Source organism: Celeribacter baekdonensis B30 (assembly GCF_000299875.1).
Taxonomy (GTDB): domain Bacteria; phylum Pseudomonadota; class Alphaproteobacteria; order Rhodobacterales; family Rhodobacteraceae; genus Celeribacter; species Celeribacter baekdonensis_A.
Genome location: NZ_AMRK01000002.1, coordinates 400117 through 456699 on the forward strand (window position 1 = coordinate 400117; position 56583 = coordinate 456699).

At 60.7% G+C, this 56583-nt stretch carries 59 protein-coding genes, 2 pseudogenes and 1 riboswitch (2 of these 62 cut by a window edge); of the genes and pseudogenes, 38 read left to right on the top strand and 23 right to left on the bottom strand.

What is annotated here, in order from left to right:
• The 6 genes in view from B30_RS05485 to B30_RS05510 are tightly spaced (at most 35 nt apart) and all read left to right on the top strand, a layout consistent with a single transcriptional unit that may run on beyond the window.
• On the top strand, positions 1–550 hold the 3' portion of the coding sequence (locus B30_RS05485; RefSeq protein WP_009571028.1) for a type 1 glutamine amidotransferase domain-containing protein. It extends 212 nt beyond the left edge of the window; the window shows 550 of its 762 coding nt (coding positions 213–762); its start codon lies off the left edge, out of view; it ends in the stop codon at positions 548–550.
• A 35-nt stretch (positions 551–585) separates the two neighbouring features.
• Positions 586–1962 (top strand): aldehyde dehydrogenase family protein, encoded by a 1377-nt coding sequence (locus tag B30_RS05490; protein WP_040401964.1) that lies wholly within the window; start codon positions 586–588, stop codon positions 1960–1962.
• A gap of 16 nt (positions 1963–1978) precedes the next feature.
• Positions 1979–2233 carry a hypothetical protein gene (locus B30_RS05495; protein ID WP_009571030.1) on the top strand — a complete coding sequence of 85 codons (255 nt, stop codon included), beginning with the start codon at positions 1979–1981 and terminating at the stop codon, positions 2231–2233.
• Positions 2230–2769, top strand: coding sequence for a DUF924 family protein (locus B30_RS05500; RefSeq protein ID WP_009571031.1), 540 nt, complete (start codon positions 2230–2232; stop codon positions 2767–2769). Before B30_RS05495 ends, B30_RS05500 begins: the two co-directional genes overlap by 4 nt.
• Before the next feature lie 26 nt (positions 2770–2795).
• Complete coding sequence (locus B30_RS05505) at positions 2796–3968, top strand: low temperature requirement protein A (RefSeq protein ID WP_009571032.1); 1173 nt, start codon at positions 2796–2798, stop codon at positions 3966–3968.
• 1 nt (position 3969) lies between these two features.
• Positions 3970–4623, top strand: a complete 654-nt coding sequence (locus B30_RS05510; RefSeq protein ID WP_009571033.1) for a potassium channel family protein — start codon at positions 3970–3972, stop codon at positions 4621–4623.
• Between the two features lie 54 nt (positions 4624–4677).
• Here B30_RS05510 and B30_RS22470 read toward each other — a convergent pair.
• Positions 4678–5004: pseudogene (locus tag B30_RS22470) on the bottom strand (IS481 family transposase); the annotation flags it as partial.
• Positions 5005–5114: 110 nt separating this feature from the next.
• Positions 5115–5306, bottom strand: a pseudogene (locus B30_RS21670) (transposase); the annotation flags it as partial.
• A gap of 74 nt (positions 5307–5380) precedes the next feature.
• Here B30_RS21670 and B30_RS22630 point away from each other — a divergent pair.
• The 15 genes from B30_RS22630 (at position 5381) to B30_RS05585 (ending at position 16588) form a co-directional block, all read left to right on the top strand.
• Positions 5381–5509 carry a hypothetical protein gene (locus B30_RS22630; protein WP_269771038.1) on the top strand — a complete coding sequence of 43 codons (129 nt, stop codon included), beginning with the start codon at positions 5381–5383 and terminating at the stop codon, positions 5507–5509.
• 60 nt (positions 5510–5569) lie between these two features.
• On the top strand, positions 5570–6226 hold the full coding sequence (locus tag B30_RS05520; RefSeq protein WP_009571037.1) for a MotA/TolQ/ExbB proton channel family protein: 657 nt from the start codon (positions 5570–5572) through the stop codon (positions 6224–6226).
• Positions 6223–6612, top strand: a complete 390-nt coding sequence (locus tag B30_RS05525) for an ExbD/TolR family protein (protein WP_009571038.1) — start codon at positions 6223–6225, stop codon at positions 6610–6612. The genes B30_RS05520 and B30_RS05525 overlap by 4 nt, the downstream gene beginning before the upstream one ends.
• A gap of 3 nt (positions 6613–6615) precedes the next feature.
• Positions 6616–7059 carry an ExbD/TolR family protein gene (locus tag B30_RS21280; protein ID WP_009571039.1) on the top strand — a complete coding sequence of 148 codons (444 nt, stop codon included), beginning with the start codon at positions 6616–6618 and terminating at the stop codon, positions 7057–7059.
• Positions 7056–7895: a TonB family protein gene (locus B30_RS05535; protein WP_009571040.1), complete on the top strand. Its 840-nt coding sequence runs from the start codon at positions 7056–7058 to the stop codon at positions 7893–7895. Before B30_RS21280 ends, B30_RS05535 begins: the two co-directional genes overlap by 4 nt.
• Before the next feature lie 135 nt (positions 7896–8030).
• Positions 8031–10085: a TonB-dependent receptor domain-containing protein gene (locus tag B30_RS05540; RefSeq protein ID WP_009571041.1), complete on the top strand. Its 2055-nt coding sequence runs from the start codon at positions 8031–8033 to the stop codon at positions 10083–10085.
• Between the two features lie 62 nt (positions 10086–10147).
• Complete coding sequence (locus tag B30_RS05545; RefSeq protein WP_009571042.1) at positions 10148–11209, top strand: hemin-degrading factor; 1062 nt, start codon at positions 10148–10150, stop codon at positions 11207–11209.
• Positions 11206–12069, top strand: coding sequence for a heme/hemin ABC transporter substrate-binding protein (locus tag B30_RS05550; RefSeq protein ID WP_009571043.1), 864 nt, complete (start codon positions 11206–11208; stop codon positions 12067–12069). The genes B30_RS05545 and B30_RS05550 overlap by 4 nt, the downstream gene beginning before the upstream one ends.
• A gap of 3 nt (positions 12070–12072) precedes the next feature.
• Positions 12073–13161: a FecCD family ABC transporter permease gene (locus B30_RS05555; RefSeq protein ID WP_009571044.1), complete on the top strand. Its 1089-nt coding sequence runs from the start codon at positions 12073–12075 to the stop codon at positions 13159–13161.
• Between the two features lie 2 nt (positions 13162–13163).
• Positions 13164–13997, top strand: coding sequence for a heme ABC transporter ATP-binding protein (locus B30_RS05560; protein ID WP_009571045.1), 834 nt, complete (start codon positions 13164–13166; stop codon positions 13995–13997).
• Between the two features lie 15 nt (positions 13998–14012).
• Positions 14013–14426 (top strand): hypothetical protein, encoded by a 414-nt coding sequence (locus B30_RS05565; protein WP_009571046.1) that lies wholly within the window; start codon positions 14013–14015, stop codon positions 14424–14426.
• Positions 14423–15034: a MotA/TolQ/ExbB proton channel family protein gene (locus B30_RS05570; RefSeq protein WP_009571047.1), complete on the top strand. Its 612-nt coding sequence runs from the start codon at positions 14423–14425 to the stop codon at positions 15032–15034. Before B30_RS05565 ends, B30_RS05570 begins: the two co-directional genes overlap by 4 nt.
• Complete coding sequence (locus B30_RS05575; RefSeq protein ID WP_009571048.1) at positions 15024–15407, top strand: biopolymer transporter ExbD; 384 nt, start codon at positions 15024–15026, stop codon at positions 15405–15407. Before B30_RS05570 ends, B30_RS05575 begins: the two co-directional genes overlap by 11 nt.
• A gap of 3 nt (positions 15408–15410) precedes the next feature.
• Positions 15411–15812 (top strand): ExbD/TolR family protein, encoded by a 402-nt coding sequence (locus B30_RS05580; protein WP_009571049.1) that lies wholly within the window; start codon positions 15411–15413, stop codon positions 15810–15812.
• Positions 15809–16588 carry an energy transducer TonB gene (locus tag B30_RS05585; protein ID WP_009571050.1) on the top strand — a complete coding sequence of 260 codons (780 nt, stop codon included), beginning with the start codon at positions 15809–15811 and terminating at the stop codon, positions 16586–16588. Before B30_RS05580 ends, B30_RS05585 begins: the two co-directional genes overlap by 4 nt.
• 36 nt (positions 16589–16624) lie before the next feature.
• Here B30_RS05585 and B30_RS05590 read toward each other — a convergent pair whose 3' ends face one another.
• The 16 genes from B30_RS05590 to B30_RS05665 form a co-directional block, all read right to left on the bottom strand.
• Positions 16625–17140 (bottom strand): DUF3299 domain-containing protein, encoded by a 516-nt coding sequence (locus B30_RS05590; RefSeq protein ID WP_009571051.1) that lies wholly within the window; start codon positions 17138–17140, stop codon positions 16625–16627.
• Positions 17137–18384 carry an ABC transporter permease gene (locus tag B30_RS05595; RefSeq protein ID WP_009571052.1) on the bottom strand — a complete coding sequence of 416 codons (1248 nt, stop codon included), beginning with the start codon at positions 18382–18384 and terminating at the stop codon, positions 17137–17139. Before B30_RS05595 ends, B30_RS05590 begins: the two co-directional genes overlap by 4 nt.
• Positions 18381–19076 carry an ABC transporter ATP-binding protein gene (locus B30_RS05600; protein ID WP_009571053.1) on the bottom strand — a complete coding sequence of 232 codons (696 nt, stop codon included), beginning with the start codon at positions 19074–19076 and terminating at the stop codon, positions 18381–18383. The genes B30_RS05595 and B30_RS05600 overlap by 4 nt, the downstream gene beginning before the upstream one ends.
• Before the next feature lie 2 nt (positions 19077–19078).
• On the bottom strand, positions 19079–19690 hold the full coding sequence (gene zrgA / locus B30_RS05605) for a zinc uptake protein ZrgA (RefSeq protein WP_009571054.1): 612 nt from the start codon (positions 19688–19690) through the stop codon (positions 19079–19081).
• A gap of 137 nt (positions 19691–19827) precedes the next feature.
• Positions 19828–20127: a DUF6525 family protein gene (locus tag B30_RS05610; protein ID WP_009571055.1), complete on the bottom strand. Its 300-nt coding sequence runs from the start codon at positions 20125–20127 to the stop codon at positions 19828–19830.
• Between the two features lie 40 nt (positions 20128–20167).
• Positions 20168–21379 carry a GTP-binding protein gene (locus tag B30_RS05615; RefSeq protein WP_009571056.1) on the bottom strand — a complete coding sequence of 404 codons (1212 nt, stop codon included), beginning with the start codon at positions 21377–21379 and terminating at the stop codon, positions 20168–20170.
• Entirely contained in the window at positions 21376–22293 is a 918-nt protein-coding gene (locus B30_RS05620) for an NAD(P)/FAD-dependent oxidoreductase (RefSeq protein WP_009571057.1), read from the bottom strand. Before B30_RS05620 ends, B30_RS05615 begins: the two co-directional genes overlap by 4 nt.
• Before the next feature lie 359 nt (positions 22294–22652).
• Positions 22653–23318, bottom strand: a complete 666-nt coding sequence (locus tag B30_RS05625; protein WP_009571058.1) for an adenosylcobinamide amidohydrolase — start codon at positions 23316–23318, stop codon at positions 22653–22655.
• On the bottom strand, positions 23315–24073 hold the full coding sequence (locus B30_RS05630) for an ABC transporter ATP-binding protein (RefSeq protein ID WP_009571059.1): 759 nt from the start codon (positions 24071–24073) through the stop codon (positions 23315–23317). The genes B30_RS05625 and B30_RS05630 overlap by 4 nt, the downstream gene beginning before the upstream one ends.
• A complete protein-coding gene (locus B30_RS05635; protein WP_009571060.1) occupies positions 24070–25047 on the bottom strand; it encodes a FecCD family ABC transporter permease in 978 nt (325 codons plus the stop codon). Before B30_RS05635 ends, B30_RS05630 begins: the two co-directional genes overlap by 4 nt.
• A complete protein-coding gene (locus B30_RS05640; RefSeq protein ID WP_040401973.1) occupies positions 25047–25898 on the bottom strand; it encodes an ABC transporter substrate-binding protein in 852 nt (283 codons plus the stop codon). Before B30_RS05640 ends, B30_RS05635 begins: the two co-directional genes overlap by 1 nt.
• The gene (locus B30_RS05645; protein ID WP_009571062.1) at positions 25885–27729 is read right to left on the bottom strand and encodes a TonB-dependent receptor plug domain-containing protein; all 1845 of its coding nucleotides are present in this window, start codon (positions 27727–27729) and stop codon (positions 25885–25887) included. The genes B30_RS05640 and B30_RS05645 overlap by 14 nt, the downstream gene beginning before the upstream one ends.
• Positions 27730–27859: 130 nt before the next feature.
• Positions 27860–28073: riboswitch (cobalamin riboswitch) on the bottom strand.
• 116 nt (positions 28074–28189) lie between these two features.
• On the bottom strand, positions 28190–29155 hold the full coding sequence (locus B30_RS05650) for an ABC transporter ATP-binding protein (RefSeq protein ID WP_009571063.1): 966 nt from the start codon (positions 29153–29155) through the stop codon (positions 28190–28192).
• A complete protein-coding gene (locus tag B30_RS05655; RefSeq protein WP_009571064.1) occupies positions 29152–31035 on the bottom strand; it encodes a dipeptide/oligopeptide/nickel ABC transporter permease/ATP-binding protein in 1884 nt (627 codons plus the stop codon). Before B30_RS05655 ends, B30_RS05650 begins: the two co-directional genes overlap by 4 nt.
• Positions 31032–31979 (bottom strand): ABC transporter permease, encoded by a 948-nt coding sequence (locus B30_RS05660; RefSeq protein WP_009571065.1) that lies wholly within the window; start codon positions 31977–31979, stop codon positions 31032–31034. Before B30_RS05660 ends, B30_RS05655 begins: the two co-directional genes overlap by 4 nt.
• Before the next feature lie 53 nt (positions 31980–32032).
• On the bottom strand, positions 32033–33607 hold the full coding sequence (locus tag B30_RS05665) for an ABC transporter substrate-binding protein (protein WP_009571066.1): 1575 nt from the start codon (positions 33605–33607) through the stop codon (positions 32033–32035).
• Between the two features lie 96 nt (positions 33608–33703).
• Here B30_RS05665 and B30_RS05670 point away from each other — a divergent pair, with 96 nt between their 5' ends.
• Complete coding sequence (locus tag B30_RS05670; protein ID WP_009571067.1) at positions 33704–34393, top strand: DUF1028 domain-containing protein; 690 nt, start codon at positions 33704–33706, stop codon at positions 34391–34393.
• 31 nt (positions 34394–34424) lie between these two features.
• Here the strand turns inward: B30_RS05670 and B30_RS05675 are convergent, their stop codons facing one another.
• Positions 34425–35237, bottom strand: coding sequence for a FadR/GntR family transcriptional regulator (locus tag B30_RS05675; protein ID WP_009571068.1), 813 nt, complete (start codon positions 35235–35237; stop codon positions 34425–34427).
• 125 nt (positions 35238–35362) lie between these two features.
• A complete protein-coding gene (locus B30_RS05680) occupies positions 35363–36112 on the bottom strand; it encodes a LuxR family transcriptional regulator (RefSeq protein WP_009571069.1) in 750 nt (249 codons plus the stop codon).
• Positions 36113–36216: 104 nt separating this feature from the next.
• Between B30_RS05680 and B30_RS21285 the strand changes: the two genes are divergently transcribed.
• The 10 genes from B30_RS21285 (at position 36217) to ptsP (ending at position 49977) form a co-directional block, all read left to right on the top strand.
• Positions 36217–39117: a vWA domain-containing protein gene (locus B30_RS21285; protein ID WP_009571070.1), complete on the top strand. Its 2901-nt coding sequence runs from the start codon at positions 36217–36219 to the stop codon at positions 39115–39117.
• Between the two features lie 3 nt (positions 39118–39120).
• Positions 39121–39960 carry a hypothetical protein gene (locus tag B30_RS21290; RefSeq protein WP_009571071.1) on the top strand — a complete coding sequence of 280 codons (840 nt, stop codon included), beginning with the start codon at positions 39121–39123 and terminating at the stop codon, positions 39958–39960.
• A gap of 233 nt (positions 39961–40193) precedes the next feature.
• Positions 40194–42485, top strand: a complete 2292-nt coding sequence (locus tag B30_RS05695) for an arginine/lysine/ornithine decarboxylase (RefSeq protein ID WP_009571072.1) — start codon at positions 40194–40196, stop codon at positions 42483–42485.
• A 190-nt stretch (positions 42486–42675) separates the two neighbouring features.
• Positions 42676–43974, top strand: coding sequence for a 3-deoxy-D-manno-octulosonic acid transferase (locus B30_RS05700; RefSeq protein ID WP_009571073.1), 1299 nt, complete (start codon positions 42676–42678; stop codon positions 43972–43974).
• A 142-nt stretch (positions 43975–44116) separates the two neighbouring features.
• Positions 44117–44596 carry an NUDIX hydrolase gene (locus tag B30_RS05705; protein WP_009571074.1) on the top strand — a complete coding sequence of 160 codons (480 nt, stop codon included), beginning with the start codon at positions 44117–44119 and terminating at the stop codon, positions 44594–44596.
• A 109-nt stretch (positions 44597–44705) separates the two neighbouring features.
• The gene (locus tag B30_RS05710; protein WP_009571075.1) at positions 44706–45188 is read left to right on the top strand and encodes a DUF1178 family protein; all 483 of its coding nucleotides are present in this window, start codon (positions 44706–44708) and stop codon (positions 45186–45188) included.
• Position 45189: 1 nt separating this feature from the next.
• Positions 45190–45855, top strand: coding sequence for an SDR family NAD(P)-dependent oxidoreductase (locus tag B30_RS05715; protein ID WP_009571077.1), 666 nt, complete (start codon positions 45190–45192; stop codon positions 45853–45855).
• A 122-nt stretch (positions 45856–45977) separates the two neighbouring features.
• Complete coding sequence (locus B30_RS05720; RefSeq protein ID WP_009571079.1) at positions 45978–47213, top strand: aspartate kinase; 1236 nt, start codon at positions 45978–45980, stop codon at positions 47211–47213.
• 58 nt (positions 47214–47271) lie between these two features.
• Entirely contained in the window at positions 47272–47643 is a 372-nt protein-coding gene (locus B30_RS22720; RefSeq protein ID WP_100220047.1) for a DUF4260 family protein, read from the top strand.
• A gap of 81 nt (positions 47644–47724) precedes the next feature.
• On the top strand, positions 47725–49977 hold the full coding sequence (ptsP, locus tag B30_RS05725) for a phosphoenolpyruvate--protein phosphotransferase (RefSeq protein WP_009571081.1): 2253 nt from the start codon (positions 47725–47727) through the stop codon (positions 49975–49977).
• Between the two features lie 9 nt (positions 49978–49986).
• Here ptsP and B30_RS05730 read toward each other — a convergent pair whose 3' ends face one another.
• Both B30_RS05730 and B30_RS05735 read right to left on the bottom strand, forming a co-directional pair.
• Positions 49987–50757: an EcsC family protein gene (locus B30_RS05730; protein WP_009571083.1), complete on the bottom strand. Its 771-nt coding sequence runs from the start codon at positions 50755–50757 to the stop codon at positions 49987–49989.
• A gap of 50 nt (positions 50758–50807) precedes the next feature.
• Entirely contained in the window at positions 50808–51299 is a 492-nt protein-coding gene (locus B30_RS05735; RefSeq protein ID WP_009571084.1) for a GNAT family N-acetyltransferase, read from the bottom strand.
• A gap of 229 nt (positions 51300–51528) precedes the next feature.
• Here B30_RS05735 and B30_RS05740 point away from each other — a divergent pair, with 229 nt between their 5' ends.
• The 6 genes from B30_RS05740 to B30_RS05765 all read left to right on the top strand — a co-directional run bounded on the left by B30_RS05740 (position 51529) and on the right by B30_RS05765 (position 56095).
• Complete coding sequence (locus tag B30_RS05740) at positions 51529–52113, top strand: flavin reductase family protein (protein WP_009571085.1); 585 nt, start codon at positions 51529–51531, stop codon at positions 52111–52113.
• An 81-nt stretch (positions 52114–52194) separates the two neighbouring features.
• Positions 52195–52959: a type I methionyl aminopeptidase gene (gene map / locus B30_RS05745; protein ID WP_009571086.1), complete on the top strand. Its 765-nt coding sequence runs from the start codon at positions 52195–52197 to the stop codon at positions 52957–52959.
• Positions 52960–53154: 195 nt separating this feature from the next.
• The gene (locus tag B30_RS05750) at positions 53155–53943 is read left to right on the top strand and encodes a transglutaminase-like domain-containing protein (RefSeq protein ID WP_009571087.1); all 789 of its coding nucleotides are present in this window, start codon (positions 53155–53157) and stop codon (positions 53941–53943) included.
• Positions 53944–54046: 103 nt separating this feature from the next.
• Positions 54047–54919, top strand: coding sequence for an S-methyl-5'-thioadenosine phosphorylase (locus B30_RS05755; RefSeq protein ID WP_009571088.1), 873 nt, complete (start codon positions 54047–54049; stop codon positions 54917–54919).
• Between the two features lie 3 nt (positions 54920–54922).
• Complete coding sequence (locus B30_RS05760; RefSeq protein ID WP_009571089.1) at positions 54923–55549, top strand: LysE family translocator; 627 nt, start codon at positions 54923–54925, stop codon at positions 55547–55549.
• A 15-nt stretch (positions 55550–55564) separates the two neighbouring features.
• Complete coding sequence (locus B30_RS05765) at positions 55565–56095, top strand: adenine phosphoribosyltransferase (protein ID WP_009571090.1); 531 nt, start codon at positions 55565–55567, stop codon at positions 56093–56095.
• Positions 56096–56213: 118 nt separating this feature from the next.
• Here the strand turns inward: B30_RS05765 and B30_RS05770 are convergent, their stop codons facing one another.
• Positions 56214–56583: the 3' portion of an FAD-binding oxidoreductase gene (locus B30_RS05770; protein WP_009571091.1), read on the bottom strand. 1061 nt of this gene lie beyond the right edge of the window; only the last 370 of its 1431 coding nucleotides appear in the window; its start codon lies beyond the right edge, outside the window; it ends in the stop codon at positions 56214–56216.

Here is a 56583-nt window from a genome sequence, read left to right on the forward strand (position 1 = left end):
GCACAGTGATCCGCGCACCCCGAACGGCGCCTATGCGGACGATCTGATCAGTCTCGGCTTCGCCCATCATGCGCAGTTTGGCGCGATGCTGAAGGATACGCCGCCGATCAGTTCGGTGTCGGTAGATGAGTACGATGCGGTCTGGGTCGCCGGTGGGGGCGGACCGTTGCTGACCTTCAAGGACGATACCGCGCTGCATGCGTTGATCGCAGATTTTTACGAGACGGGCAAAATCGTCTCGCTCATTTGTCATGGTTCTTCCCTGCTACTCTGGACACGCCTGTCGAACGGGAAGCTGCTGGCCGAGGGCAAGAAATGGACCGGCTTCACGGATGCAGAGGAAGAGGCGGTCAATACGGCCTTCGGCATGATCCTGAACGACTACACGATCGAGGCCACAGCGAAGGACATTCCCGGAACGGAGTTTCTGTGCCGGGATGCCAATGAGCCATTCGCCATCCGCGACGGTCGCCTGATCACCGGGCAGCAGCAGTACAGCAGCGGTCTGACGGCGGAGCTTGTCCTCGAGGCGCTGGAAGACGCCGAATGAGCGACGGCGGCAGGTCCGAACATGGAGATGGCGATATGAGCAATGCGTTTCAGACGATCTTTGACCGCCAGAAAGCGGCGTTCCTCAGCGACCGCACGAAATCGCGCGGCTGGCGATTGGATCAACTCGCCAGAATGGAGCGAATGCTGCTCGACCATCGCGACCGCTGGTGCGCGGCGCTGCATCAGGATTTCGGCAAGCCACCCTTTGAACAGCAGTTCGAGATCACGGTGCCGATGGGCAATATCGCCTACTATCGGGACAATCTGGACCGGCTGATGGCCCTTGAAGAGGTCGAAATTCCCGAAGGCCTTGCCAAACTCGGCCAGCGTGGGGTGATCCGGCGCGAACCTTATGGTGTGACTCTGGTCATCGGACCGTTTAACGCGCCGATCCTGTTGTTGCTCGATCCAGCCATCGCCGCGCTGGCGGCAGGCAATCCTGTGATCCTGAAACCGGCCAACACCACGCCGGCCACGGCGGCGCTTTTTGCAGAACTGGTGCCGCAATACTTCGAACCGGAAGACGTTTCCGTGGTTACCGGCGGACGAGAAGAAATCTCGGCGTTGCTGGAGCTGCCGTTCGACTTCATCTTTTTCACCGGCAGTTCGGCAGTGGGCAAAGTGGTCATGCGTGCTGCGGCCGAACACCTGACGCCAGTGATCCTGGAACTGGGCGGACAGAACCCGACCATCGTGGACGCGACGGCGGACCTCGATCGCGCCGCTCAGGCCATCGCTTGGGGACATAACGCCATCTCGGGTCAGTGGTGCATCGCTCCGGGGTTCGTCTGCGTGCATGACAGCGTCGCCGATACCTTTGTCGAGAAACTGAAAGCTGCGGTCATACGCATGTACGGGACCGATCCGTCACAGAGCCCTGACTTCGCGCGCATGATCAGCGAAAAGGACACTCAGCGTGTTGCGTCCTACATCCTGCCGGACAAGGTCGTTCTGGGCGGCAGTTCCGACGTATCCGCCCGCTACGTCGAGCCGACGCTGCTCTACCCCTCCGACTGGTCAGATCCAGCGATGCAGCAGGAGGTGTTCGGCCCGGTTCTGCCGATCCTGCGCTATGACGACATCAGCACCGTGATCCAAACGCTTAAGACACGGGACAAGCCGCTCGCTGCCTATATCTTCAGCCGGGACGATGCGATGATCGAGCGCTTTCTGCAATCCCTGTCCTTCGGCGGCGGCTGCGTGAACCTGACCAATCTGCATTGCTGGGTCGGGTCGCTGCCCTTCGGCGGAGTTGGTCATTCGGGGATGGGCAAGTATTACGGTAAAGCCGGGTTCGATGCGCTCAGCAATGTTAAGTCACTTCTGATCTCGCCCGCCGAGAGGACCGTCGATGTCTATCCGCCCTATGCGGACAAGGACATCAACGCGATGCTCGCGCCATTTGCCTGACGCCCGGAGGTCTCACATGCATACTGTTCTCGTGATCCTTGGCGGCCTTGTCCTGATGGCAGTCATCTATGGCGTTGCGCTCTGGCGCGGCGCTTCCCTGCGCGGTGCTTTTCCCCTGTTTGCCGTCCTCTGGGCGGCAACCGCCGCGATCAATCTTTGGGTCGGCGTGGCCCATGCGGGATACGGCTTGGCCGAAGAATTGCCGATCTTCGCCGTGGTCTTCGGCGTCCCTTGTTTTGTCGCCTGGCTTCTGGCGCGGCGGTCGGCATGACGGATCCCCGGATCGGCGAGGTGATCGCCTGGTGGCAAGACGCGGTCGAGGAATGGTTCTCCCAATCGCCCGCCTTCGACGCCGCCGTTCGCAGAGGCTTCGCACCCCTGCATGAGGCCGCTATGGTAGGCGAACTTGCGGCATGGCGAGACACGCCGGAGGGCTGTCTCGCCATGTTGATCCTTCATGATCAGTATCCACGCAATGCGTTCCGTGGCACCAGGGAGATGTATCGCACAGACCCCCAGGCCCTGTCGGTGGCGCGTCATGCCTGGCGGCAGGGTTTTATCGACCGAGTGCCGCAGGACCTGCGCCTGTTCATGCTGCTGCCCTTCGCGCATTCCGAGACGTTGGAAGATCAGAACCAATCGGTCGCGCTGCATCGCCGCGACCTGCCCTCGGGGCTTCATCGGGCCAGACGCCATCGTGACATCATCGCCCGCTTCGGTCGGTTTCCCCACAGGCAACCGATTTTCGAGCGCGCACTGACCCCGAAAGAAATCCGGTATTTGAACACAGGCGGATTTCAGGGATAGTCAAGAAAATCTAACAGGAAGCTTTCATGTCCAACCTATTCCACCGTCTTGTTCCGACGAACGCCCTACGGGCGCTCCGCCCCGAAGACACGCCCCGCGTCACGACGATGGAGCTGTTCTTCGATCTCGTCTATGTCTTCACCATCATCCAGCTTTCCCATTACCTCCTCGAACATGCCAGTTGGCTTGGGGCGCTGGAATATGTGACGCTGTTTGCCGCTGTCTGGTGGGCGTGGAATTATACCGCATGGGCGGCCAACTGGGTCAACCCCGACCACCCGAGCGGGCGCGGGCTGATGATCGTGCTGATGGGCTGCGCGCTTCTGATGGCCGTGGCGGCACCACAAGCGTTCGGCGACCGCGCTGGGTTGTTCGCTTTTGCCTATGTGGCCATGGCCCTGATCCGGGCGGGCTACATGGCCTTTGTGTTTCGCGGTCAGGTCATGGGGCGCAACTATACCCAACTCGGTGCATGGAGTGCGATTTCCGGTCTCTTCTGGATATTGGGGGCCTTCATCGCACCCGCGCGTCTGGAGCTTTGGATTCTCGCCGTTTTGATCGACTATGCCGCGCCCTACGTCGGTTTTTGGCTGCCCGGCAAAGGCGCGACGCCGATGTCGAGTTGGACATTGAAGGGCTTGCATCTCTTCGAGCGCAACCAATTGATCTTTATCATCGCGCTTGGGGAATCCATCCTGCTGCTGGGCGGCTATCTGGTCAGTCACGAGATCCACTTGGACACGGGTGCCGCTGCGCTGATCGGCTTCCTGTTGATCGTGACATTGTGGTGGATTTACTTCGTTGATCTGTCGGAGCCGGGCGAGCATCGGTTCGAACATGCGACGGACCATACCAGCCTTGCCCGCGCCGGTCTGGCCTACGCACATGGGGTCGCGGTCTGTGGTGCCATCGTGACCGCTGTCGCCATTGAGATGATCGTGGCTCATCCACATGACGCGATCCATGCCGAGACCGCGATCATCGCCTTTGCCGGGCCGTCGCTGTTTCTGCTTGGGTGCACGATCTTTCACCGCGTCACGGCGGAACGGCTGCGTGGGCTGTACCTTCTGGCCGTGGCGGCGCTGGCGGGCTGGGGCTGGCTGGCCCTGAGCCTGCACCTAAACGGGTTGTGGCTCGGTATGGGCGTTCTGTTGATCGTGTTGGCCATGGCGGCTCTGGGCCACCGGAAGGCGGGTTGAGATGCTGTCCCTGTCCACGGCCCGCAACCAGGTTGCCGCCAATGCCGCTTTTCTGGCAGCAATCCTGATCCACAATCTGACCTATCCGCTGTCGGCGGCGGGTGGGCTATGGCCTGCCCTGTTCTACGGCTTCTACGCGGCAATCTTTGTGGTGGCGACATGGGCGCTCACGGATAACCAGACCTTGCGTGCCCTCGTTGGAGGCGCAGGGTTTGCCGTATTTATCGCGGGCCTCTTGAACTCCTATGCCCCTTCGAAGGAGGCAGCGCTGGCAGTTTACCTGACCTCCATCGCCTATCATCTCGGCATGATCGTTGTTCTGGCACGCTACACCTTCGGGGCCAAGACCGTGATGACCGATGTGCTGATCTCGGCAACCTCGCTCTATCTTGTCATCGGATCGGGTTTCGCCGCCGTACTGGCCTTCATCGAATGGTGCGTGCCGGGGTCGTTCGTGGCAAGCTCCGGCGCGGCAATCGACTGGCAGCAGATGGTGTACTTCAGCTACGTCACGCTGACCACGCTGGGCTATGGTGACATCACGCCGGTTGGCTTTTACGCCCAATCTTTCGTCAGCTTTGAGGCGATCGGCGGGACGCTCTATACCGTGATCCTTCTCTCGCGACTGGTCGGGCTGCACGCCAGTCGGGGGTAGGTGGAACATTTCCACTGCCCTGCGCAATGAGCTTGCTGTAGCAAGCCATGTCGTTTTGTCGGCCTTTTCGACGCGTTCGGTAACTACGAACTTGCTGGTACGGCCGATTACGACAAAGAGATATGGTTTGCCTTTAGCCGTCCGTATCTCAGCAATACCCATGTGAAAGAAACTGATGGGATCGCGCTTGAAGCGTTGCCGCTTGGGCTTATCTCCTTGTATCGCAGGCAGGCACGAGATTCCATGACGCTGAAGGCACCGATACAGTGCTGACCGGCTCAGGTGTGGGATAATGGGCTGAAGGGTATAGAGGCAATCATCAAGTGGTCACGACATGTGCCGCCGGAAAGCAACGACCGTCGCCTCTTTGTCTTCGCTGAGAACGGAGGGGCGCGGTTCCTTCGGCCCCGTCTTGCGAACTTCCACCGTCTCGCGCTTTCGCCACTTCGCGACCGCCTTCGGGTTGGCGCCGAACTCCCTGCTCAACTCTACAGTTGAAGCGCATTGTTTGCCGCGTGGTCACCTCCTCGGTTTAATCGGTGCCGTGTCGTTTTCCTTGATGATGCTGAAACTGGACTGACGCCGCACAAAGCAGCGAAGCTGGCTTCGGATTTGAGCCGTTCAGGATTGTCGCCTGCGCTCAGCAACAATTGAGCCGCGCTGTTAAACCCGACCCCGTTGCGGGTGAGATGGCGGGGGATGCGACGCTTGGACTCGTCGGGACCTTCGCGCTCAACGACGATGTGGCGTTTTGGCCGTGATCGACAATCTGTCCGATAAACCCTATGCGACATGCCTAAGTCGCTCAAACACCTTTGACACATCGGTCGAAAAGGTCAATGAACCGGGTCGCAACGTCTATGTTGCCGTGCAGATGCAATTCTGACCCTTGCGTTTCGGGCGTGCCGCCTGTGTGGCGCGCCCTCTTTGTTGAAAGGACATCACCATGGATGCTGAAAAACTGGGATTTCTGATCGCGGGCGGTCCCGCCATTTGGGCGATCTCTGCGTTGTCCGTGATGACCGTCGCTTTGATCCTGTGGAAATGTTGGGATTTTATCCGATCTGGCCTCTGGGCCGGCGGGCATGTCACCGAACAGGCCGTGCAGCTTTGGCAAGCGGGTGACAGAGACCAGGCCCGTGCCGCCCTGGCCCATCGCCACAGCGTGCGCGCCCGTCTGGCCTATCGCGCGATGCAGGTCCAAGCCGCCGAGCATTTGCCCGACGCTTTGGCACGCGAAGAGGTCGAACGCACCGCGCGCGGGCTGTTGAAACGGGCGGCTACGGGGCTGCGCGGTCTGGAACTTGCCGCCACCATCGGCCCGCTTTTGGGACTTTTGGGCACTGTGATGGGTATGATCGCCGCGTTTCAGGCGCTGCAAACCGCGGGGGCGCGCGCCGATCCGGCGCAGCTTGCGGGCGGGATTTGGGAGGCACTGCTCACCACGGCCGCCGGTATGGCCGTGGCGATCCCGGCGCAGATCGCGCTGACATGGTTCGACACCGCGATTGACGGTGTGCGCCATGATTTGGAAGACATCGCAACGCGCATCTTCGTGCCGCTCCCCAAAGGGGCAATCGCCCCTGATGAGACCCGGCCATGAACACCTTTGCCTTTGCCCACCCACGCCGCACGCGTCGTCCTGATCTGACACCGATGATTGATGTCGTGTTCTTGCTTTTGGTGTTTTTCATGTTGGTGTCGCGCTTTGGCACCCAAGGCGTCTTGCCCCTGACCCCCACAGGGGGTGCGGCAACCGCGTCTTGGGAGGGTCCGCCGCGTGTGGTCGATCTCTATGCCAATGGCGACATCCGGCTCAACGGCAAGGCGGTCTTTGCCGAACATTTGTCCGGTTCGCTCCAGCCCCTGATGCCCAGCCCGGACTCGGCGGTGATCATCCGCACCCATGACGCCGATTTGCAGCGGCTTGTGGACACCGTTGATCACCTCTCAGAGGCCGGGATCACCCGCCTGATCGTGATGGAGTAAGCCGTGAACCTGTCTGCCCCGCCAAGAAAACGCGTCACGACTGGGCTTTTGCCCATGATCAATGTCGTCTTTCTGTTGCTGATTTTCTTCCTGATTGCGGGCGAAATGCAGCGGCCGGAGCCGTTTGACATCACCCCGCCCGAGATTGCCGAAGCGCAGGAGGCCGAAGGGGTGTTTTCGCTGTTCCTCGATCCCGAAGGCCAATTGGCCTATCGTGATCTGATCACCTCTTTCGAGACCCGCCAAGCCATTCTGAGCGCGATTGACACCGAACGGCGCGCCGGATGTGACGGTGACCTGTGCGACACCGTGTTGCTGATCCATGCTGACAAAAACACCCCGGCGCATTTCGTGGCGCAACTGCTGCCACACCTCGGCGCGCTTGGGTTTGAACAGATCAATCTGGTCACGTCGGGTCTTGCGCCCTCCAAAGGTGAGCGGCCATGACACGCGCGGCTGAGGCTTTGCTTTGTGTTGCCCTGTCGCTTGGGGCGCATGTTGCCCTGATGGGGATAGCGCCGCGCCTGGGCGGGGTCGAAGCACAGGGCGACGCGGGCACACAGCTTGTGAGCATGGCCGCCTCAACCGCAGCACTTGAGACCCTTGTAGAGCAATGGGATGGTTTTGCGCCACCGGAGAGCCTGACCGAGATCGCACCGCCCGCGAGTCCGACAGAGGCTTTGGATGTGCCACAGAGCGCCAATGCCTCCCCGATGCCTCTTGAGGCGCCACCGATGGCGATAACAAACCTCAGCCGACCTGAGCCGCAAAGCCTCGATGTCGTGCCTCCCGAGGCCCCAAAGCCGCCCGATCCGCCTGCGTCCCTTCCCCCGGATGTGCCAAAATCCTCACCTGCGAAACCAGTGCCATCGCAGCCGGTGAAACGCCCAAGTGCGACCCAATCCGAGGCGCAAAAAGCCGCAGGTTCTGGCGGGCAAACCGCGCGGGGCACCAGAGGCGCATCGCAGGAGGCCACCTTGGACGCTGGTCAGATCAAACACGATCTCAGCGCCTGGGGCGGCGGCATCCGCGCCGCGATTGAGCGCAAAAAACGCTATCCCTCCGCCGCGCGAGGGGCCAAAGGCAAGGTGGTTTTGCAGATTTCCGTGGCCCGCTCCGGTGCGTTGAGAAGCGTGGCCGTTGCGCGATCCTCGGGCAATGCCGTGCTGGATCAGGCCGCACTCTCTGCCGTTCAAAGCATTGGCCAATTCAAACCCGCGCCGAACTCACTCACGCAGAATTCCTATTCTTTCAGCCTGCAAATCAACTTCGCACCGCGCTGAAGCCCGACGTCCAACAAGGGTTTCAACGCCGCCAATCTTAATCTTGACAAAAATAGTCGCTTTAAATACTTAAACGCAACAGACGCAAGCTCCCCTCTGGCAGCCAGCATTTCCAGGCACCTTGAGGGGATACGTATGACCACGCACACAAGCCTGCGGGCTCTTGTGACGGCTTTGGCTGTCACGCCCGCATTCGCCCTGCCGAGCTTTGCACAAGACGGCACAGGCACACCCACCGATTCAACCATCGATTCAACCTATGGCGCATTCATCGGAACGGTCACGCTGGGCGAAAGCCTGCGCGGCATTCAAACCGACACCGCCACCTCGGAGACCGAAATCTCGCAAGAGGAATTGGACGCAAGACAGGCCTCGACCTTGGCCGAATTGCTCGGCACCATTCCCGGCGTGACCCTGTCCAACGCCGCCAGCCCGCAAGGCTCATCCATCAACATCCGTGGCCTTGGCGCCGATGCGGGCACCTACGGCTCCAACACCAAAGTGTCCGTCGTGATCGACGGCGTGTCCAAGGGCCAAGAGGAGCTCTACCGCCAAGGCAGCCTTTTGACGATGGAACCGGAACTGTTCAAATCGGTGCGCGTCGTGCGTGGACCGGGCGAGAGTTTTCGGTTTTCCTCAGGGGCCATCGGCGGCACAGTCGAAGCCGCAACCAAGGATGCCGCGGATTTTCTCGACGATGGCGATACATTCGCGCTGCGCCAGAAACTATCCTATGAAAGCAATGGCGGCGGGGCGCTGAGCAGCACCATTCTGGCCTGGGCACCGGATGATAAACTCGATGTGTTGGCCTTTTACGGCTACCGCAAGAACGGCGATTACACCGACGGCACCGGCACAAAGCAGGCCGATACGGGGTTTGAACTGCCCTCCGCGATGGTAAAGCTCAAGTATCATGCGACGGATGAGTTGAGTTTCACCGCCTCGATTTCCAAATCGCAAAACCGCCTCAAAGACGTCAGCTACGATTACATCGGCTCTCTGTTTCCCGTGCGTGTCGATGCCGACATCGAGGACACCACGGCCCTTTTGGCGCTTGGCTACAATCCGTTCTCGACCGACCTCGTGAACCTGACGGCGAAATTGACCTATTCGGACGAGTTGATTTCAAACGTCTCGGATACAACGTCTTCGGACATTTACAACGCGGACAACCGCACCAAAGGCTTGGCGTTTACCGTTGAAAACACAGCACTCTTTGCAACAGGCGCGGTCGATCATTCGGTTCTGACCGGGATCGAGATCGGCAAACGAACCCGCAGCTCGATCAGTGACACCGGCACCAACGCTGGGTCCACCCCCGGTGGCACGGATGAATATGTGGCGTTTTATGCCACGGATGAGATGACCTTTGGTGCGCTGACCTTAACCCCGCAATTGCGTTACGAACATCAGACCCTGACCTCTCGTGACAACGAAGCCCCCTATCGTGGTGTCCCCGGCCCGGCGGATGGCACCAGCTTCAAGAAAGACGCTTTGGTCGGCGCGTTTTCTGCCCGTTATGCCATCACCGATCGTTTCGCGGTCTTTGGCACGCTCGCCTATAACGAAAACCTGCCGATTTTGGACGATCTGCGCTCAGACCTGATCGCCACCTCGGAAAAGGCCTCAACCGTCGAAGTCGGCGTCTCTTATGATGCCTCCGATGTCTTCGGCGCAGGGGATCGGCTGCGGGCGAAACTGACCGGGTTCAAAACCCATGTCTGGGACAACACCACCTACACCATGGCAAGTGGCAGTTATGGCGATGTGATTGATCTCAAAGGGCTGGAGTTTGAGGCCTCCTATGCCGCCGCCTATTACGTCGATTTCAACGCCTCGATGACCCGCGGCGAATGGGACAACGGCGAGGATTTCAACAACGCCCCGGCGGACACCGCACAATTGACCTTGGGCAAACGCGTGTTTGACAACCAACTCAATCTCTCCACTGAAATCCTGCACGGGTGGAGCAACTCCCGCACCACAGGCACGGACGGGGCCACAGCCCCAAGCGACGGCTACACAACCGTGGGTCTAAGTGCCGCCTATATCCCCAACAATGGCTGGGCCGAGGGGGTCGAATTCCGCGCCTCCGTCGATAACCTCTTTGATGAGGACTACCGCCCCTATCTGAGCAGCCGCACGGCACCGGGGCGCAATGTCACGCTGTCCCTGACCAAAACCTTCTGATCCCTCGCGCGTGCACAGTCAGACGACCTGCGCGCGCCCAAACGCACATTTAGGATATCCCCATGACTGAACACCTGACCGCTTCCGACATTCGCAGCGCCAAAACCGACGCCATCAAAATCCGGGACCGTGATTTGGCCGAAAAACTCGGCATTTCCGAAGCTCAGCTTGTGGTGGCCTTCGCCGGCACCCATGGCGCGCATCGCGTCACACGTATTGCGCCACACCCCGACGAGGTCCTGCCCCGCGTCAAAGAGCTTGGCGAAGTGATGGCACTGACCCGCAATGCCTCTTGCGTTCATGAACGGGTTGGCACGTTTCTTGAATATCGCGCCGGACCACATGCCTCGATGGTGCTGGGGCCAGACATCGACACGCGTATTTTCCCCAAACATTGGGCGTTCGGGTTTGCCGTCGAAGTGCCCACCGAAAATGGCACGCGCAAATCGCTTCAGTTTTTCGATCACGCGGGCGATGCGTTGCAAAAAATCTATCTGCGCGAGAGTTCGAACCATGCGGCTTGGGAGCCGCTGGTGTCCGATCTCGCCATCGAGGATCAAAGCGACACGATCCGCGTTGCCCCCCGCGCGCCCGCCCAAGGCGCCAAGATGAACATGGACAAGCGCGACGCTTTGCTGAGCGAATGGGCCAAGATGAGCGACACGCATCAGTTCAACCGGATCACCGCCAAACTCGGCATGAACCGCCTTGGCGCCTATCGCGCCGCCCTTGGTACGCCGTGGGTGCGCCCGGTTGCGCCGGACTGTGTTGAGCCGTTCCTGAACGCGGTGTCCAAGGCGGCTCAAAAGGTGATCCTGTTTGTGGGCAACCCCGGCAATATTCAGATCCATTGGGGCAAGCTTGAGACCATCAAAGTGATGGGGCCCTGGCTCAATGTGCTGGACCCGATGTTCAACCTGCATCTGCGCGCCGATCATGTGGCCGAAGCCTATGTGGTTGAAAAACCGACCAAACGCGGCCCCGCTATTTCGCTCGAAGCCTTTGATGCCCAAGGCGATTTGATCTTCCAATGTTTCGGTCAGCGCGATGGTGACACCGATGATCTTGCCACATGGCACGGCATTCTGGCCGATCTTCCGACCCGTGAGGAGGCCTTGGTATGAGGTCTGCGTTTTTTGCCCTCGCGCTCGCGCTCCCCACAGGGGCCGTCGCACAAAACTATCCCGACGCACAGGCCATTGTTGCCATTGGCGGGCCGGTGACCGAAACCATTTTCGCCCTTGGCGCAGGCGCGCGGGTCATCGCCCGCGACACCACCTCGCTCTACCCCGAGGCCGTGACTGCGCTGCTGGATATCGGCTACATGCGCCAATTGTCGGCGGAGGGGGTGCTGTCTGTTGGTCCCGACCTGATCGTCACCCGCGACACGGCGGGACCGCCCGAAACGCTGGACCAATTGCGCGCGGCCTCAATCCCGGTGGTCAGCATCCATGACAGTTTCACCAAAGAGGCGGTTTTGGACAATATTACCGCCATCGGTGCCGCAATTGGCGCAGAAGAGGCGGCGGCGACCTTGCACGCCAAAATTGCCGCGCAATTCGCGGAACTTGACGCATCCCTCGCGGAGCAAACAGACAAGCCACGCGTCTTGTTTATCCTCTCGAACCAAGCCGGACGGCTCAACGTCGCTGGTGCACAGACCGGCGCAAACGGGATCATCGAGATGGCGGGCGGAGATAACGTCATGGCCCCTGCGTTCAACGGCTACAAGATCATGGGCGACGAAGCCCTGATCGAAGCCGCCCCCGATGTCATTGTGATGATGACGGGCGAGGCCGACCACGAAGGCCGCGCCAATGAAATCTTTGCCCTGCCCGCCTTGGCGCAAAGCCCCGCCGCCGCTCAGGGTCGGTTTGTCAAGGTTGACCCCGCCGCATTGGGGTTCGGCCCGCGCACCGCAGTTTTCGCGCAAGACCTGCATGAGGCGCTGGTCGGCACAGCCCCCGCCGAAAGACTGGAGTGATCCATGGCATTCGTGACCTCGCGCCTCGCCCCACGCCGTCCCGCAGCGCTTGCCGGAGACCGCCAGATGCGGGCTTTGGCTCTGCGCATGGCGTTGGTCATGGCTTTGATCGTGGTGATGTTGCTCAGCCTCGGATGGGGTGCGGCCTCGGGCATTGACGTGCCGGGGGCCTTGGCCGCGAAAGCCGGGATCGGCACGGCCAGCCTGCGCGACATGGCCATCGTTTGGGACATTCGGATGCCGCGCATGGTCACCGGCGCGCTTGTCGGCGCGGCCTTGGCGGTGTCTGGCACGGTCATGCAGGGGCTGTTTCGCAACCCTCTGGCCGATCCCGGTCTTGTCGGTGTCAGCGCAGGCGCGGGGTTTGGCGCGGTGGCCGCCATCGTTTTGGGCGGGTTCCTTCCCGTAGCGATCCAAGCCGCCACCGGGGCTGCTCTCATCCCCTTGGCGGCGTTTCTGGGCGGTTGGGCCTCGACGCTTGTCCTCTATAAAATCGCCACACGCGGCGGGCACACCTCCGTGGCGACGATGCTTTTGGCGGGCATTGCCTTGGGCGCGCTCACCGGCGCGGTCACCGGATTCATCGTCTATCGCGCCAGTGATGATCAATTGCGCGACCTGACCTTTTGGGGCATGGGGTCAGTCGCAGGGGCCACTTGGGCCAAACTTCTGGCCGCCGGTCCGATCATCGTGTTGACCTTGATCAGCGCGCCGTTTCTGGCACGCGCGCTGGATGCTTTGGCCTTGGGCGAACCTGTCGCCAACCATCTTGGCGTCGATGTCCAACGGATGAAACGCCTCGCCATTCTCAGCGTCGCGGCCTCGGTCGGGGCCTGTGTCGCGATCACCGGCGGCATTGGTTTTGTCGGCATCGTCGTGCCGCATCTGCTGCGTTTGGTGCAAGGCCCGGTGCACCGCCTGCTCCTGCCCAATGCCGCCATTTTAGGCGCAATCGTGGTCCTGTTGGCCGATATGATCAGCCGCACGGTTGTGGCCCCCGCAGAGCTCCCCATCGGGATTGTGACCGCCGTGTTGGGCGGGCCGTTCTTCTTGTGGATCTTGCTCAAAAACCGCGCGATTTTGGAGATGTAACCATGCTTGAGGCTCACAGTATCACCGTCACATACGGCAGCCGCCGGGTTTTGGACAGGGTGGATTTCACCGCCAAAGCCGGTGAGATGACTGCCATCGTCGGACCGAACGGATCGGGGAAAACCACCCTGCTCAAAGCCATCACCGGCGAGATCAACGCAGGCGGCGTGACCCGTCTGGATGGGCAAAACATTGCAAAGATGTCGTCGGCTGACTTGGCCACGCGCCGCGCGGTATTGCCACAATCCGGCCATGTCGCCTTTCCCTTTACAGTTCTGGAACTGGTGCGGCTGGGCCTGACACGGGGCTTCGCGACCTCTGCGACCTCCGGACAAGACACCCTGCCTCACCAAGCCCTCGCGCGGGTGGGATTAAGCGGATTTGAAGGCCGCTCGGTCCAGGAGCTGTCCGGCGGCGAGCGGCAGCGGGTGCAATTGGCACGGGTGTTATTGCAAATCTGGGAGCCGGTTTTGGACGATATGCCGCGATGGTTGTTTCTCGATGAACCTGTCTCGGCGCTTGATATTGGGCATCAGTTGGTGGTCATGCAAATCGCCCATGATTTCGCGCAAATGGGCGGTGGGGTTGTCGCCGTCATGCATGATCTGAACCTCACTGCCATGTTCGCGGATCGGGTCACACTTTTGGACCAAGGCCGGGTCCAAGGTGTTGGCACCCCCAAAGAGGTGTTCACCGATGCGCATCTGTCGGCCTGTTACGGCTGTACGCTGCGCACCAACACACCGCCGCCCTTTGGCGGGCCGTGGATTTTACCGCAAGCGGCCTCGCATCACCCCAATCACATCCGCGCCTCCGCCCGCGCGCCCCACTCTTGATCTGATGGAGATGACATGTTCTTCCCGCCAAACCGTTTGATCCAAATGACCTGCACCTTTTGCCTGATTGCGGGCACCGCCACCGCTTTTGATGCGCCGGTCGTCGAGTTGAACACCGCCACAGCCGCACAAGACGCCTGTCGACTGACCTTTACCGTGACCGCCCCCACCGGTCTGAGCGCCCTTGAAACCCAGACGGTGTTGTTCGACCAAAAGGGCGGCGTGCGCAGCTTTACCCTGTTCGACTTTGGCACGGTGCCCGAGGGTGGGTTGCGGGTGCGGCAATTCGATGTGCCGCAAACCCGTTGTGACGATGTGGGCATGATCCTGTTCAACAACGTCGAGACCTGCGCCACGGCTGCGGGCAACGCCTGTATTGATGCCATTTCCTTCACCTCGCGCATGGACACGATGGAGGTGCAGCAATGATTTCCCAAGCTTTGCTCCGCCTGTCCGACCTCATTGATTTGGGCGGGCCGGTTGTCGCCCTTTTGATCGGGTTTTCCGTGTTGGCACTGGCCTGTGTCCTGTGGAAAGCGCTGGTGTTTTACGCCAATGGCATCGGCGCACAGGTATCGCGCGGATTTGGCCGCGACATCGTGGTTCAAAGCCAAATGGCGAAACGATCAGGGCGGGCCGAGGCCGACATTCGCGCCCGTGCAACCGCGCGAATGGAGCGGGATTTCGAACGGGTCGGGCGTGGTCTGCGCCTGTTGGATGTCATCGCGCAAGTGGCCCCCCTGCTTGGGCTTTTTGGCACCGTTATGGGCATGATCACCGCCTTTCAAACCTTGCAAACGGCGGGTGGCACAGCCGATCCTGCGGTGCTTGCAGGCGGGATTTGGGTCGCCTTGGTGACCACCGCGGCCGGGCTGATCGTGGCGATGCCGACTTCGATGGCGCTGTCGTGGTTTGATGGTTGTCTGGAGCGTCATGAGCGCGCGCTGCGCGATGCGCTTGAGGAGGTATTGGTGCCAAATCTGTTCAACGCCCCCACCACATCTGATCGCCCGTTGGAGCCGGTCCATGCCGGGTAATCCGCGCACCTCACGGGGGCGGCTGTCGCTCACTTCGCTGATCGACGTGATCTTTCTGCTGCTGTTGTTCTTTATGCTGTCCTCGACATTTTCAAAATTTGGCGAGGTGGAATTGACGGTCTCCGGTGGCGCGGCGTCCCCCGATTTTGATGACACCCCGGTGGTCTTTGCCCGGCTTGATGCTGACGGTGTCGTGATCAATGGCCACAGATCGGCACCGGCCGATATAGCTGCCGCCGTGGACCCGTTTCGCCGCGACGGCCACGCCCGCCTGTTGTTGTCAGTGTCACAAAACGCCGATGCGCAGGGGTTTGTCGAGGTGGTCCAAGTGTTGAGCGCCTTGCCCAACACAAGATTTGCCGTTCTGGAGTAAACCATGCGTCGCCTTTCCAACCGCCGGACCTCCCGCACAGAGCCGACATTGCCACTGATCAATGTCGTGTTTTTGATGCTGATCTTTTTCCTCGTGGCCGCACAGGTCGCCCGCCCCTTGCCCTCTGAGGTCACTTTGGTGCGCACCGACGATCCCAATGTGGTGCCGCCGCCCGATGCCTTGGTGCTGATGCAGGACGGCTCTTTGATGTGGCGCGGGGAAGTGACGACGGTCGAGGCCTTTGTGACGACAACCACCGCCGACACATCCGCGCCCACTGATGCCTTGCGCATTTTGCCCGACGCCCGCGTGCCCGCGCAGGCGCTGGTCGCATTGGCGCGCGAGATCGCCGTTGCGGGGGGCGGCACGCATGTCCGGGTGATGACAGAAAGGGCCTTGCGATGAAAAAAACGTGGTTCCTGGGCGCGCTTTGGGTCTCAGTCGGGGCGCATGTCTTTGCCGCCGGCTGGATGCCCGCCGCCCCCGCGCCCGTCTTGGACGGGGGTGTGGTGGCGGGTGAGGTGGCGCTCGGATTGGGGTTCGAGGATTTGGTTGCAGGCTCCGTGCACCCGGTGGTCCCGATGGAAACGCCGCCTGTTTCTGCGGTTCAAACGCCTGAAACCCCACCCACGGATATGCCCATCCCGACCGAGGCCCCCGTCCCGCCCAAGGCGCTTGTGCCAGACAGCCCGCAGGTGACGGCACAAGCCCCACAGGAGCGCATTGTGGCACACACACCACCGCCCAAACCCACGCCGCCAGAGGTCAAGAAACCCCCAAAACCGGCAACACAACCGCCGTCGCAATCCGGCAATGCGGACACAAACGCTAAGAAGGGCGCGGTAACGACCACGCCGGGTGACGCAGCGCAGCGGTCGCAAAAAACCGCCAAACCCACGGCATCGAACGCCGGAGACGGGGCCGTTCGCTCCTATCAAAGCCAGATTTTGCGCAAAATCGCGCGGGTGCCAAAACGCTCTGCGGGCGCACGGGGCAAGGCGATGGTGGGTTTGACCATCACCGCCTCGGGCGCGATTTCAAACGTGGCGATTGTGCAAAGCTCGGGCCATGCCGGGATCGACAAAATCGCGCTTGCCCAAGTGCAACGCGCCGGTCCGTTTACCCCGACACCGACGGGAAAGCCGATCAAACTTGTCGTTCGGTTTGAGAGCAAAGGCTGACGCGCACCCTTTTGATGCGCCCGCAATGGCGGGCCGCTACCAGACGTAGATCTCGATCTTGCTCGCCACGATCTCATAGCCAATCTCGGCGATCTCCGTCGATTGCAACCGCGCGTTCAGGCGGCCATAGACCCAGATCGCATCCCACAGCTTGTTTGATGGCCAAGGCGTCTGCGTGGTCACATAGACCAATTGATTTGGCGGCGGCGGCGGCACATGGATACAGGCCCCGGTATAGGGCACCAGGATAAACCCGGTCACGCCCTCGGCTCCGATTTCCATCGGAATGATATAGCCGGGCAATTTGACCGACGCGCCGTCCAGAGCCGTGTTCAACTTGGTCGCGTTCTCGTCAAAGATCGGTTTCCACGTGTCGTTTTGCTCATCAAGAGCGCCTTCACCGATGATCTCCGAATAGGGCACGCCGGGCGGGATCAGTTCCTCCCAGGTGAGTTCCTGAAACGGCATGGCGAGGGCCGCGCGCGGCAGGGCTGTGGTTGCGAGGGCAAGACAGCCGAACTGTCTGCGTGTGAGGGGAAGCTGTGCTTTCATATCCGCACCATCATGCCATCGGCGAGCGACAAGCGATAGGCCCTGAGCGCCGGAAAAAGGCTGGTGAGCGCTGCCGCGCCGATCACGAAACCAAGCGCCAAGGCGTCGCGCGGCGAAGGCGGCTCAATCGGCAACCAAATCCCAAAGGCGGCGTCCACCCAAGGCTGTCCAATCACGAGGCCGAGGTACAAAAACCCGAGGCCAAGCAAAGCCCCCGCCGCCGCCACCAGCATCGCTTCAAGCACCAAAAGGCCCAAAATGGTGCTGGGCCGCGCCCCCATCGCGCGCCAAATCGCCATCTCCCGCCTACGCTCATTGAGGCTTGAGAAAATCATCGCCATCATGCCAATCAGCGCCGTCACCACCACCATCGCGGACACGCCGATCAAGGCGGTTTCGGCCACTCCGACGATCTGCCAAAGCTCCTGAAGCGCCACCCCCGGCAGAATGGCCAACACGGGCTCCTCGGGATAGTCGTTGATCCAGCGTTGCAGGCCAAAAACCTGCAACCGCGACTTGACCCCGACCAGTGCCGCCGTGATCGCGGTGGGCGTCAGGTCCATGTCGCGAATGACCTCGCGCGGCGTGATCTGGCCGGACTTCGCGCCACTTTGCCAATCGACATGGATGGCCTCAATCGCCTCGAGGCTGACGATCACTGTCCGGTCCACGGGCGTCCCGGTTTTGGCGATGATGCCCGCAATCCGAAATGGCTGATCGTCATGGGCGGTGAAGGAGGCAAGCCCATGCGACACCACGATCGGATCGCCCACGGCGTAGCCCAAAGTGGCGGCCACATCGGCACCGACGACCGCATCGTAAAGGTCCTCGAGCCCATGGCCTTCGGGGATCTCCAACGCTCGCCCGCCGCGATATTTGTAATGTTCAAAAAACCCCGATGTCGTCCCCATGACGCGAAACTGGCGATGGCTGTCGCCCAGTGAGATCGGCACGATCCAATCCACCTCGGGGCGGGATTTGATGTCCTGATAGCTGTCCCATGTCACGTTGTTGGTGGCGTTACCGATGCGAAAAACGGAATAGAGCAAAAGCTGCACCGACCCGGAACGCGCCCCGACAATCAGGTCCGTGCCTGAAATCGTGTCGGCAAAACTGGCGCGTGCGCCGGTGCGGATTTTTTCCACACCCAGGAAAAGCGCGACCGAAAGCGCGATGGCCAGAATCGTCATGCCAACCGTCAGGGCGCGCGCGCATAATGACCCGATGGCCAGACGCAAGATCATGCTGCGCTCCTTTCGGTACTCACAATATCCGCAAGGCGGATGACCCGGTCGAACCGCGGGGCGAGCCTTTCGTCATGGCTGACCATCAACAGCGCAGACTGCACTTCATCTGTGCGATCAAACAACAGGCGCAGAAAACTGTCCTGTGTCTCGGCATCGAGCGCCGAGGTGGGTTCGTCCGCGACGATCAAAGGCGGCGCACCGATCAGGGCGCGCGCCACCGCGACGCGTTGTTGCTGACCCACGCTCAGCCGCCCCGCCTGCCTGCTCAAAACCTCATCCGGCAGGCCAAGTCCGGCGCAAAGCCGCGCGGCTTCTGTCACGGCACCCCCCGCGCGGGCCCGCCGATGCGGCGCAAAGCGCAGCGGCAAAAGGATATTGTCGATGACCTTCGCATAGGGCAGCAAATTGAACTGTTGAAAAATCACGCCGATCTGTTCGGCCCGGAACCGGTCGCGCCCGCCCGCGCTCAGCGTGCCAAGATCGGTGCCGCCGACCGAGACCCGTCCCCGCGTGGCAGGAACGATGCCGCAGATCAACGACAGAAGCGTGGATTTCCCCGATCCGCTGGCCCCAATCAGCAGCACCCGTTCACCGGGCGCCATCTGAAAGGCCGGACAGGACAGAGAAAACCCGCCCCGGCCCGGCCATGCAAAGGCAACATCATCAAGAGCAAGGACGGGTATCGTCATGGTCAGTCCAACGTCAGTTTCGCAACCGAGCGATTGATCTCCGCCGCGCCCGCGCCGGTTGCGGTGACATAATGCGCCTCGATTTCATGTGCGTTTTCAAAGCGTTCGAAGAAGGGGAAGCCAAGGGTGGTGAGCTCTTGCGGCTGGGCACAGGCAAAGATGTAGCGCGCGTGGAATTCGCTATGTGCGGCCCCCTCCGTATGGGCGTGATCGTCGCCGTCATCGTGGCTATGCGCCTCGGTCGCAGCGTCCTGATCATGATCGTCATCCTGATCGTCGTCGTGATCGTCGTCGTGATCACCGGCGTGAAGATGGGCCAGAACTTCGGTCAACCGGCACCCCGCAGCCTTTGGCAGCGCAATGACGTTTTCAGGCAGCAACAGCGTGCGGATCGCCGCCTCCACTTTGTCCTTATCCGCATCCGTGCTGGCGGCGTATTCGAAACCGACAAGATCCATGCCGGGCGACATAAGGTTCATCTCGATGATCTCCCCCTCGACGGCAAGCTCAAGCGTGCTGACGCCATGGACATGCGCGTCCATTTCGCGGGTCTCTTGCGCCCACAGCGGCGCGGCAGTGAGGGAGGCCAGAAGGGCAAAACGGATCGGTTTCATAAGGGGTCCTTTCGGTGTCATATAAGTCAAAGTTTGAGGGTCACTGCAACACAGACGCGATGTGGCGTTTGGGCAGAGTTGGGCATTGCACAATAAAACGCGCAACGCTGACAGATGCCGACAGGCGCTGAAGCGTGTCATGTGGTGCTGTCCTGATCTGTGAAACGAGCGGCGGCCTTGGGGGCAAAGGGAAAGGCCTTGTCGCGGGCGAGGGTCTTTTGTTCGGCGCGATCCAGGCGCGCCAATATCTGTGCAACGCCTTCGCCGCGCGCCTGCGCCCGCCGCAAGATTTTACGACAGGATGCGGGCGACCAAGGCAATGCGGCCTCTGACAACCATGCACGCACGGGGGCGGGCAAAGTGTCATAGGCGCGCATCGGGTCTTCGCTGCGGCGTTTGGGTTTGAGGCCCGTGGTGCCCCGGTTCGTCGCCCTCATCGTGCCGCCTCCGGGGCCTCTGGCCAATGGTGATGATAGCTCATGCCACCGCCGCTCGCCGCCAGACGGGAAACGGATCGGGCAGATCGGTCCGTGCATCGGGACCCACGGCCAGATATTCGGGCACAAGACAGGCGTCCAGACGCGCCTTGAGCGCGGGCCAGTCAATCCCCGAGCCGATAAAGACGATCTCCTGCCTGCGGTCGCCCCAAGGCTCGGCCCAATGCGCGGCCATATAGTCGCGCGCACCCTCATGATCCGGCCAGCGGTCCTTTGGCACTGCGGCCCACCATGTGCCCAGCGGCTTGACCGAAGACAGAGCCCCCGCAAGCGAGAACTCCGCCACCCAATCGGGCTGTGTCGCGATCCAGAAATGCCCCTTGGCGCGGATGACACCACTCATTTCACCATTCAACACGGCCATGATTTTCTCTGGCTCAAACGGACGGCGGGCGCGGTAGACATGGCTGGTGACGCCGTATTCTTCAGTCTCGGGCACATGATCGGCAAAGCCGTATAGCTCCTTGGCCCACATCGGATGTTCATGCGCTTTGTCAAAATCGAACAGCCCGGTATCAAGGATCGCCTCCGTCGGCACCACGCTGTGACTGGTCTCGATGACCCGCGCGTCGGCGTTCAGGCTCCGGATGATCTTGCGTGCCGCGTCCACCTGATGCGGCTCGGCGTCACCGACCTTGTTGAGGATCACCACATCGGCGAATTCGATCTGTTCGACCAACAGATTGACCAGTGTGCGCTCGTCTTCGTCGCCCAATGTCTCGCCCCGGTCACGCAGGAAATCATGGCTGGAATAATCCCGCAACAGGTTCACCGCATCAACCACGGTCACCATCGTGTCGAGGCGCGACACATCCGACAGGCTCTCACCCGCCTCGTCGCGGAAATCAAACGTCGCGGCCACGGGCAGAGGTTCGGAAATCCCGGTCGACTCGATCAGCAGGTAATCAAACCGCCCATCCTCGGCCAGCCGCCGCACCTCTTGCAAAAGATCATCACGCAGGGTGCAGCAGATGCAGCCATTCGACATCTCAACCAAGGTCTCATCCGTGTGGCTGAGGTTCGCCCCACCCTCGCGCACCAGATCGGCGTCTATGTTGATCTCTGACATGTCGTTGACGATCACCGCCACACGCCGCCCCTCGCGGTTGTTCAACACGCGGTTCAAAAGCGTGGTCTTTCCCGCGCCCAAAAAGCCGGACAAAACAGTGACGGGAAGGCGGGTATCGGTCATGGGGTGACCTCCAAGGGTGTGACAAGATCGGGAAACAGCAGCGAGGCATGGCAGCCCGTGCCCGCCTGCGCGCCATCCGCAAGGGCGAAGTTGATATTGGGCATCGGGCGGGAAAGATCGCCTGCGGCAAACACGCCCGGCACGCTGGTCTGGGCCATCGCGCCAACCTTAACGAACGACCCCGTCGGCCCGTCGGCCGAGGCGCAACCAAGCTGTTCTGCCGGGCTGGCCGCCAAGCTTGTCCGCGGGCCGACAAACAGCGCCGCAAAGCGCGCGGTGGCGCCGCCGCTCAGGCTGAGGTCTATGCCCGTGGCATCGGCGGTTGCGGTCTCCAGCGCTCTGGTCTCAATCTGAACCCCTGCTGTGGCCAGTACGTCGAGGTCAAGCCCCTCCATCCCACCGGTGATCAGGGTGACCTGCGCGCTCCAATCGGCCCGCAACATCAAGGCCTGATGCGCGCTCATCGGATGTGTGGCGAGAACGGCCAGCGGTGCGCCCTTGACCTCATAGCCGTGGCAATAGGGACAGTGCAGCACGGTCTGCCCCCAAGCCTGTGCGAGACCGGGAATGTCCGGTAAAATATCGCGCACGCCATGAGCCAGAATGATGCGTTTTGCGGCACTTTTTTCGCCATCCGCAAGCGTCACCGAGAACGCGCCCTCTTCACCATGGATTGCTGTAACCGTACCGCTGCGCTGCGTGACGCTCGGATAGGCCCTCAGGTCGGCTCGGAACCGTTCAAGGATTGCACTGGGCGAGAGACCGTCCCACCCCGCCACACCATGCGCGCCGGATGAGTTTCGGTTGCGGGGCACCCCGGCGTCGATCACTGTGACGGATCGGCTGGCGCGCCCGAGTTGAAGCGTGGCGGTCAGCCCCGCGAAGCTGCCGCCAATGATAACTGCATCTTGCATTTGATACCTTTCGTCATGCGCGCCGCTGCTTTGACAGGGCGCGGTGGTTTTTGGGGAGGAGGTATAAGTATGTGATCACATTACATTACATTGCCCTACGGAGACAGATCAGCGCGGCATGTGGGCGAGACAGTGAGTCGGGGCATCGCTGATTCCATGTTACTTTATAACGCTCAACCTGATTATACAAAATGTAATAACATTACAATAGATGCTCAAGCGAAGGTGACTTTACCCCATCCGACCGGAATCGCGCACAAACGTCCCGCTTTGACGTTCAGAAATCGGGGCAACATGCTATGACTGCCAATCGCACCCGCGTCACAAATCGCCCCCCTGATGCGCGTTCTGTACAAGCCCTATGAAAAATGCTGGCGATCCACCAGCCAGTCCTGAGCGCCTTGAAGCGTGGCGCGATAGACGGTGGCCCCGATCGCTTCACCCACCGCCGTGTGCAGGCCAGCATAATCGTCGACCCCGACAGGTGCGGCGACCGCGATACAATCGGTGCCCGTGCCAGTGGCAAAGCCGGTGGCCGTGCCGCCAATGCTCTCAAGCGGCAAGGCAGCATCAAGAATGGCGGCGGTGCGGGCCTCGGCGATGATCGTGAGCGCCTCAATCAACCCAGCCTGCGACAGACCATGGCTCAGCCGCACCGCGATGTTGATCGTGCCCCAGGCATCGTGAGGCCGCAGCACGCGCATCCCCACACGCTCCGCATTGGACAGGCCAACCGTGGCAACGCAGGTGGCGCAAATGCCGTCCACCACCGCCTCGGTTTGTTGAAAACGCCGCACATCGCGCGAGGTCAAAAAGGCCACGGCCTCTTGCGCGTCAAGCCCGGCCAACTCGCCCAGCAACCAATCGCGCGCATTCAGCGTTTCGGTCAGATCGGCGTTGCGGACCTCACGCCATAGGATGCGCCGCGCGGCGACAAACCCCGGACGGTTCAGCGCCCAGCTGAGCACCTGCATCTCCTGCCCGAGATCGAAAGACAGCCAAGGCCGGTTCAGCGCGACAGTCATTCCAGCACCTCGAGCGGTTGGAAAACCGGGCCTTGAGGCGTGACCTCGAACCAAGCTGAAATGCCGAATGTATCGCGCAAAAGCGTGGGCGTCAGCACCGAGGCGGGCGCACCATCAGCGACAATACGGCCCTGATCCAATACGATCAGCCGCGTGCAATGGCGCACGCCAAGACCGAGATCATGCAGGGACACGATCACCGCCTGACCTTCGGCGGCAAGGGCTGAAAACGTGCGCATGGTCGAAATTTGATGCGCCGGGTCCAGCCCGGCAATCGGTTCATCAGCCATCAAAAGCGGCGCGTCTTGCGCCAGCGCACGTGCCATCAAAACGCGGGCCTGTTCGCCACCTGACAAGGCCGTGACGATGCGCTGACGGAACGCGGTCAACCCCATCCGCGCCAGCGCCCGGTCCACCGCCGCACGGTCCTCGGCACTGGCGCGTTGCCCCGGCGACAGATGCGGTGTGCGGCCCAGCGCCACCAGTGTTTCAACCGACACCGGCCAAGCAATCTCGCGCGATTGCGGCATCCACGCGGCGGCACGGCCGCGCGCCCGCGGCGGCAATTGCGCCAAAGACGAACGCCCGTGATGCGGCAAAATCCCCAAAATAGCCCGCATAAGCGTGGTCTTGCCCGCGCCATTTGGCCCGATCAACCCAACGACCTCGCCCTTGTCCACAGTCAGGGAGACGTCTTGCAACACCGCCCTGCCACCGAGCGAAACGGCGAGTCCTTCGACGGAAAGCAACGTCATAGCCCCCTCCGTGTGCGATAAATCAGATGCAGGAACAGCGGCGCGCCGACCAGTGCCGTCACCACGCCAAGTTTCAGATCGCGCATGGGCAAAATCACCCGCACGACAATGTCCGCCGCCAGGAGCATCACCGCCCCCCCCAGAGCCGAAGCCCAGAGCAGCCGCCCCGGACGGGCGCCGACCCAGCCACGCAACATATGCGGCACCACGAGGCCGACAAACCCAATCGCCCCCGCCACGGCGGTGGAGGCACCGACCACGCAGGCCGTGCCAAACACCAACAACAGGCGCAGTTGGACAAGGTTGATCCCCATCGCCTGCGCCGCATCTTCGCCCAATGTCAACGCATCAAGCCCCCGGCGCATCAGCGCCAACATCCCCAACCCCACCACAATCAACGGCAGCGCCAACCAGACATGGGTCATCGACCGATCCGCCAGCGAGCCCATCATCCAGAACACGATGTCATTGGCGGCAAAAGGATTGGAGGACAGATTCAAAACCAAAGAGGTCAAAGCCCCGGCAAGGGCCGAAATCGCGATGCCCGCGAGGATCAGCGTCAGCGACCCGCCACGCGGCCCCGCCAGTATCAGCACCAAGACCACCCCAATCAACGCGCCCGCCAGCGCCGACAACGGCAGCGCCAAAGTGGTAGTGGCCGCGATGCCGGTTTGGATCGCGATCACCGCGCCCAAAGCCGCCGAACCCGACACGCCGATCAGCCCCGGATCGGCCAATGGGTTGCGCAGATAGCCCTGCATCGCCGCCCCCGACATGCCAAGTGCCGCCCCGATCATCAGCGCCAAAAGCGCGCGTGGCAGGCGGATTTCGCGCATCACCAACGGGATGGGGCCATCGCCGCCAAAGATCAGCGCGCGCAGACTGTCCAGCGGCGCAATGCCTGCCGGGCCGATCATCAAGGCCACGCCAAACAGCGTCCCCATCAGGATCAAAAGGATCACATGGAGGCGCATCAATCTTCTCCGTTTGTCAGCGTATGGCGCAGGCTTACCATCTGCGCGACCGCGCGCAAAACATATGGCGTGCTGCAGACCCAATCGCTATCGGACACGCTGCCTTCTCTGCGGCTGTTTTGGGTGGCGCGCAGGGCAGGATGGCTCAGAATATCTTCGGCGCGCGAGCCGCCCGGATAGGGACGGCTGGTGATCACCGCTTCGGGGGCCTTCATCACCAACACCTCAAGAGGCATGTTCCCGCCCCAGGCATAGGCTGCCTCGTTGGCCAGGTTGGTGAACCCTGCCGTGGCTAAAATTTGCCCCGACAGGCTTTGCGCCCCTGGGGTATAGCCATTGGCCTCATAGAGCACGGCAGTGGGACTGCGCCCCCCCTCCTCCCGAAAGGCTTTCAAATCCGCGTCATAGGTCGCGATGACCTCTGCGGCTTTGTCCTGTTGGCCCAAAACGTCGCCCATCCGCGCGATCTGTGCGGGCACGTCGCCCAGTGCGGTGACAGGCGCGAAAATCTCGACCCGCACGCCCAAGCGTTGCAGTAAGGCGACGGTGGCGCGAGAGGTATACGCTCCGGCGACCACCAGATCGGGCTGCATCAGGTAAATCTCTTCGGCCTGACCGCGATTGGCGGGATAGGCTTTGGCCTCGTCCGCCATCGCGGAAGAGCGCGGATCGGAGGCCAAGAACGACACCGACCTCAATTGCCCCGGTGCCGCCAACATCATCGCAAGCTGATCGGTGCACAGGTTCAGCGAGACAACGCGCGCGGGGACCTCCGCGCGCGTCATGACGGGGGCACAGCAAAGCAACACCCCCGTCAGAGCAAAACCCAAAATGGACCTAGAACTGTGCATTGAGCCCGACATAAACCGCGCGGCCCCGCGTGGCATAGCCCCAGACCTCGGTGGCCTCCGCATCAAAGAGATTTTCGACCCGCCCGGTGAGTTGCACCCGGTCGGTCAGATCATAGTGCGCCGCCACATTGACGGTGGTGAAGCTGGGCAATTTGACCGTTTGATTGCTTCCCCAGTCGTAATTGCCCGCCACATGACGCAGATCGGCGGACACCGCACCGCGCCCACCAAAGGCGTCAAGCGTACCGCCAAGTGTCAATTCATGGCGCGGACGGCGGATTTCGACGCTGTTGTCGGGGTTTTTGGCCTCAAGATAGGTATAGCCAAGACGCAGAGACAGCGCGTCGGTGGCCTCAAGCGCGCCCGCGATCTCGACACCGCGCCGGTCGCTGTTCCCGGTCTGGTTGATATAGGTGTACCCCGGATCGGTGCTGACAGCGGTAATTTCATCCGTCAGGCGCTCCTTGAACAGGGTCACATCCACTGTCCCCCGGTCGCCAAAGATCGGCAGCTCGACACCGAGATCAAAGCTGAGATTGCGCTCCGGTTGCAGGTCCGGGTTTCCGGTGCCGCCATAGCTGTCATAGAGTTCGAAATAAGCGGGATTGACCACGCCCTCGCCCGCAGACCCATGCAGCCGCACGCCATTGTCCAAGAGGTAGGACAGGCCGAGGTTCCATGTTGTCGCATCCTTGAACACATCGTTGTCGTCGAACCGCGCCCCGGCCTGAACATCAAGCCCCGAAGCAAAGCTGCCGCGATATTCGAGTGCCACCGATGTCGCCGCGCGGCCATAGGCCGGGTCAAGAGTACTGTCATCCTCGCGATGTTCCAGCAGCAGATTCAGAAGCTGATCCGCCTGATCCACCGCGCCGTCAATGCCATAGCTGAGCCGGTATTTCACCGCATCTGTGGTGGTCTTGGTGGTGGCTCCGCCATTGTTTTTCAACCTGTTTTGGGTGGTTTCAACGGCCAGACGGTGGGTCAATCGCCCCTCCATCATGCTGTATTCGCCAAAGACGCCAGCAGTCAGCTCATCGCGATTGGCATACTGCGTGGGATCGTCCACGATATAAGACTCCGCATCCGTCGCCATCCAGTTGTCGCTGTCATATTCGTAGCGTTCCTCAGAGCGGCGCAGGGTAAAGCCCAGTTTCAGAGCATCTGTCGCCTGATAATCGCCCGACAGGATCGCGGTGGAGCGCGTCAGCCCGTCCTTTTCCCCACCATCGCCGGACAGATCAAAGCCCGGATCATCCATGTGCGACAGCGCCAAAGACACACCGCCGCGCGCGTCCCTACGCGCCACAAAGGTGCTCGCAGTGGTGCCGGAGCCAACCTCAAGACTGCCATTCAATGTCGTGCCCTCCGAGCCTTTGCGGGTGATGATGTTGATCACCCCGGCGGAGGCGTTTGAGCCGTAATAGACCGATTGCGGCCCGCGCAGCACTTCGATGCGCTCGATATTGGCGGTTTCCAGACCGCTGAAAATATATTCCCCGTCGCCCCCGGCGGCGGCGATGCCGTCGATCAGGACCAGCGTGTGGTTGCCTTCGCCACCGCGGATGCGGATTTGGGTGTCACTTGTGCCAGTGCCATTGACCGACACGCCGGGCAAGGCGCGCAGGGCGTCCTGCACCGTGGTGATGCCGCGCTCTTCGATGTCTTCTGCGGTGACGACACTGACGGCACGGCCATATTTTTCGGCAGCAATCGGGGACAACCCGCCGGTGACGATGATCTCGTCCAAAACGAATGTCTCCTGTGCGGCAACCGGCGCGGAGAGTGAGAGCAGGCCAGCGGATGCGGCCAAAACTGTAAAGCGGTTCATGTATAACCCTCGAAAACGACCCTTTATGGTCGCGGATGTGAACAATGTCAGTCGAGGGAAAGTGACCCCCCGCAGACGGTGAAATCACCACATGCGGAACGTCCGCAGCCCGGCACGCCCCACGCGTCCGAACAGGGTGAGCACCTTGGCAGGTCTCCTGACTCACGGGTCATCGCTGGGCCGAACCTTCCCGTCACCCAATGGGCGACAGTGGCATTTTCCGGCTTCGCTCTCCGCCTACAGTTGCGGGGGCAGTTGTGGACTTGGCACCCATTGGGTGAACCGAACCACATTCCCTTTTAACCGGACGGCGAACCGCCCGGACCAAAGCGGGTTTTTCCTAATGGGATTCCTCGGCGCTGTGAAGTCTAAAAACAACGGCGGCCCATCCCGGTCAGAGATCGCTCCCCTGCCCGTGGACGGGCGCGCATTCTTCGCCAATCGGAAAATCGCTCTTGGTTCAGCGCTCTTTTGACAAAGGATTGAAACAGGCAAAGGCGCGCCCGGTTTCATCGGTGGTCAGCGCCGGTTTCTCGGCGCGACACCGATCCGTTGCAAAGCCGCAGCGCTCGTTGAACGCACAGCCCAAAGGCGGCGACAACGGATCGGGCAATTCGGTGGCCGCGGTCTCGGGCGCCACAATGGGACGACCGACCTCGGGGGCACTTGCGGCCAGAAGCGCGGTGTAGGGGTGGCGTGCATTGGCAAAAATTTCGCGCGCGGACCCCACTTCGACAATCGCCCCGAAATACAAGACGGCGATGCGGTCGCTGACCGCTTCGACCACCGCCAAATCATGGCTGATGAACAGATAAGTCAGGCCGAACGTCTCCTTGAGGTCTGCCAACAGGTTCAAAACCTGCGCCTGCACCGATACGTCAAGCGCAGAGACCGGTTCGTCCAGAATCAAAATCCGCGCTTGGGCCGCCAAGGCGCGGGCAATGCCGATCCGTTGCGCCTGACCGCCGGAAAACTCATGCGGGTAGCGATCAAGAAACTCCTCACGCAGGTTCACGGCGGCGAAAATCTCGTGGATACGGGCGGCACGGGTGGCTTTGTCCATTTGGTGCAACCGCCGCAGGGGCACCTCCATGATCTGCCGAATGGTCTTGCGCGGATTGAGGCTGCTGATCGGATCTTGGAACACATATTGGATGCGCTTGCCAAAAAGCGCGGGGTCGGCATTGTCCAAAACCGCGCCTTCGATTTCAATCTGGCCGGTGCTGGGCGGCAAAAGACCCACAAGCATTTTTGCCAATGTGGATTTGCCACAGCCCGACTCGCCCACGATCCCCAAGGTTTCTCCGGTTGTCACTGTCAAATTCAGCGGCTGCACCGCATGAACCATCGCTTTGGGTGGCCCAAACAGGCGTTTGCCGACCGCAAAGGACTTTGACAGATCGGTCAGTCTCAGGGCCTCACTCATACGATGCGCTCCTGTTTGGTTTCGGGGAAAAGACAGCGAGTCTTGCGGCCCGCCCCCGTTGGCATGAGCGCTATCGCATCTGCGCGACAGGCGGGTTCGGCCTTGTCACAACGCTCGGCAAAAGCACAGCCCACGGGCAATCTGTCCACAACAGGCGGCAGCCCCGGAATCGCGGCCAGTTTGCGTTGCCCGCCGCCCAAGGTCGGCACACAATCGATCAGGCGGCTGGTGTAGGGGTGGTGCGGGTTGCGCAGAACCGCCTCGGTCGGACCTTCCTCAACGATCTGGCCTGCATACATCACGGCCACACGGTCGCACAATTGGCCGACGACACCGAAATCATGGGTGATGAAAATGATCGCCAGACCACGCGCGCGCCGCAGGTCGCTGAGCACCGACAGGATTTGCGCCTGCACGGTGACATCAAGCGCAGTGGTTGGTTCATCCGCGATGATCACGTCGGGGTCATTGGCCAGCGCCATGGCAATCCCAACCCTTTGGCGCATTCCGCCAGACATTTCATAGGGATAGCTGTCGATCCGGCTCTCCGCATTGGGGATACGCACCGATTTGAGCAGATCAATCGCGCGGGTACGGGCCGCCTCTTTTGACAGGGGGTCATGGGTCTGGATCGCTTCAATCAACTGATCGCCCACCCTATAAAGCGGATGCAATGTCGCCAAAGGGTCCTGAAAAATATAGGCCACGCGACGCCCACGCAGAGCGCGCAACACCTCATAAGGTGCACCGATAAGATCCGTGCCGTCGAAATGCACCGCACCGCCAGTGATCACACCCGGAGGCGAGGCGACAAGCCCCATCACGCTCAGGGCGGTCACCGATTTGCCCGACCCGCTTTCGCCGATGATGCCAAGGCATTCGCCCCGCTCAACATGCAGATCGACGCCACCCACAGCTTTATACACGCGATCACGCACCCGAAACTCCGTGCGCAACCCGGCGATATCCAAAAGACTGTCGGTCTGCGCGACTGGCACAGGACCGTGACGATCGACCGTGGTGGCAGGCATCGGGCGGCTCAGCGCGCCGGATTTCAACCGCGGATCAAGCGCATCGCGCACCCCGTCGCCCAACAGATTGATCCCCATCACAATGACCAAAATCATCGCGCCGGGCACAATCGAGGTGTGTGGATGGGTGATCAGCGCCGAACGGGCCTCGCCCAGCATCGAGCCAAGATCGGCTTGCGGAGGCTGCGAGCCGAGACCAAGGAACGACAGCCCCGCCGTCTCCAAAATCATCCAGCCCACGGTCGTCGACATGGCGATGACGATGACCGGCAAGACATTGGGCAACACTTCGCTGAGGATGATTTCGCGGTTGCGCATCCCCGACAGGCGCGCCGCATCGACAAACTCCTTATGGGCGATGCCAACGGTGATGCCGCGAATGTTACGGGCAAAAAACGGCACATTGACTGCGGCCACCGCGATCAGCGCATTCATCAGGCCCGGCCCAAGAGCGGCGACAATCGCCAGCGCCAGAAGAATATAAGGAAACCCCATCAGCATATCGACACCGCGCATGATCACATTATCGGTGCGCCCGCCGTAATAGCCCGCGATGATGCCAATGGCCGAGCCGATGGTCGCGGCAATCATCGCCGCGGCCAATCCCATGGCAAGACTCAGGCGGGTGCCCCAGAGCAACCGGCTGAGAAGATCGCGACCCAAATGGTCTGTGCCCAAAACCGCCCCGGCGCTGAACGGCGGTTGAAAGCGATTGGGCGTGTCGATCACATTCGGGTTGGCCAATGGCAAAAGCGGCGTGATCAGGGCCAAAAGCGCGACACAGCCGATCACGATCAGCCCGACAAGCGCCAATCGGTTGCGCGCCAGCAATGTCACAAAGCCCCTCATGTTTTGATCCTCGGGTCGAGCATGGCCTGCGCCACATCCACCATGATGTTGAACATCACATAACAGGCCGCGATGAACACCACCCCGCCCTGCACCAATAAAATATCCCGCTTCAGGATCGCATCGACCAACATCCGGCCCACGCCGGGCCATTGGAACACCATCTCGATATAGACCGCGCCAGACAGCACAAACCCGGCCTGAATGCCCAAGACCGGAATGATCGACACCATCGCGGCGCGCAACGCATGGCGCCAGATCACGCGCCGTTCGCGCACACCTTTGGCCCGCGCCGTGCGGATGAAATCCTGTCGCAGAACTTCCAGCATGGCCGAGCGCGCCAACCGCGCAATCACCCCGGTCGCCACCACCGCCAACGCGAGGGCAGGCATGAACAGGTGATTGAGCAACACCCACACCGTGCGATCGCCATAAATGGGCCACATGCCAGAGACCGGAAACCACCGCAATTGCACCGCAAAGATCAGGATCATCATCATACCGAGGAAAAACGACGGGATCGAAATGCCCAAAAGCACGACAAAGGTGATCGCCTTGTCGGCCCATCCATATTGACGCGCGGCGGACACCACGCCCGCCGCCACGCCCAGGAGCGAACACAACACAAAGGACGTGCCCGCAAGGATCAGCGTCGCCCCGAAACGGTCAAGCACCTCGTCCAACACCGGACGGTTGAGCGCAAAGCTGCGGCCGAAATCGCCTTGCACCATATGGCCGAGCCAAATGAAATAACGCGGCACCAAGCCCTGATCCAAGCCAAGATCACGGTTCAGCTTTTCGACGTTTTCAGGCGTGGCATAAGAGCCAAGGATCGCCGTCGCCGGATCGCCGGGGATCATCGCCATGATCAAGAACACGATCACGCTGATGCCCAAAAGCACCGGGATCGCCGAGACGAGCCGTTTGAGAATATATCCGGTCATGTGATCGCCCCCTCAATGTGGCGCGACCCCGCAAGAGATCGCGCCGCCTACCCTCAATTTTTGGTCACATCATCCAAAAGCAGGAAGAACGAAGGCTGCAACGAAAAGCCCTCAACGCGATCAGAGGTCACGGCGTTTTGTTTCCAGTTGGCCACGAACACCCAAGGTGCATCGTCTTGCACGATCACCTGCATCTCCTGATAGAGCCGCGCGCGTTCGTCCTGATCGGTCTCGACACGGGCCGCATCAAGCAAGGCGTCCACTTCGGGGTTGGAATAATAGCCGGAGTTGAAACCGCCCTTGTCTGGCCAGGCTTCGGTGCGCAACGCGAGGAAGGGCAGCGTGTCCGGGTCATTGGTCATCCACGCCATTTCCGCCATATCCGCCTTGCCTTCAAGCCCGGGGTTCACATTGCCCAAAAAGGTGTTCCACTCGTAGGTTTCGATTTTCACGTCGAGCCCCACGGCCTCCAGATCGGCCTGGATCGCGGTGCCCATGGCGACAGGGTCCAGCATGCCAGAACCGCCTTCGGTGACATAAAATGTCAGCTCCGCGCCTTCGGCCCCCGCCTCTTTGAGCAAGGCCCGCGCCCGCGCGGGGTCATAGGGATAGGGATCGAGATCGGTATTATACGCCCAGGCAAATGCGGGCGGCGTTGGACCCGCGGCGACCTCTGCCGTGCCTTCAAGCACGTCATTGACGATCGCCTCTTTGTTGATCGCATAGTTCGCCGCCTGACGCACGCGCTTGTCGGCAAAGGGGCCTTCTTTGGCATTGAGGATCAGGAACCAGACATGCGGCCCCGCCTGTTCATAGACGGTATAGGCGTCGCTTTGAAACTCGCTCAGTGCCACGGGCGGCACTTCGACCATAAGATCAATCCCGCCTGCCAGCATCTCGGCCGAGCGGGTGTTGGCATCGGTGATCGGGCGGAACACCACGGTTTCAAGCTTGGGTGCGCCGTCCCAGTATTCGGGGTTGGCCTGCACCACGACGGCCTCGTTGCTGCGCCATTCGCCAAAGGAAAACGCCCCCGTGCCCGACGGATGCCGGCCGAAATCGGCACCATATTCCATGACCGCAGCGGGCGAGACAATCAGGCCGGTCGGATAGGCGAGGTTGGACAAAAATGGGGCGTAGGGGGCGTTGAGCGTAAAGGCCACCGTCAGGGGATCAATCACATCGACGCTCTCGACCGCCGAAAAGAAGAACGCCAGCGGGAACGGGCCGGTGTTGTGATAGGGGTGCGCCTCATCCAGCATTCGCTCAAAATTGAACTTCACGGCCTCTGCGTCAAAGGCGCTGCCATCATGGAACATCACGCCCTCCCGCAGGGTGAAGGTGTAGACCGTACCATCCTCGGAAATCGTCCAGTCGGTGGCCAAAGCGGGTTCAACCTCAAGCGTGCCGTCTTTGTAGCGCACCAGACCGTCATACATGTTCATCAGGATGCGGAAATCATTGACCGCCGTCACCGCCGCCGGGTCAAGCGCCTGCGGCTCCGCAATTTGACCGACGATCAGCACATTCTCGGGCGTTTGCGCCTGTGCGCCGCCCTGCGACAGCACCAGCGCCGTGGCCGCGGTCGCCGCAAGCAGGGCGCGGCGGGAAAGGGCTCGGAAAGTCATGGGATATCCTCTCTGTTGCATTCTATTTATAATGATTAATTGCATTTGGACAAATTCTCATGATAAATTCAAGGCAAATGTGTTAGAGGTCGCATCATGACATTTTCCATTCTCACATATGACGAAAAAACAGGCGTTTACGCTGGGGCCGCCGCGACAGGCAGCCTCTGCGTTGGCGGCTGGGTGTTGCGGGGTGACATCGAATCGGGGCTTTGCGCCTCTCAGGGCACCGCGCCCAGTACATTCTGGCGCGACGATGCCATGCGCCAATTATATGCCGGAGCGGTCGCCACCGATGTGGTCGCATCGCTGACAGCGGCGGACACAGGCCGCGATCACCGTCAACTCTCTGTGCTGGACCGCTCCGGCGGCACGGCGGGTTTCACCGGGGCTGAAAGCGTTGCCTTTGCCGATGTCATCGCCACCCCAAACCTGATTGTGGCCGGGAACATGATCCAATCACGCGCTGTCTTAGAGGCCATGGCCGAGAGGTTCCGAAACAGCACCGGCGCGCCCGCCTCCCGGCTTTTGTCCGCCCTGCGCGCAGCCGAATCCACAGGCAGCGACATACGCGGATTGCAATCCGCCGCCCTCTTGATCCTCAACCCAAAGGCCCCGCCAATCGACCTTAGGATTGACCAAAGCGACACGCCGCTGGACGATCTCGCGGCCCTTGCCAACAAGGTCAGCCAGCCGCCCTATGTGCATTGGTTGGGGGAAGTCCCGGTCACAACCGACCGCACGCGTGCGCCGGTCGGCCCCGTCGCGCCCGCGCCGATCACGTAGAAAACAGCCCTGAAGCGTTTCGCAAAAGACTTCAGGATGTTGGTGTTTCAGCCATAAACTCGCGGGTGATCCGCATTTCCTGGGCGTTCATCATCGTTTCAGCACCCTCCATATGCGACAGCATGATCGCACGCGCGCCCGGACCGTCGCCGCGCTCCAAGGCATCGACAAGCTCAATCTGGTGACGCCGCCCCCGCTCCCATAACTCCTTGTTGGGCGCGGCGTATAACCGTCGATAAACCGTCAAATCCGCCAAAATCCGCGCCATGAAAGCGATGACAAAGCCCAACAAGTCATTGTCCGAAGCCTCCGCAAGCCGCGCATGAAAGGCCAGCGAAGAGATGTGCTGTTGTTTTTCCTCTTCGGGCGAGCGCGCGGGCTCAGGGTACTGATGCGCCATTGCGCGCAATTCCGCCAACGTGCTGTCATCCAAATGGCCCGCAAGATTGGCCACCATTTCCGGCTCCAACAATTTGCGGATTTGGTAGATGTCAGACAGGGACAAATCCTTAAAGTAAAAGTAATTGCCGAGCAAAGACATGGCGCGATCCTTGCTCACCTCGCCCACCGAACTGCCCCCGCCGGGACCGGTCTTGGTGACGATCAACCCCTGCGCTTCCAGGATGCGCATCGCTTCGCGCACCGTGCCTTTTGACACTTTGAATTGCGCGATCATTTCGGCCTCGTTGGGTAACTTGTCGCCTTTGCGCAAATCGCGTTCGACCACCCAGCGCTTGATCTGATCAGCGACCTGAACAGGACGCGACCGCTTAAGCGCGCGCGGTGCATCGGTGACTTTCGGATCGGTGACTTTCGGGCTGATCGGAGGGGCTGTATTTTTCATCATGATAATTTTCTAACCGAGGCGGTAGGGCTTGGGTAGAGCCTAATTCATCATAATAAATCTAAGCGCGCTCATGCGGGGGCCACTGGCCCAGCACCGACAGGGGCCTCGTTCAATTGCGCCTCTCACTCAGCCGCGCCCGTGACGTCGCGCCCATGAACTTCGCGCCCATGACGTCGCGCCTTTGCGTCCCAATAGGTCTTGAGCAGATATTTCGTCGTCGGCGCGTTCATTTTTTTGCGGGCATTAGACAGGTGCATGTCGACAGTGACGGGTTTGATCCCAAGCTCCATTGCAATCACCTTGATCCGCAATCCCGCGCTGAGAAGATCAAGACATTGGGTCTCGCGCGGACTCAGAACAACGGTCGGGCCATCTGTGGCGAGCCGACCACTCAGCCCAAACAGCACAGGCTTGATCTGTGCGAGATGCGCCCCCTTGATCGCCTCGACCTCATGCATCGACTGGCTGGAGCCAAGGTTCCAGCCTTCGGGTCTGCGCGTCGTGGGATAGCGTGTCGCCACAGAAAACCCGGCGTTGAACCCCGCATCGCCCGCCGCCGCGATCAGGTCTTTTTGCCGCCCGGTCAGATACGCGTATTGATTCATATGGGCTTTGCCGGTGTCAACCGGAACAGGCGAGGTCAGGCAATACTGTAAGAAGGGATCGTCCTGCGCGTAGCCATTGTCCACATAAAAGCTCTGAAACCCGTCCGGCATCGTTGTGCGCACACTGGGCCCGTCTGCCACGCCGTTCTGGGCAATGTAGATAACGCGATCGAATCCCAGATGGTCAAGATAACGCCGAGCGGCGCCCCAACAGGCCTCGGGACACGCACCTGTGGCAAGCAGATGGTAGATATCTTCGACATGCATCGCGAGACCTATGGAAAACCATACATTGAAATAAAGCGGCGGAGCGGCTCTGTTTCAAGGACATTTTGGTGTCACAAGTCACGAATCGTTCAAAGGACTTTAAAATGCGCACAGCGTTTAAGGGGCTGATGGCCGCCCTCTTCTTGTCGCTCCCGATGATGGCATCGGCCCAAGAATCGGCCCAGGACAGGGCCTCGGTGCTGATCCTGGATGCCTCAGGGTCGATGTGGTCGCAACTGGACGATGGCACCTCCCGGATCGAAGTGGCGCGCGACGTGTTGAGCGATTTCTTGGCGGCGCGCGATCCGGCACAACCTTTGGGCGTCATCGCCTATGGTCACACCCGCAAAGGCGATTGTACGGACATCGAAGTGCTGGCCCCGGTCGGGCGACAAGACCCTGCGGGATTGGGCGCCCGGCTGCGGACGCTGAACCCGCGCGGCAAGACGCCCTTGGCCGACGCCCTGCAACTGGCGGCGTCGCAAATCCCCGTCAACAGCGAAGAGGCGGATATCGTTCTGATCACGGACGGGTTGGAAACCTGTGGCGGCAATGTCTGCGCGGTCGCGTCCGGTTTGGCCGCGATGGGCATTCCTGTGCGCGCACATGTGGTGGGGTTTGGCCTCACTGAGACCGAAATGGCCCAGATCGCCTGTGTTGCCGACACCACGGGCGGGCTTGTTCTATCGACCCAGTCTGGCACCGAACTGGCCGACGCCTTGATCCGCACCACGGCGCCCGTTGTGGCCGATGACCTGCCCGCAGATCAGGCGACGCTCAATCTCACCATCCGCGCCGACAGTGCCGGACGTCCGGACCGGGTGCAATTCAGTGCCGAAAACCTGGCAACCGGGGCCATGAGCGCCCTTGGCACCTTGGATTTCACCCAAGCGGCGGCTCTGCGCGTGGACCTGATCGCCAGTGACTACCGGATCATCGCCGATGCGGGCGAGATGGGCCATGGCGAGATCGTGGTGCCCGTGGCCGCCGGGGACAGCCGCACCGTTTATGTGCCGTTTCAGGGCCTTTTGCCCACACTCGACATGCCCGCTCCGACAGGCGCGTTTCGGGTGGGGGTCAACGCATTGCTGCCCTACCGCGTGCGTCAGGAAGGCTTGGCCACTGGCGGCGGTGATTTCATCCTCTCCCTGTTGCCCTTGGATGCCGCCACCACAACGGATCGGCGTTCTGATTATGCGAGCCAAGACAGCACCCTTGGCGGCCATGTCGGGGCGTTTCGTGCGCCGCCGGAACCGGGCGATTATCTTTTGACCTTCAGTCGCAACGCCGAGCTGCCGATAGACGCGGTGATGAAAGCCTTTATCGTGACCTTTGTGGAGCGCCCTGATGTAACGCTGACCGCCCCGCCCGCCGTGGAACCGGGGGCCGAGATTCCAGTGACCATCGCCGGCGGCATGGGCAGCGACGATTGGCTTGAAATTCGGCTGAACGATCAACGCGTCTCTTGGGACAACACCGTCCCGCTGGCCGAGTTTTTTGACAATCGCTATGGCCCTGCCAAGCCGCTTTTGGCACCAACACAGCCGGGGGAATATGAGCTGGTCTATATTTTTGGCGGCCTTGATGACGCACATCAGGTTGCGACCCGCCTGCCCTTGACGGTCGGCACTGTGGTGGATTTTGACGAGGACGCCCGCGCCACAGGTGCAGATACAAACACCGCCGCACCGACGCCCCAAACGACCCAAGCCGCGCGCTGTGATGACGACAGCGGCTGCGGCATGGGCGAGGATGCGCCGCAGGCCGGATCGGGTGTGGTGCAGGTGGTGATTGCCGCCGACGGGGCGCAGGGTCAGCCGATTGACTGGACGCTCGTTCCCATTGGTCGCGAGGGCGAAAGCCCCATCGCCTCGGGGGCCGCCATTTCTGGACCTTGGATCACGGTGCTGGATGAAGGCCTTTGGGGGGTCAACGGCGTGGCCGATGGGGCGACATATTTTGGCCAAATCACCGTCAGCGCCAGCGGGTCCGCCTCTTTCACGATCCCGCGTGACATGCCCACCGATATGGCCGTCGATATGGCCACCGACATCGAACCGCCCCTCTCAGATGACATCGGATTTGCCTGTGATGATGCGGTCCAATGCAGTTTCGAGGACCCCGAGGCACAGATCATCGGCGTCCTGCCCGCAGGCTGGGTCACCGATGTTCCGACCCGTGAAGCCTATGTGGCAGGCGGGGATCGGGGGCTGGTCCGCATGAGTTTTTTCAACCCTGATGCGCCCGAGAACACCGTCATCCTGAACCCGCGTCAGTGGCTCAAGACGAACGGGCCCTGCCTTGAGGTCCAGCCCGGCCTACTCTGTCACTTTGACCCCGCCAGCGCAGAGACCCTGGCGACGTTTGACATGCTCAAACTGCTGTTGCGTGATACCGCGCCCCGTAACCTTCCCAGCCCGGCCGAGGCGATGGCGACTATCATCTCAGATCTGGCCAAAGAGGACCCCAATGCCGCGCGCGCGATGGAGGCCCTGATGGGAGCCGCAGCGGCGGGCGGCAACGGCGCGATGCCGGATATGGGGTATGTGCTGGGCACGCTGGCCACTGAAGCGTCACCCACTGCGTCATCCTATATGCCGGGTGAGGTCTTGCGACGCTGTTCTTTAAAGGCCGCCTGCCCCTTTGAACAGCCCAACGTGCAGATCGCCGGCATCCTGCCGCCAAGCTGGTCCGTCGAGGTGATGACCCGTCGGCCAGACGGCACCGTTTCCACCTGGTTCACCGACAAAGACCCTGCGGGCAATGCCAAGCGGATCGGGCTGAACCAGAGCGGGGGAGACAGCTGTGTTGCGACCCGCGTCGGGACGCTATGCGCCTTCACGCCCTACATCGCAACCGATGAGATCGGGTTGATCGCCTCCACCTTGGTGCAGGGCAGCGCGGCGGATGTCCGCAACGCCATTGCCGACAAAGTCGATGCGCCAAAACCGATCACCAACCCCGCCGCGCTTGACGCGTTGTTGTCGCAACTGGAAGGAAACTGATCCATGCGTGCCCTTCTGACATGTCTTGCCGTGATGGCCGCCGCACCGGCCACGGCGCAAAATTGCAATCCGCCGATCCTGACATTTCGCGGCGACACGCTGACCTATGAAACGCCTGCCACGGACGTCTATGCCAGCGGCGGCGTAGCGGCCATTGTCGATGAGTATGTCGAAGGCCGTGCGGTTTTGATCGACGCAAACGCCCGCACCACGCGCAACATCAATCTGGCCGAGGTGACGCTCGCCGAAGTACAGGTCTTGGTTGGGGCCGAGCGGATCGCCTTTATCGGCCCAGCCCGCTGTCGCCCAAATATGCCCGGCCTGCCCGAAGACCTGTTCCCCGAAGGTGAACCCGCCACGCCCAACACGCCCGTCGTTCTGTTCCCGGATGACCCAGAGGGGGGTGGCCCGCGCGATGGTCTTTGGCAGGCCAACATCGGCCCGACCCGCATGCAAGGCTGTCCGCCGATGGTGGCGCAAGCGTTCCCAAACTCGCCCGGCGCGCTGCCGGGGATGACGGGGGACACCCGCCGAATGACGTTTTCCTCCCCTTTTGATCCCAACACATTAGAGATGTCGCACACGATGAAGGCCCGCTGGACCCAAACCGGGAAAAACCGCTGGCAGACCGACGTGTCGCCCGAAGTTTTTGACCAAATTCCACAGGGCGCGGGAGGCGGATCGCGTTTGTCATTGGTGCTGGACGTAGTCCGTCCTGATCTGATCCGTTTTGACCATACGATCGAAATCATCTTGCCCGATGTCGCTGTTGCGATGTTGGGCGTGAGCCCCAATGGCTGTCGCGTCATTGGCCGCGACACCTGGCAACGGATCGGCGACTGACAGGGGGCTCCATGGACCTTCTGGGCGCGTTGCAACCTGTCTGTGCGCGCCCGGCTTTGCACACACCCCCCGCCCTCCAGCACCCGCGCAACAACACTTCTGCGTTGATGACGGCGTCTGGACATAGCCGTGCAAATCACACCATAGTCCGGCGCAACTGCGTACAGAAATCTGGGGCAAACCCCTTATTCGTTTGATCAAAATATCACCGAATGCCCCGATAGGAGAATGTCATGAAATTCCGGTTTCCCATCGTCATCATCGACGAGGACTTTCGATCCGAAAACACCTCCGGCCTTGGCATCCGCGCCTTGGCGACGGCGATTGAAAGCGAGGGATTTGAGGTCTTGGGCGTCACCAGCTACGGCGATCTGTCGCAATTTGCCCAACAACAATCGCGCGCCAGTGCGTTTTTGTTGTCGATTGATGACGAAGAGTTCAGCCCCGGTCCCGATCTTGATCCGGCGGTGTTGAACCTGCGAAATTTCATCGAGGAAGTGCGGTGGAAAAACGCGGATGTGCCGATCTACGTTTACGGCGAAACCAAAACCTCGCGCCACCTGCCCAATGACATCCTGCGCGAATTGCACGGCTTCATTCACGCCTTTGAAGACACGCCGGAATTCGTTGCCCGCCACATCATCCGCGAGGCCAAACAGTACCTCGAAGGCATCCAACCGCCGTTTTTCAAGGCGCTGTTGGACTATGCCGAAGACGGGTCTTATTCATGGCACTGCCCCGGACATTCCGGCGGCGTGGCGTTTTTGAAATCACCCATCGGCCAGATGTATCACCAGTTCTACGGCGAAAACATGCTGCGCGCCGATGTGTGCAACGCGGTTGAGGAACTCGGTCAGTTGCTTGATCACAACGGGGCGATTGGCGCGTCTGAGCGCAACGCCGCGCGCATTTTCAACGCCGATCATTGCTTTTTCGTCACCAACGGCACCTCGACCTCGAACAAAATGGTCTGGCATCATACCGTGGCCCCCGGCGACGTGGTCGTCGTGGATCGCAATTGCCACAAATCCATCCTGCATTCGATCATCATGACCGGCGCCATTCCGGTGTTTTTGAAACCGACGCGCAACCATTACGGCATCATCGGCCCGATCCCGCAATCCGAGTTCGAACCCGAGGCGATCAAGGCCAAAATCCGCGCCAACCCGTTGCTTGCGGGCGTCGATGCCGATGCGGTCAAACCGCGGATCATGACGCTGACCCAGTCGACCTATGATGGCGTGTTGTACAACACCGAGACCATAAAAGACCTGCTCGATGGCTATGTCGAGAACCTGCATTTCGATGAGGCCTGGTTGCCGCACGCCGCCTTTCACCCGTTCTACAGCACTTATCACGCGATGGGCCGCAAACGTGACCGCAACCAGCATTCCGTGACCTATGCCACGCAATCCATTCACAAATTGCTGGCGGGCATTTCGCAGGCCAGTCAGGTCTTGGTGCAGGACTCCCTTGATACCAAACTGGATCGCCACCTGTTTAACGAAGCCTATTTGATGCACACCTCGACCAGTCCACAATATTCGATCATCGCGTCTTGCGATGTCGCGGCGGCGATGATGGAGCCTCCGGGAGGCACCGCTTTGGTGGAGGAAAGCATCCTTGAGGCGCTCGATTTCCGCCGCGCCATGCGCAAGGTCGATGCCGAATTTGGTGAGGGCGAATGGTGGTTCGAGGTCTGGGGCCCCGATGAGATCGGCGACGAGGGCATGGGCGCGACCAAGGATTGGGTGCTCAAAAAGACCGACGCCGATGGCGTTCAACCGGTGGATGGCAAAGACGCATGGCACGGCTTTGGCGACATGGCGCCGGGTTTCAACATGCTCGACCCGATCAAAGCCACATTGATCACCCCCGGCCTGAATTTGGATGGGCGGTTTGAAGACACCGGGATTCCGGCCTCGATCGTGTCCAAATACCTGGCCGAACATGGGGTGGTTGTTGAGAAAACCGGGCTTTACAGCTTCTTCATCCTGTTCACCATCGGCATCACCAAAGGTCGTTGGAACACGCTTCTCGCCGCGCTCCAACAGTTCAAGGACGACTATGACCGCAACCAACCCCTGTGGCGGACCATGCCGGAATTTTGCGCCAAGCATCCGCGCTATGAACAAATGGGCCTGCGCGATCTGTGCCAACATGTGCACACGCTTTACGCCAAATATGACGTCGCGATCCTCTCAACCGACATCTATCTGAGCGATCACACCCCGGCGATGACGCCCTCTGATGCCTTCGCCCATATCGCCCAGCGCACCACGCAGCGGGTGCCGATTGACGACCTCGAAGGCCGCATCACCACCAGTCTGGTCACGCCCTACCCGCCGGGTATTCCGCTTTTGGTTCCGGGCGAGGTGTTCAACAAAAAGATCGTTGATTACCTCAAATTCAACCGCGAGTTCGCGCGCGAATGTCCGGGGTTTGAAACCGATATTCATGGTCTGGTGCATGAGATCGGCCCAGACGGCGTGTCGCATTACTTTGCCGATTGCGTGGCGCAGTAAGCGCTCTCACGATCACGCGCCCCTGACCTTGCTTAGGGGCGCGCTTTGCCTCGGACAGCTCTCAAGACCGCCAATTCTCAAGCCTGTGCGAGACAGATCCCGATCGCAACGCGCTTGCCAACTCTGCGCCTCCCGCGTAAGCCGGAGCGAACCCATCGCATCGACCAAACCCATAGCCATCGGGGGCTTTTTGCTGATCTATCGCCTTCTTCTGACCGCGCTCAGCCCGCTTTTCGCGCTGCTCATGCTGCGCCAACTGCTGCGTGGTCGCGAGCGCTTGTCGGATTTGGCGGAGCGCTTTGGGACGGACCTGTCCGCGCGCCCGACCTCCCGCGCGCCAATGCTATGGGTCCATGGGGCCTCAAATGGCGAACTCACCGGCGCGCGCGCCCTGATCGAAGAGGCCCTGCGCCGCGCCCCTGACCTTGAGATTCTGGTTACGACCAACACTGTCACGGCGCGTAAGATGGTCGGCGATTGGGCCTTGCCGCGCGTCACCGTCCGGCTCGCCCCTTTCGATCTGCGCCCGGTGTTGCGCCGCTTCATCCGCGCCACACAGCCCGCGGCCCTTGTGTCGATCGAAAACGAAATCTGGCCCAATCGCTTTGCCCTTTTGGCGCGCAACGCCATCCCGGTGATCGTGGCAGGGGCGCGCATGTCGGACCGCACCGCCCAGCGCTGGGAAAAAATGGTGCCGATCTTTGGCGGCGTCATCCGCCCCACCATCGCCGCCATCACCCGCCTTGCCGCCCAAGACACCGCCTCGGAACAGCGCCTGTTGCAACTAGGCCTGCCGCCCGCCGCCCTTTTGCCGAAAATGAACCTCAAAAGTACGGTCGACATTGACATCGCGCCGCTGAAAAACGCCGACCCCATTGCGGCGCAGTTTGACCGAGTCACCACGGTTTTGGCCGCCTCGACCCATCCGGGCGAAGAGCGCCCTGTGCTTGAGGCATTTCACAGCCTGCGCCAAACCCACCCGCATGCGCGGCTGATTTTGGCCCCGCGTCATCCCGCCCGCGCCGACACAATTGCAACCGAATTGACCCGCGCCGGGTTTGCCTTTGCCCGCCGCTCCAAAGGCGATGCCCTTGGCGATGCGCCCGTCTATCTGGCGGATAGTTTGGGCGAAATGCCGCTGTGGTACGGGCTCGCAGGCATCAGTTTCATTGGTGGCTCTTTGATCAATCTCGGTGGTCACACCCCGTTTGAACCGGCCCAATGTGGCACCGCCATCCTACATGGCACCTTTGTGTCCAATCACCTCTCCGCCTACCGCGCGCTGGACACGGCAGGGGCTGCGCTTGAAATCACCGATGCGGCCTCCCTGGCCGAGGCCATGCGGGGCTTGATGAACGAGCCAGCCCGCGCGACAGCAATGGCAGAGGCCGCCCATGCCGCACTTGCGCCTTTGCGTGGGGCCGCAGCCCAGCAAGAAGCATTTTGGGCCGCTTTGGCCGATGTGCCCAAATTAAAAGCATTGTCATAAGAGATTTTTGCGGCTCATATCTTAGAGACGCGATTTTTCTTTCCGAGTGTCATACGGCTTTGGTACTGCTCGTCCATGCTGGGGCGTGATTGGCTTGGGAGGGTCTGTTGCACTCAGCAAGGGGCAGGAGAACCACGGACCTATGTCGATGATCAGAGCCAGACAGCATCCGGTCAAACTCGGGCGCAGCACCAAAGACAGCGTGCGCACCCAGTTTGGTGCGTTGGTGTGGCGCTATCGCAAAGACAAAGTTCAGGTTTTGTTGATCAAATCGCGCCGCCGTAAGCGCTGGATCATTCCCAAAGGCTGGCCGATGGATGGCCAGACCCCAGTGCAAGCTGCCGCCACCGAAGCGTGGGAAGAGGCGGGCATAAAAGGTCGCCCTGCGCCGATTTGCATCGGGCTGTATTCCTACCTGAAATATCCGCGCGATGGGCACCCCCCGATGCCCTGTGTCGTCGCCGTCTTTCCACTCAAAGCGCGCTGGGTGTTTGACAAATATCCCGAAGCCGATCAGCGTAAACGCAAATGGGTGACCCTCAAAAAGGCCGTGGAGATGGTCGATGACCCGGAATTGGCCCAAATCATCCGCCATTTCGATCCGCGTCACTACCGCCTCTGATCGCCGCGCTGTCAGTGCCTTGAGTTTGCGGCACATGCCCCACAGGATTGCCAAGCCCGAACACGGGCGGTATGTTTGAACCCTGCCCTTCCCCTATGATCGCCCCGCCATGATCCGTTACATGCTTAAATGCGACCAAGACCATCAGTTCGAAAGCTGGTTTCGTTCGGCTGACGCCTTTGACACACTTTGTGCACAGGCTCAGGTGAGCTGTCCGATCTGTGGCTCGGAGAAGGTCACCAAGGCGATGATGGCCCCGAGGGTGAGCACCACACGTGCCACCGGAGCCGCGCCCTCGGCCCAGCCAGACCCGGCCCCAGCTCAAATCACCTCACACACCGCGCCCCTCGCGCCGGATCACCCGACGCCTGAGCAAATCGAACGTGCCATGGCGAAACTGCGCGCCGAAGTGGAGCAAAATTCCGATTATGTCGGTGTCGAATTCGCCGATGAGGCCCGTAAAATTCATACTGGCGACGCCCCGGCGCGCGCGATTTACGGCGAAGCAAACTTTGAGGACACCAAAGCATTGCTCGAAGACGGCGTGCCGATTTTGCCCCTGCCCTTCCTGCCCAAACGTAAGATGAACTGACATGCCCCCCAAGCCCCCAATCGCTCTCATCACCGGCGCGTCGCGCGGCATCGGCGCAGCTTTGGCGCACGAGCTGACCTCTCGGGGTTATGAGGTCATCGGCACCTCGACCAAAGGCGGCGATGGATTGCTCCCGCTCGACCTGTTGGACCCACATGCTCCGGCTGCGTTGGCAAAGACCCTGTCGGGCCGCTCCCTCGACCTCTTGGTCTGCAACGCCGGGTTGTATTTGGACAAAGGTCAATCGCTTGCCGACGGATACCCAAGCGAGATGTGGGCGACAGAATTTGCCGTCAACGTCACCGGCGTGTTTCTGACGGTTCAGGCGTTGCTGCCCGCCCTCCAGAGCGGCGACGCGGGCGGTAAAATCGCCATCATCTCGTCGCAAATGGCCTCGCACAGCCGCGCGCCGGGCGGTTCTTACATCTACCGAGCCAGCAAAGCCGCCGCACTGAACCTTGGCCGCAATCTTGCCACCGATCTCAAATCTGTTGGCATCGCAGTCGGCATTTACCACCCCGGCTGGGTGCAAACCGATATGGGCGGCACGGGGGCCGAAATCAGCGCGGAGCAATCCGCAAAAGGCCTCTCAGATCGGTTTGCGGCCCTGTCTTTGACCACAACCGGCTGTTTCGAAACATGGGACGGCCGCGCGCACGCCTATTAAGTGCCGCGCCGCTGCTTCATTGCTGTAAAAATACTCACATACCAACACGTGCCGCTCTTGCGCTTTCGCCCAAGGTCTCTTAGGACGACGTGGTTAAATTTAACGGGGGAACGGGGCACATCATGCCAATTCTCGTGATGAAATTCGGCGGAACATCCGTCGCCACGCTTGACCGCATCCGCCGCGCCGCAAAGCGCGTGGGGCGTGAGGTTGCAAATGGCTATGACGTGATCGTCATCGTCTCTGCCATGTCGGGCGAAACCAACAAACTCGTCGGTTTCGTCAATGAAACCTCGCCGATGTATGATGCGCGTGAATATGACGCCGTGGTGTCCTCGGGCGAGAACGTGACGGCGGGGCTGATGGCGTTGACCTTGCAAGAGATGGACGTGCCCGCTCGCTCCTGGCAGGGCTGGCAAGTGCCGCTCAAGACCAATTCCGCCCACGGCGCCGCGCGGATCGAAGAGATCCCGACCGACAATATCTTGGCCAAATTCGGCGAGGGCATGAAAGTGGCTGTCGTGGCGGGGTTCCAAGGCATTTCGCATGAAGGCCGGATCACCACGTTGGGCCGGGGTGGATCAGACACCACCGCCGTGGCTTTTGCCGCCGCTTTTGACGCGGAGCGGTGTGATATCTACACCGATGTGGACGGTGTTTACACCACCGACCCGCGGATCGAAAGCAAAGCCCGCAAGCTCGAGAAAATCGCCTTTGAAGAGATGCTTGAACTGGCGTCGCTTGGTGCGAAAGTGTTGCAAACCCGCTCCGTCGAATTGGCGATGCGCTTTAACGTCAAACTGCGTGTGCTGTCCTCGTTCGAGGAATATGACCCCAATGCTGGCACGTTGATCTGTGCCGAGGAGGATATCGTGGAAAACAAACCTGTGGCCGGCGTCGCCGCCTCCCGCGAAGAAGCCAAAATGACTCTCGTGTCGGTTGCTGACCGTCCCGGCATCGCCGCCGCCATTTTCGGGCCTTTGGCCGAAAGCGGTGTCAACGTCGATATGATCATCCAAAACATCTCCGAAGACGGTCGCACCGATATGACCTTTTCCTGTCCGGTGGATCAGGTGGCCCGCGCGAAAGCCGCACTGGATGCCGCCAAAGAGCGCGGGGACTTTAATTTTGAAGAGCTGATTTCCGACACAACCGTCGCGAAAATTTCGCTCGTTGGCATTGGGATGCGCTCGCAATCCGGTGTGGCCGCCAAGATGTTCAAAGTGCTCTCTGACGAAGGCATCAACATCAAGGTCATCGCCACCTCCGAGATCAAAATCTCCGTGCTGATCGACCGTAAATACACAGAATTGGCGGTTCAGGCCCTGCACGACGCGTTCGAGCTCGACAAAGCCTAAGCGCGCGCATCGCGTTCAGACGACCCCAGACCCCTGCCTCACTGGCGGGGGTTTTCTTTTGAACCGCGCTTCGGCGATTGGCCTAGAGCTTCTGGCGCCTCTACGGTATCGGTTTCCTTCTCGCCTTCCTTGGCCTGACCCTCAACACCCCATTCCTGCTCTCATTGGGCCTGCTCTCATTGGCCTGCTTTGGCTTGGCCATGCCGGATTTGATCGGATGCTGGGATATTGCCTGAAATCCAACGACCGTTTTGACATCTCCCACTTGAGTCGGATCGGCAAAACCGCAGCTAAAATCGCAACTCAAATCGAAGTGCGCGTCACTGAGGTCGCCACAGGTCAGGGGGGTGTTCTTTCTGCGCATGCAGCATCAAGGCACAGAATTTTCTGCACTTTTTCCGCGCAATTCTTTGCTCACAACCGCTCTTAAGGTTGATTTCCTCTGGGCAATCGCCACATCAGTGCTCTAAACATGAGACGCCAAAAACAGGCGCGAAGGGAACGGCGGGACATGCCCCAACATCTGGAATCTGAGAGCCGGAAACTGCTTGGTCGGCTGCGCGACACGCTTGCCGAAAGCAGTGCTGGCCAAACCCGTCTGGATCGCATCACCCATCTGATCGCGGACAGCATGTATACCGAAGTCTGTTCGATCTACCTGTTTCGCGATTCCGATACGCTTGAACTCTGCGCCACCGAAGGTCTCAAGGCCGAAGCCGTCCACAAAACCCGGATGCGCGTCGGAGAGGGGCTTGTCGGCCGTGTCGCGCGCGCGCGCAGCATCGTCAACACCGCTGACGCGCCCTCTGAGCGCGGCTTTCGCTATATGCCCGAAACGGGCGAAGAGATTTATTCCTCTTTCCTTGGTCTACCGATCCAACGTCTGGGCGAAATCCTAGGCGTCTTGGTGGTTCAATCGAAGGAGGCGCGGGAGTTTTCCGGCGATGAAATCTATGCGCTTGAAGTGGTCGCCATGGTGCTGGCCGAAATGACCGAACTCGGCGCGTTCATTTCCGAAGAAGGCGGTATGGCCGCGCTGCACCAACACCCGGTGATGTTCAAGGGCGCAACAGGTCAGGAGGGTGTGGCCGAGGGCAATGTCTATCTGCACGAACCGCGCGTCGTTGTGACCAACCCGGTGGCCGACGATCCCGAGGCCGAAAAAGTCCGGCTCAAAGCCGCGATCGACACGCTGCGCCTCTCGGTGGACGGCATGCTCGCCACCGTGGAACCGGCGGAAAAAGACCAGCGCGAGGTGCTTGAGGCCTACCGGATGTTCGCCAATTCGCGCGGCTGGATGCGCCGGATGGAAGAGGACATCGACCGAGGCCTCTCCGCCGAGGCCGCCGTTGAAAAAGAACAATCCACCGCACGGGGTCGTTTGGCCACCGCCCCCGACCCCTATATGCGCGAGCGACTGCATGATCTCGATGATCTGTCCAATCGCCTGTTGCGCATTCTGACCGGACAGGGGTCAGAGACCGGGGCGGAAATGCCCGAGAACCCGATCCTCGTTGCCCGCAACATCGGTCCCGGCGAGTTGTTGGATTATGGCAAGAACCTCAAAGGCATCGTGTTGGAACAGGGCTCCGTTGGCTCCCATGCCGCCGTGGTGGCGCGCGCCTGGGCGATCCCTTTGGTGATCCATGCCGAGGGCATCACCACCGAGGCGTTGAACGGCAATGCGATCCTGATTGATGGTGATCAAGGCATCGCGCACCTGCGGCCCGACGACACTGTCACCCTTGCCTTTCGCGACAAAATCGCGATGCAGGCCGAGGCACAAAAACGCTATGCGGGTCTCGTGGGTCTGCCGGCCGAAACCGCCTGTGGCAAAACCATCGCCATGCATATGAACGCGGGGCTGATGGCCGATCTGCCGTCTCTGGCCACCTCTGGCGCGGAGGGCGTCGGGCTGTTTCGCACCGAATTGCAATTCCTGATCCGCAACAAAGTCCCGCGTCGGGGCGAGTTGGCAACGATCTATGCGCAAGTCATGGACGCCGCGCGCGGCAAGCCCGTGGTGTTTCGCACTCTCGACATCGGCTCCGATAAGGTGCTGCCCTATATGAAGCCGCAGGACGAGCCAAACCCGGCGATGGGCTGGCGTGCGATCCGGGTTGGGTTGGACAAACGCGGCGTCATGCGGATGCAGCTTCAGGCCCTGACGCGCGCCGCCGCAGGCCGCCCGCTGACCGTTATGTTCCCTTTCGTGGCCCAGTTCGAAGAATTCCGCCAAGCCCGTGCGATCCTGATGGAAGTTCTGGACAGCGAGGCGAAACTCGGCCACGCTCCCCCCGCCTCAATCAAGGTCGGCGCGATGTTGGAAACGCCTTCTCTGGCCTTTGCCCCGGATCGATTTTTCGAGGAAACCGACTTTATTTCCATCGGTGGCAATGACCTGAAACAGTTCTTTTTTGCCGCAGATCGTGAAAATGAACGGGTCCGCAAGCGCTATGACACGCTGAATTATTCCTTCCTCAGCTTCATCCGCCAAATCGTCGCCCGCTGTGACCGATTTGGGACGCCGGTGTCCTTTTGTGGTGAAGATGCCGGGCGTCCGCTCGAGGCCATCGCACTGACCGCCATGGGCGTGCGCACGCTCTCGATGCGCCCGGCCTCAATTGGTCCGGTGAAATCGGTGTTGCGCCGGTTGGACTTGAATGAAGTGACGGCCGTGATCGACGAGGCTGCCGCCCGTGGTGCGCAATCGGTGCGCGCAGATTTGATCGCCTATCTGGCGAACCACGGCATGATTGCTTAAATTTATGAATTAACGCTTCATTTCGACCCGCAACAGCTCTTTGAGCTGATCAAAACTCTGATCGCTGTCCTCGGCCAAACGCAACATACCAAAGCTGACATGGGCCATGTCCTGATAATAGGCGGTGTAGGCGTAATTGGTTATAGCTCCGGCAACAGCGCCCAAAATCGGCACGGTTTGCGCCGCGAGTTTTTGCCCCAACACCACCGACAGGCGGGGCGCGACACGGGCGATGATCCCGTTCAATGTCGCCCCGGTCAAGGTCGTGCGTGTCGCCAGAAACCCAAGGTCGGCGCCGTCATCAGTCTCCAAAGGGCCTGCGGCGGCAAAGACTTGGATACAGGCTTTACGGATGTCCTCGCGCTCCGGGTCAAACCCGTATTCTTCCGCCACATTTTGAATGGCATGGAGCAACACGGTCGTGGTCACCGGCAATTCAGCCAAGGCCGTTGGCAATCCGCCCGCCCCACCCGCCGCGCCCAAACCGCAGGTCACAGCCCGCGACAGCCATGTGGTGCCCTTGACCGTGCGCCGCCCGCGCGCCGCTCCATCAAAAGCCAGTTCAAGCGCCGAAAGCGTTGCCCCTTCAAGATGTGCGCGCACAGGTTTTGGCAATTTGCCAAACAGCCCGTCCGCCGTGCCGCCCACGAGGTTCAAAAGCTGCATCCCCGGCGTGTTGGCACGTTTGAGCCGACGCGCAAGGGCGCGAATGGCCTCCGGAGTCGGAGCTTGCAACACGGCGTTGTCACCGTCGGTCAGGGCGGGTGTTTTTTGTTTCATGTATGATAATTGGGGGGACTGTCGGGCTTTGCCAAGTCCCAGATGGGCGCTCAATCGTCTTTATGCACCAGTCCGGACACGGTATCCCACGCACCGGGCCGCAATGCCACTCCCAAAACCCGGTCCGGGTTGGTTGGTGGCGGCATTTCGACATGGTCCAGTTTTTCAAAGCCAAAGCGGGCATAATAGGGCTCATCCCCGACCAAAAGCACCCGCTCCCAGCCCAGTTTGACCGCCTCGGCCATGGCTTCGGTGATCAACAATCCGCCCAAACCCTCGCCTTGCCGTGTCGGGTGAACGGCCACGGGGCCAAGCAACAAAGCGCGATCTTCTCCCGTGCCCACCCGGATCGGCCAAAACCGGATGACGGCGGCCAAAATCCCATCTGGATCGCGCGCCACGAGGCAAAGATCGGACACTTTTTCAACGCCATCCCGCAATCGGTACGAGGACAACAGTTCGCGCCCAGGCGCGAAACAGGTGTCATAGAGGTTCTCAACCTCCCAGTAATCATCCGCCGTTTCAACTTCGAGCTGATACACGCCTGCCCCTGCCCTTGTCCTTCTTTGACCGAACCCGCAATGCGCCCGGATTTTGGCTCGAAATCCCGCGAAAGCGTTTTACGAAAATCGACCCCGGTGATTTTCGTAAAACGCCGTGCAACAGCCTGATGTCGCGGGCCTTTTCAAGGCCCCCCTGCCTCAAGTGAATTGAAAAGGCTTTAACACGGCGCTAGATGAGGGGCAACGCGAAGAAGAGGACAGCGCCAAGATGTTTTATCGACCCACCGAGGGCCACGGCCTGCCGCATAATCCGTTCAACGCCATCGTGTCGCCGCGCCCAATCGGCTGGATCTCGTCGCGTTCGGCCACAGGCGTTGAGAACCTCGCACCCTACTCGTTTTTCAATGCCGTTGCCTATGTTCCGCCTCAGGTGATGTTTGCCTCGGTCGGCAGCAAAGACAGCATCCGCAACATTCGCGAGACCGGAGAGTTTTGCGTCAATCTGGTGAGTGCGGCGCAAATCTCTGTGATGAATGCCTCCTCCGAAGCCTTGGACTTTCACGAGGACGAATTCACCCATTCCGGGGCCCTGCGCGCGCCCTGTCGCGACATCGCCTGTTCGCGGGTCGAAGACGCGCCCGCCGCACTCGAATGCAAAATGACCCAGATTGTGCAACTCGAAGGCAAGGACAACCATGTGGTCTTTGGCACAGTCGTCGCCATCCACATCCGCCCGGACTGCGTGGTGGACGGACGGTTTGACGCGGTCAAAGCCCGGATGTTGTCGCGCCTTGGCTACCGCGATTATGCCGAGGTGACCGAGGTGTTTGAATTGACTCGCCCGAATGATTGAGGGCATGACAGCGAGGCGCGCGCATGCAAAACAGACGCGCCTCACCTACGCACGCCGCCTCGATAGAAGGACATGCCCCGCATGACGATCACCCATCAGGACGAGTTGGACGGGTTGAAAGACATCGGCCGGATTGTCGCCAACACGTTGCAGGTCATGTCGAAAGCGATGGAACCCGGCATGACGACACGCGAACTTGATGACATCGGCAGCGCCTGTCTTGAACGCGTCGGTGCCGTGTCTGCGCCGCGCGCCACCTATGGGTTTCCGGGCACCACCTGCATCAGTGTGAACGAAGAAATCGCCCATGGCATCCCAGGAGATCGGGTGATCTCTCCCGGCGATCTGGTCAATATTGATGTGTCGGCGTCCAAAAATGGCTATTTTGCCGACACTGGTGCGACCCATCGGGTCTCTACCCTGTCGTCCAAATCTGGACCGCAGAAACTGGACCGCCTGTGCCGCGATGGCAAACGCGCCATGCAGATCGGGATCGCACAGGTCGGCGCAGACAAACCCTTGGCGGGCATCGGCAATGCCATTGGCCGCTTCGCACAGGCGCGCGGATACACGCTGATCCGCAATCTCGCCAGCCATGGCGTGGGTCGGGCGTTGCACGAAGACCCTGAGGAAATTGCCACGTGGCCAACGCGGGGTGACAAACGCCGCATCCGCAAAGGGCTTGTGCTCACCGTCGAACCTTTTCTGTCCACAGGTGGGCTTTGGGCCGACCAAGGCGAGGATGGCTGGACCCTTTACAGCACCCCAAGCGCCCCCGTCGTCCAATACGAACACACGGTCGTGGCGACCAGCAAGGGCGCGCTGATTGTGACGCTGCCGGGTTAGCCTATCAAACGGTCATGCGGCATCCTCAACGCAACCGTTTTGTGAAAACGACGCGCCTTCCAACGGGACGAGGCCACGGACCTCTGACTCCCGTTGAAAGCTGATCCAAGACCAGATACGGCAGAAAGAGAGAGGGCAGCTTCTCCCCACCCCTGTCGGCTTTGTACTTATTCAGCCACACCCATAGGATACGGAATGCGCATTCAAATCGACGTCGCGATGACCTACCGCTTTCCAAACCCGAACACGGTGTTTTTGGCGCTTGAGGCGGCTCATGCGCCGGGCCAGGAGATCGTCTATGAAAGCCTGTTGATTGGCGATGCCGAGATCAGCCGCATCAATGGGGATTCGGATGTGGGTCAGCGCGTCTTTGCCCGCGTGCACGGCTATGAGATGTTGCTCAATTACAGTGCGCTGTTGGACATCACCCGCCCGCGCGTCGCCCTTGATGGGCTTGTGGCCGCACCCTGGCATATGTTGCCGAGCGAGGTCGTGCCCTACCTGCGGCCCTCGCGCTATTGCCAGTCGGATAAATTCGTCAGTTTTGTGAGCAAACGCTTTGGCGGGCTTTCCGGTGGGCAAAAGGTGGCCGCGATCCGCGATTGGATCGAAACCAACCTGTCCTATGTCCCCGGAAGCTCCGATACCGACACCAATGTGTTGGAAACCTTCGCCGGACGCCAAGGTGTGTGCCGCGATTACGCCCATCTGATGTGTTCGATGGTCCGAGCCGCCCAAATCCCCGCCCGCATGGTCGCCACCTATAGCCCCTATGTCACGCCACAAGATTTCCACGCCGTTGCCGAAGTCTGGCTCAGTGGCGCGTGGCATTTGGTCGACGCCACGGGCATGTGCCACGCCGATGACATGGCGATCATCTCGGTCGGTCGTGACGCCTACGACATCGCCTTTATGGAATCACAAGCGCCCGCAGAATTGTGGTATCAATCGGTCTGGGTACAGCGGGTCGAGACGCCCACTTGAAACGGTTCGCGGCGGGTCCCGCATCCGGCGGGCGTAATTGCCCCTTGCGCGCCCTTTTTCTGCGCCGCAAACTTGCATCAACTGGCCATGCAAGGAGACAGCAATGCAGCGAATGATTGGTGTGATGGGCGGCTCGGGGGTCTATGAGATCGACGGGTTGGAACAAGCCACATGGCAAGAGATCGACACCCCTTGGGGGGCGCCCTCCGATGCGGTTTTGACCGGCACGTTGGAGGGCGTCAAAATGGCCTTTCTGCCCCGTCATGGACGCGGCCATGTGCAATCGCCCAGCACCGTGAATTATCGCGCCAATATTGATGCGATGAAACAACTCGGCGTCACCGATCTTGTGTCCGTCTCCGCCGTGGGGAGTTTTCGCGAAGAGATGGCACCGGGCGATTTTGTCATTGTCGATCAATTCATTGATCGGACATTCGCACGCGAAAAATCATTCTTTGGCACCGGCTGCGTCGCCCATGTGTCGGTCGCCCATCCTGTCTGTGAACGCCTGTCTGGCTTGGCCTATGAGGCGGCGCGCGCCACTGGCGTGGCGGTCCATAAAGGCGGCACTTACCTCGCCATGGAAGGCCCGCAGTTTTCTTCGATGGCCGAAAGCAAACTGTACCGCGAGTGGGGCTGTGACGTGATTGGCATGACCAATATGCCCGAGGCGAAACTCGCCCGAGAGGCCGAAATCTGCTACGCCTCCGTCGCCATGGTCACCGATTATGACAGTTGGCACCCAGATCACGGCGCGGTCGACATCACCGCGATTTTTGCCACGCTCAAGGCCAACACGCACCACGCCAAAGCACTTGTCGCGGCCCTGCCCGCGCTGCTGTCCGAGGCCTACGCGCCCTGCGAACACGGCTGTGACCGGGCGCTTGAGTTTGCCATCATGACCGCGCCGGACAGACGCGATCCGGCCGTCATCGAAAAACTCTCGACCGTCGCCGGTCGCGTTTTGAAAGGATAAGACATGAGTTTTGATCTTTGGCTGGCCTTCGCCGCCGCCTCTTTCGTGTTGCTGATCATCCCCGGCCCGACCATCCTTTTGGTGTTGTCCTATGCGCTGACCCAAGGCAAGCGGGTCGCCGTTGCCACCGCTTTGGGCGTCGCCTTGGGCGATTTGATCGCCATGAGCGCCTCGCTTTTGGGACTTGGCGCGCTGGTGGCCGCCTCGGCCACGGCCTTTGTTGCGCTCAAATGGGTTGGTGCGGTCTATCTGCTCTATCTCGGCGTTAAAATGCTGCGCTCCGCACCCAAAGCCAGTCTTGGCGATGTGACCCAGATGGATCACGTCAGCGCCACACATGTGTTTGGTCATGCCGCCCTGGTCACCGCGCTCAATCCCAAATCCATCGGCTTTTTCATCGCCTTCGTGCCGCAATTCATCCGGCCCGAGGCGGCCCTTGCGCCGCAATTCGCCGCCCTGATCGCCACCTTCGTGGGGCTGGCCGCACTCAATGCGCTGGCCTATGCGCTTTTGGCCAACAAGATGCGCCAACGCATCCAACGCCCGCGCGTGTTGCGCAATTTGACCCGGACCGGCGGCGTAGCCCTGATCGGCATGGGCGCGCTGACCGCCACGCTCAAACGCGCGTAAGCAAAAGGAATCTCTATGAAAACCGTCAAAGATTACATCCGTACCATCGTCGATTTTCCACACGAAGGGATCATGTTTCGCGATGTCACCACCCTCTTTGCCGATCCGCGCGGGATGCGTTTGGCGATTGACCAGATGCTTGCGCCCTATGTCGGAATGCAGATTGATAAGGTCGTCGGCCTTGAGGCGCGCGGGTTTATTTTGGGCGGCGCGATTGCTCACCAACTTTCCATCGGCTTTGTGCCGATCCGCAAGAAAGGCAAACTGCCGGGCACGGTGATTTCCGAGGAATACAAACTCGAATACGGCGAGGCGATTGTCGAAATCCATGACGACGCGATCCAACCGGGCGAGAAAATCCTTGTGGTTGATGATCTCTTGGCGACGGGCGGCACGGCGGCGGCGGGGATCAAATTGATCGAACGTTTGGGCGGCGAAATCGTTGGCTGTGCCTTTATCGTCGATCTGCCGGAGCTGGGCGGGCGCGCCGTTTTGGAAAACCTAAGCTATGACATTCATGCCCTGTGCCAATTTGAGGGAACGTGAACGGTTTGGTAAGGACTCAAGCCTAATCATTGCCCTGTCCCGAGGAGCCGGGACGCTGTTTGCACCACATGTGAGTGATCACACGCGCCCTGACCGCCCCCCGGTCAGGGCGTAGTTTTTACTCAAACTGATCGTCGATCTGGCGCAAAACCGCGCCGGGATTCATGATGCCTTTCGGATCAAGTGCCGCTTTGATCGCGCGCATCGTGGCCAATTTGACCGGATCGCCATAGCGCTCCAAGTCTTCCATTTTCAACCGCCCGACCCCGTGTTCGGCGCTGATCGAGCCATCATATTCGGCCACCAGATCATGCACACAGGCCTTTACCGCGCCCCGGACATTCTCATACTCGGCGCGGCTGCGCCCCTTGGCCGGGAACGCATTATAATGCAGGTTGCCATCGCCCAAATGGCCAAAGCAATTGACCCGGATGTCGGCGATTTTTCCAAGTCGCTCAATCCCTTCAGGGATAAACTCCGGGATACGC

Bases quoted from the DNA above. Each gene is read 5' to 3' on its own strand.
- B30_RS05490 (WP_040401964.1), top strand. From the start codon at position 586: ATGAGCAATGCGTTTCAGACGATCTTTGACCGCCAGAAAGCGGCGTTC.
- B30_RS05495 (WP_009571030.1), top strand. From the start codon at position 1,979: ATGCATACTGTTCTCGTGATCCTTGGCGGCCTTGTCCTGATGGCAGTC.
- B30_RS05500 (WP_009571031.1), top strand. From the start codon at position 2,230: ATGACGGATCCCCGGATCGGCGAGGTGATCGCCTGGTGGCAAGACGCG.
- B30_RS05505 (WP_009571032.1), top strand. From the start codon at position 2,796: ATGTCCAACCTATTCCACCGTCTTGTTCCGACGAACGCCCTACGGGCG.
- B30_RS05510 (WP_009571033.1), top strand. From the start codon at position 3,970: ATGCTGTCCCTGTCCACGGCCCGCAACCAGGTTGCCGCCAATGCCGCT.
- B30_RS05520 (WP_009571037.1), top strand. From the start codon at position 5,570: ATGGATGCTGAAAAACTGGGATTTCTGATCGCGGGCGGTCCCGCCATT.
- B30_RS05525 (WP_009571038.1), top strand. From the start codon at position 6,223: ATGAACACCTTTGCCTTTGCCCACCCACGCCGCACGCGTCGTCCTGAT.
- B30_RS05535 (WP_009571040.1), top strand. From the start codon at position 7,056: ATGACACGCGCGGCTGAGGCTTTGCTTTGTGTTGCCCTGTCGCTTGGG.
- B30_RS05540 (WP_009571041.1), top strand. From the start codon at position 8,031: ATGACCACGCACACAAGCCTGCGGGCTCTTGTGACGGCTTTGGCTGTC.
- B30_RS05545 (WP_009571042.1), top strand. From the start codon at position 10,148: ATGACTGAACACCTGACCGCTTCCGACATTCGCAGCGCCAAAACCGAC.
- B30_RS05550 (WP_009571043.1), top strand. From the start codon at position 11,206: ATGAGGTCTGCGTTTTTTGCCCTCGCGCTCGCGCTCCCCACAGGGGCC.
- B30_RS05555 (WP_009571044.1), top strand. From the start codon at position 12,073: ATGGCATTCGTGACCTCGCGCCTCGCCCCACGCCGTCCCGCAGCGCTT.
- B30_RS05560 (WP_009571045.1), top strand. From the start codon at position 13,164: ATGCTTGAGGCTCACAGTATCACCGTCACATACGGCAGCCGCCGGGTT.
- B30_RS05565 (WP_009571046.1), top strand. From the start codon at position 14,013: ATGTTCTTCCCGCCAAACCGTTTGATCCAAATGACCTGCACCTTTTGC.
- B30_RS05570 (WP_009571047.1), top strand. From the start codon at position 14,423: ATGATTTCCCAAGCTTTGCTCCGCCTGTCCGACCTCATTGATTTGGGC.
- B30_RS05575 (WP_009571048.1), top strand. From the start codon at position 15,024: ATGCCGGGTAATCCGCGCACCTCACGGGGGCGGCTGTCGCTCACTTCG.
- B30_RS05580 (WP_009571049.1), top strand. From the start codon at position 15,411: ATGCGTCGCCTTTCCAACCGCCGGACCTCCCGCACAGAGCCGACATTG.
- B30_RS05585 (WP_009571050.1), top strand. From the start codon at position 15,809: ATGAAAAAAACGTGGTTCCTGGGCGCGCTTTGGGTCTCAGTCGGGGCG.
- B30_RS05590 (WP_009571051.1), bottom strand. From the start codon at position 17,140: ATGAAAGCACAGCTTCCCCTCACACGCAGACAGTTCGGCTGTCTTGCC.
- B30_RS05595 (WP_009571052.1), bottom strand. From the start codon at position 18,384: ATGATCTTGCGTCTGGCCATCGGGTCATTATGCGCGCGCGCCCTGACG.
- B30_RS05600 (WP_009571053.1), bottom strand. From the start codon at position 19,076: ATGACGATACCCGTCCTTGCTCTTGATGATGTTGCCTTTGCATGGCCG.
- zrgA (WP_009571054.1), bottom strand. From the start codon at position 19,690: ATGAAACCGATCCGTTTTGCCCTTCTGGCCTCCCTCACTGCCGCGCCG.
- B30_RS05610 (WP_009571055.1), bottom strand. From the start codon at position 20,127: ATGAGGGCGACGAACCGGGGCACCACGGGCCTCAAACCCAAACGCCGC.
- B30_RS05615 (WP_009571056.1), bottom strand. From the start codon at position 21,379: ATGACCGATACCCGCCTTCCCGTCACTGTTTTGTCCGGCTTTTTGGGC.
- B30_RS05620 (WP_009571057.1), bottom strand. From the start codon at position 22,293: ATGCAAGATGCAGTTATCATTGGCGGCAGCTTCGCGGGGCTGACCGCC.
- B30_RS05625 (WP_009571058.1), bottom strand. From the start codon at position 23,318: ATGACTGTCGCGCTGAACCGGCCTTGGCTGTCTTTCGATCTCGGGCAG.
- B30_RS05630 (WP_009571059.1), bottom strand. From the start codon at position 24,073: ATGACGTTGCTTTCCGTCGAAGGACTCGCCGTTTCGCTCGGTGGCAGG.
- B30_RS05635 (WP_009571060.1), bottom strand. From the start codon at position 25,047: ATGCGCCTCCATGTGATCCTTTTGATCCTGATGGGGACGCTGTTTGGC.
- B30_RS05640 (WP_040401973.1), bottom strand. From the start codon at position 25,898: ATGCACAGTTCTAGGTCCATTTTGGGTTTTGCTCTGACGGGGGTGTTG.
- B30_RS05645 (WP_009571062.1), bottom strand. From the start codon at position 27,729: ATGAACCGCTTTACAGTTTTGGCCGCATCCGCTGGCCTGCTCTCACTC.
- B30_RS05650 (WP_009571063.1), bottom strand. From the start codon at position 29,155: ATGAGTGAGGCCCTGAGACTGACCGATCTGTCAAAGTCCTTTGCGGTC.
- B30_RS05655 (WP_009571064.1), bottom strand. From the start codon at position 31,035: ATGAGGGGCTTTGTGACATTGCTGGCGCGCAACCGATTGGCGCTTGTC.
- B30_RS05660 (WP_009571065.1), bottom strand. From the start codon at position 31,979: ATGACCGGATATATTCTCAAACGGCTCGTCTCGGCGATCCCGGTGCTT.
- B30_RS05665 (WP_009571066.1), bottom strand. From the start codon at position 33,607: ATGACTTTCCGAGCCCTTTCCCGCCGCGCCCTGCTTGCGGCGACCGCG.
- B30_RS05670 (WP_009571067.1), top strand. From the start codon at position 33,704: ATGACATTTTCCATTCTCACATATGACGAAAAAACAGGCGTTTACGCT.
- B30_RS05675 (WP_009571068.1), bottom strand. From the start codon at position 35,237: ATGAAAAATACAGCCCCTCCGATCAGCCCGAAAGTCACCGATCCGAAA.
- B30_RS05680 (WP_009571069.1), bottom strand. From the start codon at position 36,112: ATGCATGTCGAAGATATCTACCATCTGCTTGCCACAGGTGCGTGTCCC.
- B30_RS21285 (WP_009571070.1), top strand. From the start codon at position 36,217: ATGCGCACAGCGTTTAAGGGGCTGATGGCCGCCCTCTTCTTGTCGCTC.
- B30_RS21290 (WP_009571071.1), top strand. From the start codon at position 39,121: ATGCGTGCCCTTCTGACATGTCTTGCCGTGATGGCCGCCGCACCGGCC.
- B30_RS05695 (WP_009571072.1), top strand. From the start codon at position 40,194: ATGAAATTCCGGTTTCCCATCGTCATCATCGACGAGGACTTTCGATCC.
- B30_RS05705 (WP_009571074.1), top strand. From the start codon at position 44,117: ATGTCGATGATCAGAGCCAGACAGCATCCGGTCAAACTCGGGCGCAGC.
- B30_RS05710 (WP_009571075.1), top strand. From the start codon at position 44,706: ATGATCCGTTACATGCTTAAATGCGACCAAGACCATCAGTTCGAAAGC.
- B30_RS05715 (WP_009571077.1), top strand. From the start codon at position 45,190: ATGCCCCCCAAGCCCCCAATCGCTCTCATCACCGGCGCGTCGCGCGGC.
- B30_RS05720 (WP_009571079.1), top strand. From the start codon at position 45,978: ATGCCAATTCTCGTGATGAAATTCGGCGGAACATCCGTCGCCACGCTT.
- ptsP (WP_009571081.1), top strand. From the start codon at position 47,725: ATGCCCCAACATCTGGAATCTGAGAGCCGGAAACTGCTTGGTCGGCTG.
- B30_RS05730 (WP_009571083.1), bottom strand. From the start codon at position 50,757: ATGAAACAAAAAACACCCGCCCTGACCGACGGTGACAACGCCGTGTTG.
- B30_RS05740 (WP_009571085.1), top strand. From the start codon at position 51,529: ATGTTTTATCGACCCACCGAGGGCCACGGCCTGCCGCATAATCCGTTC.
- map (WP_009571086.1), top strand. From the start codon at position 52,195: ATGACGATCACCCATCAGGACGAGTTGGACGGGTTGAAAGACATCGGC.
- B30_RS05750 (WP_009571087.1), top strand. From the start codon at position 53,155: ATGCGCATTCAAATCGACGTCGCGATGACCTACCGCTTTCCAAACCCG.
- B30_RS05755 (WP_009571088.1), top strand. From the start codon at position 54,047: ATGCAGCGAATGATTGGTGTGATGGGCGGCTCGGGGGTCTATGAGATC.
- B30_RS05760 (WP_009571089.1), top strand. From the start codon at position 54,923: ATGAGTTTTGATCTTTGGCTGGCCTTCGCCGCCGCCTCTTTCGTGTTG.
- B30_RS05765 (WP_009571090.1), top strand. From the start codon at position 55,565: ATGAAAACCGTCAAAGATTACATCCGTACCATCGTCGATTTTCCACAC.